The organism is Elizabethkingia occulta (assembly GCF_002023715.1).
Lineage (GTDB): Bacteria > Bacteroidota > Bacteroidia > Flavobacteriales > Weeksellaceae > Elizabethkingia > Elizabethkingia occulta.
Map to the genome: position 1 here is coordinate 57,672 of NZ_MAHX01000016.1, position 57,671 is coordinate 115,342.

The 57,671-nt window shown below is 34.7% G+C and carries 55 protein-coding genes (1 of these 55 only partly in view); 20 read left to right on the top strand and 35 right to left on the bottom strand.

The window, feature by feature from the left end; translation table 11 throughout:
* Positions 1 to 341: the 3' end of an excinuclease ABC subunit UvrB gene (gene uvrB, locus BAZ10_RS10955; protein WP_078772085.1), read on the top strand. 1,654 nt of this gene lie to the left of the window's left edge; only the last 341 of its 1,995 coding nucleotides appear in the window; its start codon lies off the left edge, out of view; its stop codon occupies positions 339 to 341.
* Positions 342 to 374: 33 nt separating this feature from the next.
* Here uvrB and BAZ10_RS10960 read toward each other — a convergent pair whose 3' ends face one another.
* The 4 genes from BAZ10_RS10960 to BAZ10_RS10975 all read right to left on the bottom strand — a co-directional run bounded on the left by BAZ10_RS10960 (position 375) and on the right by BAZ10_RS10975 (position 3,227).
* The gene (locus BAZ10_RS10960; RefSeq protein WP_059156177.1) at positions 375 to 596 is read right to left on the bottom strand and encodes a DUF3820 family protein; all 222 of its coding nucleotides are present in this window, start codon (positions 594 to 596) and stop codon (positions 375 to 377) included.
* A 16-nt stretch (positions 597 to 612) separates the two neighbouring features.
* Positions 613 to 1,683 carry an AI-2E family transporter gene (locus tag BAZ10_RS10965; RefSeq protein ID WP_059322853.1) on the bottom strand — a complete coding sequence of 357 codons (1,071 nt, stop codon included), beginning with the start codon at positions 1,681 to 1,683 and terminating at the stop codon, positions 613 to 615.
* Positions 1,684 to 1,689: 6 nt separating this feature from the next.
* Positions 1,690 to 2,436 carry a hypothetical protein gene (locus tag BAZ10_RS10970; protein WP_078772086.1) on the bottom strand — a complete coding sequence of 249 codons (747 nt, stop codon included), beginning with the start codon at positions 2,434 to 2,436 and terminating at the stop codon, positions 1,690 to 1,692.
* Between the two features lie 71 nt (positions 2,437 to 2,507).
* The gene (locus BAZ10_RS10975; RefSeq protein ID WP_245803802.1) at positions 2,508 to 3,227 is read right to left on the bottom strand and encodes a hypothetical protein; all 720 of its coding nucleotides are present in this window, start codon (positions 3,225 to 3,227) and stop codon (positions 2,508 to 2,510) included.
* Positions 3,228 to 3,272: 45 nt separating this feature from the next.
* Between BAZ10_RS10975 and BAZ10_RS10980 the strand changes: the two genes are divergently transcribed.
* Positions 3,273 to 4,253 carry an aminodeoxychorismate synthase component I gene (locus BAZ10_RS10980; protein ID WP_078772088.1) on the top strand — a complete coding sequence of 327 codons (981 nt, stop codon included), beginning with the start codon at positions 3,273 to 3,275 and terminating at the stop codon, positions 4,251 to 4,253.
* Positions 4,237 to 4,857, top strand: a complete 621-nt coding sequence (locus BAZ10_RS10985; protein WP_078772089.1) for an aminotransferase class IV — start codon at positions 4,237 to 4,239, stop codon at positions 4,855 to 4,857. The genes BAZ10_RS10980 and BAZ10_RS10985 overlap by 17 nt, the downstream gene beginning before the upstream one ends.
* Here the strand turns inward: BAZ10_RS10985 and menD are convergent.
* The 14 genes from menD to BAZ10_RS11055 all read right to left on the bottom strand — a co-directional run bounded on the left by menD (position 4,838) and on the right by BAZ10_RS11055 (position 19,063).
* Positions 4,838 to 6,505 (bottom strand): 2-succinyl-5-enolpyruvyl-6-hydroxy-3-cyclohexene-1-carboxylic-acid synthase, encoded by a 1,668-nt coding sequence (gene menD / locus BAZ10_RS10990; RefSeq protein ID WP_078772090.1) that lies wholly within the window; start codon positions 6,503 to 6,505, stop codon positions 4,838 to 4,840. The two genes, BAZ10_RS10985 and menD, sit on opposite strands and share 20 nt — an antisense overlap.
* 61 nt (positions 6,506 to 6,566) lie before the next feature.
* Complete coding sequence (locus BAZ10_RS10995) at positions 6,567 to 7,082, bottom strand: GNAT family N-acetyltransferase (RefSeq protein ID WP_078772091.1); 516 nt, start codon at positions 7,080 to 7,082, stop codon at positions 6,567 to 6,569.
* Between the two features lie 33 nt (positions 7,083 to 7,115).
* Positions 7,116 to 8,156: a PA0069 family radical SAM protein gene (locus BAZ10_RS11000; RefSeq protein ID WP_078772092.1), complete on the bottom strand. Its 1,041-nt coding sequence runs from the start codon at positions 8,154 to 8,156 to the stop codon at positions 7,116 to 7,118.
* Positions 8,157 to 8,292: 136 nt separating this feature from the next.
* On the bottom strand, positions 8,293 to 8,475 hold the full coding sequence (locus BAZ10_RS11005) for a hypothetical protein (RefSeq protein ID WP_199161549.1): 183 nt from the start codon (positions 8,473 to 8,475) through the stop codon (positions 8,293 to 8,295).
* Between the two features lie 152 nt (positions 8,476 to 8,627).
* The gene (gene nagB / locus BAZ10_RS11010; RefSeq protein ID WP_078772093.1) at positions 8,628 to 10,547 is read right to left on the bottom strand and encodes a glucosamine-6-phosphate deaminase; all 1,920 of its coding nucleotides are present in this window, start codon (positions 10,545 to 10,547) and stop codon (positions 8,628 to 8,630) included.
* A gap of 115 nt (positions 10,548 to 10,662) precedes the next feature.
* Positions 10,663 to 12,015 (bottom strand): hypothetical protein, encoded by a 1,353-nt coding sequence (locus BAZ10_RS11015; RefSeq protein WP_078772094.1) that lies wholly within the window; start codon positions 12,013 to 12,015, stop codon positions 10,663 to 10,665.
* On the bottom strand, positions 12,012 to 12,560 hold the full coding sequence (locus tag BAZ10_RS11020; RefSeq protein ID WP_078772095.1) for an RNA polymerase sigma factor: 549 nt from the start codon (positions 12,558 to 12,560) through the stop codon (positions 12,012 to 12,014). Before BAZ10_RS11020 ends, BAZ10_RS11015 begins: the two co-directional genes overlap by 4 nt.
* Positions 12,561 to 12,575: 15 nt before the next feature.
* Positions 12,576 to 13,007 (bottom strand): hypothetical protein, encoded by a 432-nt coding sequence (locus BAZ10_RS11025; protein WP_078772096.1) that lies wholly within the window; start codon positions 13,005 to 13,007, stop codon positions 12,576 to 12,578.
* A 300-nt stretch (positions 13,008 to 13,307) separates the two neighbouring features.
* On the bottom strand, positions 13,308 to 14,051 hold the full coding sequence (locus BAZ10_RS11030; RefSeq protein WP_078772097.1) for a LytR/AlgR family response regulator transcription factor: 744 nt from the start codon (positions 14,049 to 14,051) through the stop codon (positions 13,308 to 13,310).
* Positions 14,044 to 14,373, bottom strand: a complete 330-nt coding sequence (locus tag BAZ10_RS11035) for a 2TM domain-containing protein (RefSeq protein ID WP_078772098.1) — start codon at positions 14,371 to 14,373, stop codon at positions 14,044 to 14,046. The genes BAZ10_RS11030 and BAZ10_RS11035 overlap by 8 nt, the downstream gene beginning before the upstream one ends.
* An 11-nt stretch (positions 14,374 to 14,384) precedes the next feature.
* A complete protein-coding gene (locus BAZ10_RS11040) occupies positions 14,385 to 14,669 on the bottom strand; it encodes a 2TM domain-containing protein (protein ID WP_078772099.1) in 285 nt (94 codons plus the stop codon).
* A complete protein-coding gene (locus tag BAZ10_RS11045; RefSeq protein ID WP_078772100.1) occupies positions 14,660 to 15,988 on the bottom strand; it encodes a 2TM domain-containing protein in 1,329 nt (442 codons plus the stop codon). The genes BAZ10_RS11040 and BAZ10_RS11045 overlap by 10 nt, the downstream gene beginning before the upstream one ends.
* Positions 15,989 to 16,146: 158 nt before the next feature.
* Positions 16,147 to 16,791: a tetratricopeptide repeat protein gene (locus BAZ10_RS11050; protein ID WP_078772101.1), complete on the bottom strand. Its 645-nt coding sequence runs from the start codon at positions 16,789 to 16,791 to the stop codon at positions 16,147 to 16,149.
* Positions 16,792 to 16,822: 31 nt separating this feature from the next.
* Positions 16,823 to 19,063, bottom strand: coding sequence for a TonB-dependent receptor (locus BAZ10_RS11055; RefSeq protein ID WP_078772102.1), 2,241 nt, complete (start codon positions 19,061 to 19,063; stop codon positions 16,823 to 16,825).
* A gap of 145 nt (positions 19,064 to 19,208) precedes the next feature.
* On the opposite strand from BAZ10_RS11055, the gene BAZ10_RS11060 reads away from it, so the two are divergent.
* Entirely contained in the window at positions 19,209 to 19,718 is a 510-nt protein-coding gene (locus BAZ10_RS11060) for a superoxide dismutase family protein (protein ID WP_078772103.1), read from the top strand.
* A 133-nt stretch (positions 19,719 to 19,851) separates the two neighbouring features.
* Here BAZ10_RS11060 and BAZ10_RS11065 read toward each other — a convergent pair whose 3' ends face one another.
* Entirely contained in the window at positions 19,852 to 20,763 is a 912-nt protein-coding gene (locus BAZ10_RS11065) for a GLPGLI family protein (protein WP_078772104.1), read from the bottom strand.
* A gap of 195 nt (positions 20,764 to 20,958) precedes the next feature.
* On the opposite strand from BAZ10_RS11065, the gene BAZ10_RS11070 reads away from it, so the two are divergent.
* Together BAZ10_RS11070 and BAZ10_RS11075 are read left to right on the top strand one after the other, a co-directional pair.
* Positions 20,959 to 21,198 (top strand): hypothetical protein, encoded by a 240-nt coding sequence (locus BAZ10_RS11070; RefSeq protein WP_078772105.1) that lies wholly within the window; start codon positions 20,959 to 20,961, stop codon positions 21,196 to 21,198.
* Positions 21,199 to 21,238: 40 nt separating this feature from the next.
* Positions 21,239 to 22,507, top strand: coding sequence for a DUF6080 domain-containing protein (locus BAZ10_RS11075; protein ID WP_221407374.1), 1,269 nt, complete (start codon positions 21,239 to 21,241; stop codon positions 22,505 to 22,507).
* Between the two features lie 59 nt (positions 22,508 to 22,566).
* Here the strand turns inward: BAZ10_RS11075 and BAZ10_RS11080 are convergent, their stop codons facing one another.
* From BAZ10_RS11080 to BAZ10_RS11105, 6 genes are all read right to left on the bottom strand, one after another.
* A complete protein-coding gene (locus BAZ10_RS11080) occupies positions 22,567 to 23,937 on the bottom strand; it encodes a tetratricopeptide repeat protein (protein WP_078772107.1) in 1,371 nt (456 codons plus the stop codon).
* Positions 23,938 to 23,988: 51 nt separating this feature from the next.
* Positions 23,989 to 25,371, bottom strand: coding sequence for a phosphoglucosamine mutase (gene glmM, locus BAZ10_RS11085; RefSeq protein ID WP_078772108.1), 1,383 nt, complete (start codon positions 25,369 to 25,371; stop codon positions 23,989 to 23,991).
* Between the two features lie 214 nt (positions 25,372 to 25,585).
* Entirely contained in the window at positions 25,586 to 27,628 is a 2,043-nt protein-coding gene (gene feoB, locus BAZ10_RS11090; protein WP_078772109.1) for a ferrous iron transport protein B, read from the bottom strand.
* The gene (locus BAZ10_RS11095) at positions 27,618 to 27,842 is read right to left on the bottom strand and encodes a FeoA family protein (protein ID WP_009090100.1); all 225 of its coding nucleotides are present in this window, start codon (positions 27,840 to 27,842) and stop codon (positions 27,618 to 27,620) included. The genes feoB and BAZ10_RS11095 overlap by 11 nt, the downstream gene beginning before the upstream one ends.
* Positions 27,843 to 27,980: 138 nt before the next feature.
* On the bottom strand, positions 27,981 to 28,826 hold the full coding sequence (locus BAZ10_RS11100; protein ID WP_078772110.1) for a mechanosensitive ion channel family protein: 846 nt from the start codon (positions 28,824 to 28,826) through the stop codon (positions 27,981 to 27,983).
* A 62-nt stretch (positions 28,827 to 28,888) separates the two neighbouring features.
* Positions 28,889 to 31,012 (bottom strand): carboxy terminal-processing peptidase, encoded by a 2,124-nt coding sequence (locus tag BAZ10_RS11105; RefSeq protein ID WP_078772111.1) that lies wholly within the window; start codon positions 31,010 to 31,012, stop codon positions 28,889 to 28,891.
* Positions 31,013 to 31,102: 90 nt separating this feature from the next.
* On the opposite strand from BAZ10_RS11105, the gene surE reads away from it, so the two are divergent.
* Positions 31,103 to 31,870, top strand: a complete 768-nt coding sequence (surE, locus tag BAZ10_RS11110) for a 5'/3'-nucleotidase SurE (RefSeq protein WP_078772112.1) — start codon at positions 31,103 to 31,105, stop codon at positions 31,868 to 31,870.
* Between the two features lie 36 nt (positions 31,871 to 31,906).
* Here the strand turns inward: surE and BAZ10_RS11115 are convergent, their stop codons facing one another.
* The 9 genes from BAZ10_RS11115 to BAZ10_RS11155 form a co-directional block, all read right to left on the bottom strand.
* A complete protein-coding gene (locus BAZ10_RS11115; protein WP_078772113.1) occupies positions 31,907 to 33,310 on the bottom strand; it encodes a radical SAM protein in 1,404 nt (467 codons plus the stop codon).
* A gap of 12 nt (positions 33,311 to 33,322) precedes the next feature.
* Positions 33,323 to 33,505 (bottom strand): hypothetical protein, encoded by a 183-nt coding sequence (locus tag BAZ10_RS11120; protein ID WP_245803803.1) that lies wholly within the window; start codon positions 33,503 to 33,505, stop codon positions 33,323 to 33,325.
* A 55-nt stretch (positions 33,506 to 33,560) separates the two neighbouring features.
* Positions 33,561 to 34,322, bottom strand: coding sequence for a prolipoprotein diacylglyceryl transferase (locus tag BAZ10_RS11125; protein ID WP_078772115.1), 762 nt, complete (start codon positions 34,320 to 34,322; stop codon positions 33,561 to 33,563).
* Positions 34,323 to 34,324: 2 nt separating this feature from the next.
* Positions 34,325 to 34,906 carry a 5'-methylthioadenosine/S-adenosylhomocysteine nucleosidase family protein gene (locus BAZ10_RS11130; RefSeq protein WP_078772116.1) on the bottom strand — a complete coding sequence of 194 codons (582 nt, stop codon included), beginning with the start codon at positions 34,904 to 34,906 and terminating at the stop codon, positions 34,325 to 34,327.
* Positions 34,907 to 34,946: 40 nt separating this feature from the next.
* Complete coding sequence (gene fabG, locus BAZ10_RS11135; protein WP_024563849.1) at positions 34,947 to 35,690, bottom strand: 3-oxoacyl-[acyl-carrier-protein] reductase; 744 nt, start codon at positions 35,688 to 35,690, stop codon at positions 34,947 to 34,949.
* A 13-nt stretch (positions 35,691 to 35,703) separates the two neighbouring features.
* Positions 35,704 to 37,038 carry an alpha-L-fucosidase gene (locus tag BAZ10_RS11140; RefSeq protein WP_078772117.1) on the bottom strand — a complete coding sequence of 445 codons (1,335 nt, stop codon included), beginning with the start codon at positions 37,036 to 37,038 and terminating at the stop codon, positions 35,704 to 35,706.
* 91 nt (positions 37,039 to 37,129) lie between these two features.
* On the bottom strand, positions 37,130 to 38,602 hold the full coding sequence (locus BAZ10_RS11145) for a WG repeat-containing protein (RefSeq protein WP_078772118.1): 1,473 nt from the start codon (positions 38,600 to 38,602) through the stop codon (positions 37,130 to 37,132).
* A gap of 2 nt (positions 38,603 to 38,604) precedes the next feature.
* Positions 38,605 to 39,279, bottom strand: a complete 675-nt coding sequence (rsmI, locus tag BAZ10_RS11150; protein WP_078403166.1) for a 16S rRNA (cytidine(1402)-2'-O)-methyltransferase — start codon at positions 39,277 to 39,279, stop codon at positions 38,605 to 38,607.
* Complete coding sequence (locus BAZ10_RS11155) at positions 39,279 to 40,457, bottom strand: hypothetical protein (protein WP_078772119.1); 1,179 nt, start codon at positions 40,455 to 40,457, stop codon at positions 39,279 to 39,281. Before BAZ10_RS11155 ends, rsmI begins: the two co-directional genes overlap by 1 nt.
* Before the next feature lie 46 nt (positions 40,458 to 40,503).
* On the opposite strand from BAZ10_RS11155, the gene BAZ10_RS11160 reads away from it, so the two are divergent.
* From BAZ10_RS11160 to BAZ10_RS11185, 6 genes are all read left to right on the top strand, one after another.
* The gene (locus BAZ10_RS11160) at positions 40,504 to 41,097 is read left to right on the top strand and encodes a thymidine kinase (RefSeq protein ID WP_024563852.1); all 594 of its coding nucleotides are present in this window, start codon (positions 40,504 to 40,506) and stop codon (positions 41,095 to 41,097) included.
* Positions 41,094 to 43,544, top strand: a complete 2,451-nt coding sequence (locus BAZ10_RS11165) for a bifunctional UDP-N-acetylmuramoyl-tripeptide:D-alanyl-D-alanine ligase/alanine racemase (RefSeq protein ID WP_078772120.1) — start codon at positions 41,094 to 41,096, stop codon at positions 43,542 to 43,544. Before BAZ10_RS11160 ends, BAZ10_RS11165 begins: the two co-directional genes overlap by 4 nt.
* Positions 43,545 to 43,600: 56 nt before the next feature.
* Entirely contained in the window at positions 43,601 to 45,751 is a 2,151-nt protein-coding gene (locus tag BAZ10_RS11170; RefSeq protein WP_078772121.1) for a patatin-like phospholipase family protein, read from the top strand.
* Between the two features lie 58 nt (positions 45,752 to 45,809).
* Positions 45,810 to 46,217 carry an rRNA maturation RNase YbeY gene (ybeY, locus tag BAZ10_RS11175; protein ID WP_078772122.1) on the top strand — a complete coding sequence of 136 codons (408 nt, stop codon included), beginning with the start codon at positions 45,810 to 45,812 and terminating at the stop codon, positions 46,215 to 46,217.
* 26 nt (positions 46,218 to 46,243) lie between these two features.
* Positions 46,244 to 48,106 carry a tRNA uridine-5-carboxymethylaminomethyl(34) synthesis enzyme MnmG gene (mnmG, locus tag BAZ10_RS11180; RefSeq protein ID WP_078772123.1) on the top strand — a complete coding sequence of 621 codons (1,863 nt, stop codon included), beginning with the start codon at positions 46,244 to 46,246 and terminating at the stop codon, positions 48,104 to 48,106.
* 106 nt (positions 48,107 to 48,212) lie between these two features.
* On the top strand, positions 48,213 to 49,028 hold the full coding sequence (locus BAZ10_RS11185; RefSeq protein WP_078772124.1) for a class I SAM-dependent methyltransferase: 816 nt from the start codon (positions 48,213 to 48,215) through the stop codon (positions 49,026 to 49,028).
* A 556-nt stretch (positions 49,029 to 49,584) separates the two neighbouring features.
* On the opposite strand, the gene BAZ10_RS11195 is transcribed toward BAZ10_RS11185, so the two are convergent.
* Positions 49,585 to 50,775, bottom strand: coding sequence for a phosphoglycerate kinase (locus BAZ10_RS11195; protein ID WP_078772126.1), 1,191 nt, complete (start codon positions 50,773 to 50,775; stop codon positions 49,585 to 49,587).
* 649 nt (positions 50,776 to 51,424) lie between these two features.
* Here BAZ10_RS11195 and rpiB point away from each other — a divergent pair.
* The 7 genes from rpiB (at position 51,425) to tsaB (ending at position 57,601) form a co-directional block, all read left to right on the top strand.
* Positions 51,425 to 51,856, top strand: coding sequence for a ribose 5-phosphate isomerase B (rpiB, locus tag BAZ10_RS11200; RefSeq protein WP_078772127.1), 432 nt, complete (start codon positions 51,425 to 51,427; stop codon positions 51,854 to 51,856).
* Positions 51,857 to 51,896: 40 nt separating this feature from the next.
* Complete coding sequence (gene rnr / locus BAZ10_RS11205) at positions 51,897 to 54,050, top strand: ribonuclease R (protein ID WP_078772128.1); 2,154 nt, start codon at positions 51,897 to 51,899, stop codon at positions 54,048 to 54,050.
* A gap of 6 nt (positions 54,051 to 54,056) precedes the next feature.
* Positions 54,057 to 54,749 (top strand): LysE family translocator, encoded by a 693-nt coding sequence (locus tag BAZ10_RS11210; protein WP_034871950.1) that lies wholly within the window; start codon positions 54,057 to 54,059, stop codon positions 54,747 to 54,749.
* Entirely contained in the window at positions 54,749 to 55,678 is a 930-nt protein-coding gene (locus BAZ10_RS11215; protein ID WP_078772129.1) for a S66 peptidase family protein, read from the top strand. Before BAZ10_RS11210 ends, BAZ10_RS11215 begins: the two co-directional genes overlap by 1 nt.
* Before the next feature lie 5 nt (positions 55,679 to 55,683).
* On the top strand, positions 55,684 to 56,046 hold the full coding sequence (locus tag BAZ10_RS11220; RefSeq protein ID WP_078772130.1) for a YraN family protein: 363 nt from the start codon (positions 55,684 to 55,686) through the stop codon (positions 56,044 to 56,046).
* A 69-nt stretch (positions 56,047 to 56,115) separates the two neighbouring features.
* Positions 56,116 to 56,865, top strand: a complete 750-nt coding sequence (locus BAZ10_RS11225) for an SDR family NAD(P)-dependent oxidoreductase (RefSeq protein ID WP_078772131.1) — start codon at positions 56,116 to 56,118, stop codon at positions 56,863 to 56,865.
* 58 nt (positions 56,866 to 56,923) lie between these two features.
* Positions 56,924 to 57,601, top strand: coding sequence for a tRNA (adenosine(37)-N6)-threonylcarbamoyltransferase complex dimerization subunit type 1 TsaB (gene tsaB, locus BAZ10_RS11230; RefSeq protein ID WP_078772132.1), 678 nt, complete (start codon positions 56,924 to 56,926; stop codon positions 57,599 to 57,601).
* Positions 57,602 to 57,671: the final 70 nt, after the last annotated feature.

Below are 57,671 nucleotides of genomic sequence, written 5' to 3' on the forward strand. Positions count from 1 at the left end.
CGGATAAAATCACCAAAAGCATGCAGGCAGCTATTGATGAAACCAGCTACCGTCGGGAAAAGCAGATGAATTATAACAAGGAACATGGTCAAGAACCACAGGCACTTAACAAAAAGATTAGTGAATCTCTGGTAAGACGTAATCCAGACTTCCCGGATCAAAAATATATTCAGAAAGAAATATTACAGAAAGTTGCTGAAGTACAGGCCAATTATTCATCCGATGAGATTGAAAAAATTATTTCTAAAAAACAAAAAGAAATGGAACTTGCAGCTAAGAACTTAGACTTTATTGCTGCAGCAAAACTACGTGATGAAATAGCAGCTTTAAAAGGCTCATAAATAAAAATAAAACCTGCCAAATGGTAGGTTTTATCATTTCTGTACTTGTCGTTTGATTTCTGTCAGAAGATATTCAAGTCCGTTTAATTTTATCTCATATATTGTAGAAAGCATCATTCCCAGCTTTCCAGGAGGCATCCCCTCTCGCTGAAACCATTCCAGATAGCTTACAGGAAGGTCTGCGATAATTTTATCTTTATATTTTCCAAACGGCATTTTTTGGGTTACAATATCTTTTAAGATTTCCGGATTCATTTATTATTCGATTTTATCATTCATCTTTTTCTAAGAGTAACTCGTCATCGGGAGGACTCATTTTTCTGCCTAGAAACTCATCTTTATATACCTGCATTAGCAATATCGTTACCGAAACCAGAATAGGTCCGAAAATAAGCCCTAAAAAGCCAAATATATTCATCCCTGCTATAATTCCGAACACAGTATTTAGTGGGTGTATATCTTCAAGCTTTTTCAGCAGCGTAAATCTCAGCAAATTATCAGTAAGCCCTACAACAACCAAACAGTATATTGCTAATCCTATACCTGCTCCTGTTTGCCCTTCTGCAATCATAAATATACAAATAGGCACATATACAATTGCTGCTCCTACAATAGGAATCATGGAGGTCACAAATGTAAGTGCAAACAATAATACCGGACTGGGTGCTCCAAAGATAATATAGCCAATAAGTCCGGCTATCCCCTGTCCCAATGCAACTACAGGAATACCTATAGCATTTGCAATTACCATTTTGCGAATCTTCTCTCCTAATAAGAAGTTATTAGATTTTTTGAATGGTGCTGCACTTTCCAAGAGACTCTCAAATTTCCGTGGAGAAATCAGCATAAAATACAAAACAAAATACATGGAAGCAATAACTGTTAATGCATTGAATGTTGTGTTCAGCAATGATGTGGAAAGCCTCCCGGCTGTATCTTTCAGTTTATTTATATTCTCTTTACTCAGCAGGTCAATGCCTACTTCTTTAAAAACAAAGTCATGAATTTTATCAATAAAAACATTGAACTTTTGCATATAAGCCTGAGCATTCCCAAGCTTATCTATAAGAACATCTATAATGAGGTAAACAGGAAGAATCAGAATTAGTAGTGTTGCAACAATAATTACTATAGCCGCCAAAGAAGGTTTCCATTTCTTCTCTTCAATCAGATATAATAAGTATTTCCTTGAGATAATATACAATGTAATTGCCCCCAAAAGAGAGGGGATAAACATTGATAAATTATAACATATAAGCCCTGCCAATATGATAATAATACCGATAAGGGCAATCTGCTTGATTGCTACTTCGCTAATAGGTTTACCCTGTTTTATTTGCATTCAGAATTATGTTGTATGAGTCAATTGTTTTGGTACTCCGTTGTAAGCTATATAAGCAGAATACATGCTTGCATAGTAGAATGATGCTGTTGCAATAACTCCGACACAACAAGCAACAATTCCAAGGACAGATATAATATAGGTTACTAAATTTAGCAGTATAAATGCCCCGTAATTATTTTTCACAATTTCAAATGATTTTTTAATTGCATCAATAGCACCTTTATTTTCAAAGAATAAAATCGGATAACCTAAGAAAAAGAAAGGCATAATAAAAATCGTAGGGATATAATACAGATAATTATTACAAATTCCGGATATGATTGTAACGATTAAGCTAAACAGCATAATGTTCACTGTATTCTGTTTGTACCCAATAAACAAATCTGAAAAATCCAGTGATTGTGCTGAATTCTTTTTATGCATCATATAAATAATTCCAACAATAAGAGGAGAAGCAAGAATGAAGAATAGAAAAGAACCTCCCATCCACCACATAATAGGACCACTGCTATACATTTCTTCATAGATTCTAGAATTTAGCCCAGGTCCTGCTGTCCGGCTCATTTCAACAATTTCAGACCATCCACCAGTAATAAGAGCAAGCAAACAAGAAATGGCAATCAGCAATACCGTCAATACTATAGCATATCCTATAATCCCTTTATAAAGGTTAAAAGCATGGGATAATATATCACCGAAATCTCTCTGCGGTTGTTTTGCAGAGCTATCAAATTCTTCAAATTCAGACATAATAAATTAAGATTTGTTGTTTATACCAAATATATTAACTTATTATGAGTTATGGGTAAGTTGAAGTAAAATTAATGGCTCTCAGGAAAGATCTTTTGATAATAAGCATATAAAACAGCATTCCAGAACGGAAATGTTAATAGTATACCAATTCCGCACAATGCAGCTCCAATATAGCTTCCAAATACTGCCAGCAATAATGCCATCAAGCAGCCAACAATATTTTTTCCAACCGCCTGAAAGCTTAGCTTAAGCGATTCCTGAATATTCAGATTATTAAAAAACATTAAAGGCCCAACGAACAAGGTTAGTAAAACCCAGACAGGAGCCAGGAATAAAGTCATTTTAGAGATGTAATAAATACCTCCCCAGAATAAGGCATAGCCGATATATTTAAAGAAACTACTTCCTTCGAAGCCAACAAATAAATCTCCAACAGAGATTTCTTCGGCTTTATCCATTTTCCGGTAAATATTAAAAAGTCCCAGATTCAGGGGAAACAGAAGTGCTGTAATAACAACTATCCACAGTGTAACATATCTGAAGTTTTCGGAAGCAATAATTTCCATATACTTTTCCCTTGCAAGAACCTGATCTGTATTAAAGTATGCTGAAAGATCATGTATTTGTTCCATTACACCATAATAACTGAATAAAAAGAACGTTAATCCTAAATAAACGGCAAAATAACAGATAGAAAACAAAACCTGAAACATGATCGTTTTACTCCAGTATTCAAAAGCTTTTACGGGGATTTCAGAAAAGGAAATTACTTCTCTCGGCTGCATCATTAAATTTTGCGCAAAATTACACATCTTCTTCCGTACTTTTGCATCATGAAAGCAATAAATGCGAAAGAATTTTCTGAAATGGATAAACTTTCCGAAAAAGGAGAGCCTTTTATTTTTATTATTGATTTTTTAAAGCAAAATATTCTGCTTTTTACAGAGGATGAACTGAATAAAAAAACCGATATCTTGATTCATTTTCAGAATTACAGAAACTATACTCCAGAAACCTCTCTAAACAAAAAAATACATCTGCAGTCCTTCCCGGAAACATTTGAATCCTATAAAAAAGGGTTCGATCTTGTTATGGAAAATCTGCAATTCGGTAATTCTTACCTGATTAATTACACCCGAAAAACAAAAATAGAAACCAATCTTACACTCCGGGATATTTTCTACCACTCCGAGGCTAAATATAAAATCTGTTATAAGAACGATTGGGTATTCTTCTCGCCCGAAGTTTTTATAAAAATTGAAAATCAGAGGATTTCTACATTTCCAATGAAAGGAACTATTGATGCTGACATTTCGAATGCAGAAAATATTCTGAAAAATGACCCGAAAGAAAAAGCAGAACACTACACAGTTGTGGATTTACTTCGTAATGATCTGAGTATGGTGGCCGATGATGTAAAATTAGTTGATTTCCAAAGAATTGACTATCTTAAGACTCTGAAAAAGAATCTTTATACCATGAGTTCGGAAATAGAAGGAATTATAAAGCCTTCTTTTCAGAACAAAATTGGCAGTATCATGCAAAAATTGCTTCCTGCTGGCTCCATTCTCGGAGCTCCGAAGGATAAAACACAAGAAGTAATATTAAAAAGTGAAAGCTATGACAGAGGATTTTATACTGGTGTCTGCGGCTATTTTGATGGTAAAGATCTGGATTCTGGTGTTATGATTCGTTTTATAGAAAATGAGGGTAGCCAGTTTTATTTTAAAAGTGGCGGCGGAATTACGCATCAAAGTGATGCTTATGCAGAATATCAGGAAATGATTAACAAAATATATGTTCCGGTTTATTGAAACTATACGCGTAGAGGATTCTCAGATTTTCTTGCTTGATCTTCATCAGGAAAGGATGGATCGTGTATTTTCCCATTATGGAAAAGAAAATCCTTACATGCTTAAAGAGTATTTTCTACAACAAAATCATGATGAGCATGGCCTTTACAAGTGGCGCATCATATATGATCTTAATGGCGGTATACACTGCCAAATGATACCTTATGCTGTTGAGATTCATAATAATTTTGAGCTGATTAACGGAAATCATTTAGAATATTCATTTAAATATGAAAACAGAGATGAGATCAATAAACTAAAAGCTTCTGCATCTGCAGAAGCCGTTATATTTTATCAAAACGGAATGATAACCGATACCTCATATTCTAATCTTATTTTCAAAAAAGATAATGAGTGGTACACCCCTGAAACTTTTTTACTTAATGGTGTTATGCGTCAGCATTTATTAAAATCCGGAAAGATAAAAACCTTAGAAATAGGTTTAGAAAACATTAAAGAGTTTTCTCATTTTCAAATGATTAACGCTATGATTCCGTTCAACACTCAGGAATATCCTATTGCATTGATTCAGAATCTTTTTAGTATCAAAACTTTAGAAATTTAAAGTAGTCTTTCTGTACATCAGCATTATCTTCGCTTCTGGTATTTATTTCCAAAATTTTAGGCTGTACACTTGGCTTAAAGAAGTTTTCCAACGATCTGTGGAATTCATCTTTTGTTTCGATCTGGAAGTAGTCGAACTTAAAGTGTTTTGCAAGATTAGAAGCATTCATTTTATGACTTGTTGCAATATACTCTCCTATTGCGTTTGTATCTCCCGGTCCTGGAATAATACGGAAAATATTACCTTCACCGTTATTTACAATAATGATTCTTGTATAAGGTGGAATGTATTTGTTCCACAAACCATTGATATCATATAAGAAGCTTAGGTCTCCGGTAATAAGAACAGCAGGATTATCATTCATCATGGCAAACCCCATAGTTGTAGAAGTACAGCCATCTATACCACTTGTTCCTCTGTTACAGTAAACTTCATGTTTTTCAGAGAAGTTAAATAACAAAGTATAACGAATTGCCGAGCTGTTGGATACATGTACACTATAATTTTCCGGAATACTCTCTGCAAGATCCCTGAATACCATAAAATCTGAGAAAGGTACTTGTTGTGAATACTCATCATGTCTGGCATCTTTTTTATCTCTTCTGGCATCCCACAGGTTATAATAAGCCTGAGGTTCAAGATTGACTTTCTTTACCAATTGTGTAAAAAATGCTTCATGATCCGAATAAATCTTTTCTGTCAGTGCAAAATAAGTATCAGGCTGCCAATAAGGGTCTACATGCCAATGACGTGCAGGATTAGCTTTTCTGAGGAAAAGCTTTACTTTTTTGGATACTACATTTTGTCCGACTGTAATTAATAAATCAGGAGCATATTTCTTAAAATCCTCTTCTGTAAAGTCAAAAATATAGCGGTCTATATGATTGAAAAACTTGGAATGATACTGATTAGAAGTACTCTCTGTAAGGACAACTGCAGAATGATTCTTCACCAACTGTTCTAACAGTACATTAAGTTCCGGAGACGGATCCAATGTTCCTAGCAAAATCAATATTCTTTTGCTGGTATTCCATTCAGCAATAACATTTGAAGAGATCTCGTATGTGTTTTCCTGGATATGCTTTTCTATTTCCGGCATAGGCATCAGCTCTGTTACCATTTCATATAATGGTTCCATAAGAGGAATATTGATATGGACAGGGCCTTGCTTTTCCAGACAAAGCTCAACAGCTTTTTTTACTGTTTCAAAATTGTATTCGTCTGCATCTGTTTCCTGATCTTCTTTCATCTGGAAATCTCCGTATGAATGTTGATGGAAAAGATCCTTCTGGCGAATCGTCTGTCCATCGAAAATATCTACATAATTTTCTGGTCTGTCTGCAGTCAGAATCAATAATGGTATATTCTGATAAAATGCTTCTACAATTGCCGGATAATAATTAGTTGCAGCAGACCCGCTGGTACATGAAACCGCTACCGGTTTATGCAAACTTTTAGCCATTCCCATTGCTACAAATGCTGCAGATCTTTCGTCTACAATGCTGTAACAGTGGAAATCATCTTCTGAAAAATGAATAGTAATAGGCGCATTCCTGGAGCCCGGAGACAATACAATATGATTAATCCCGTATTGTTTCAGGATATGTGCTAAAATCTGAATACTGCGTTTAGAGGAATACTGCTTCATGAAATTAATTTGGATAAAAACCAGAATACAAAACTAAAGAAAAAGGCTAAGCCTTCAAAGCTTAGGCCGTTAATACTTTTTCGAATGCTTTACGGGCACTTTCACGGAAAACTACCTCCCCGCAATAAGCATATCCTAATTTTTCAAGAATGGCCAGCATTGCAAGATTATCAAAATTGGTATCAACCTTTATACTGTAAACCTTTTTAGATCTGGCAAAGTCATCGAGAGTACCAAAGAATTTTTTCACGATTCCTTTCCCTGCAGCTTTATCCGAAACCGCAACTCTATGAACAACCATGAAATCACCATTAGTAAGCCATTCTCCCTTTATATTTTCATAGGCAGGCTCGTCATTGAAAATTAAAGCAGCATAGGTAATAACTTCATCATTTAGCGTCAGAACATATCCCTGACCTTTTGCAATATCATTCTCAACAGTCTGCAGATTCGGATACCCATCCTGCCACTGATTGCTTCCATCATTTTTTCTTCTTTCAATAGCCTGCTGAAGGATTCCCCAGATAATATCTTTGTCTTTTTCTTCTGCCTGTCTGAATCTGATTTCTTCTTCCATATACTACATTAATGTTCTGTACTAACAAATATACTAAAACAACCGGAGTTGCTGATCCTTTGTTCCAGTAAAATTACTTGTATCCAATACTATCCTTTCTCTTCCCGCAAAAAACTTTCTCTTCCCAAGCTTCACAGTATCATGAATCATGTCCGCAATATTTCCCTCTCCTTCATATCGATTGTAGAATCTTTTTTCACCCAAATTTCCACCCCGCATAGATCTTATAAGATTGAGTACCTTGTCTTTCCTATCAGGAAAATATGTTTCAATCCATTTTACAAATACAGGTTCTACAGTATCATTAAGCCTTACCAATGTATAACCGGCAGATAGCGCACCAGCTTCAGAAGTTACTTTCATTATACTGAGTATCTCATCACTATTCAGCCCCGGAATAATGGGCGCCACCATTATATGTACCGGAATTCCGTTTTTAGTAAGCTCTTCCACGGCATGTAATTTATTTCTGGAAGAAGATGTCCGCGGCTCCATTACCCTTCTTAAATCTTCATTAATTGTGGGAATACTCAAAGCCACAGAAACAAGATTTTGCTCTGCTAAAGGCTTTAAAATATCTATGTCCCGAAGTACTAAAGCATTTTTGGTAATAATATTGACAGGATGTCTGTAATCCAGGAACAATTGCAATAACTTTCTGGTGATCCCCAGCTTACGTTCTACAGGCTGATAGCAATCCGTATTACCAGACACTAAAATAGGCTTTGGTTGATAGCCTCTTTTCTTAAAAAATTTTTCAAGTAATTCCGGAGCATTTTTTTTAAACATAATGCTTCTCTCAAAATCTACCCCGGCACTATACCCCCAATATTCATGTGTAGGTCTTGCAAAACAGTAAGAACAGCCGTGTTCACATCCCTGATAAGGATTTAGTGAATACTCCATAGGCAGATCCGGACTTTTGACCTGATTGACTATTGTTTTCGGAAATACTTCTGTAAAGTTAGTTTTTCTCAGATCCACATCTTCTTCCTCAGAATCAAACGAATACCGATCGAATCTGTTATGTACATTCTGCTGAGCGCCCTGCCCTTTAACGGGATCTATAGCCATTACAATTTTGTATTTCTGTCTACGAATTTAGATCAAACTTTCTGAAAACATATTCAGTTATCACTGATAGTTTTCCACAAAAAAAGCTTTAACCGACGGTTAAAGCTTTCTGCTATAATATGAATAATTTTATTTACTACAAATATGCATTAAGTTCCACACTATCAGCTTCATCATTCTTTTGCGAGTTACGATCTGTCAGATAATCATAGTAGTCATCGTGATCATGTTTCGAAACCAATTTACGTAGCCCAAAAACTCCTAATACTGTTACTAATCCAACAGCACTCGCTAATAAAACTCCAATACTCTTGTTCATTTTCATTGTAATTTAAGTGTTATAAATACTGCAAATAGTGTTCCTTTCGGTAAAATGTGTCTATTAATATTCTGTTAAATTACGTATAAATGTTTATTTAAACAAAAAAGGACGGATTTTTCCGTCCTTTGTATTGGCTCATTATCAGACATTTAAAACTTATATCTTACAAAAGCTTCAATTGCTTCATATTCAGCCAGACCTAAGTTGTTATACAACTGTGCTGTCTCACTTGTTCTGTCCTCGGCTCTTACCCAGAACTCACGCGCATCATCACCAGGGAAAACAGGTAAGTCTTTCTGTGACTGATGTTTAAATATTGCTAATCTTTTTTTGTAAACTTCCTGTGGAGAAAGAGGCACTGCCATTTCGATCTCATGGATCGGGAATTCATGCCATGCACCACGGTACATCCATAACCAACAGTCTTTTGTCCACTCGTCGGTCTCTTTTAGCCTTCTTAGGGCTTCTAAAATGATATCAAAACATACTTTATGAGTTCCGTGTGGATCTTCAAAATCTCCTGCTGCAAAAACCTGATGTGGTTTTACTTTTCTCAGCAATTCGATTGTTTGTTGGATATCATCTTCATATGAACTGCTTTTATCGAACTTTCTTCTGTCATAGAACGGAAGATCCTGAAAGTGAATCTGATCTTCATTTAGTCCTACAAAACGAGCTCCGGCAATTGCTTCTCCTTTTCTGATAAGAAACTTAACTTTTCTTATAAATTCCGTATCTGTTTGATTCGGCTTTTTCTGGTCGAAAATTTCTACATTTTCTTTGTAGATATTTTTTACTTTCTGATCATCGAAACCAACCAGCTTAGAGAAATCTTCTGCAAATTCCAAATATCTAAGTACATCATCATCCCAAACTGCTGCATTTCCTGAAGTTTGATATGCTACATGGACATTATGTCCCTGATCTGCCAGCTTAATGAATGTTCCTCCCATAGAAATTACATCATCATCAGGATGCGGAGAGAATAACAATACATTTTTCTTCGCCGGATTCGCTCTTTCCGGTCTCTGGGAGTCATCTACATTAGGTTTTCCACCTGGCCACCCGGTAATAGTATGTTGTAATTCGTTGAAGATCTTAATATTCATGTTATAAGCTGGTCCTTTCTCAGTAATCAGCTTATCCATCCCATGAGTATTATAATCGTCGTCCGTAAGTTTAAGAATTGGTTTACCTAATTTCTGAGACAACCATACAACAGCTTTTTTAGTAATTACATCATCCCACTCAATATCCTGAGCCAGCCAAGGCTTATCGAATCTCGTTAGTAATGACGCAGCATCTTCATCAACGATAAATTCAACATTCTGTGAAAGTTGCAAATAAGTCGCCGGAATATCAGAAGACACTTCTCCTTCAACAGCCTTTTTAATAATGGGAGCTTTTTTCTTGTTCCAGGCCATTAGAATAATCTCTCTGGCTTTGAATATAGACCCAACTCCCATTGTTATTGCTTTCTTCGGAACATTTTCCTTCCCTCCGAAATCTCTGGATGCATCTTTACGGGTAAGATCGTCCAGCGTCACCATTCTTGTTCCTGAATTTGGCGCTGCTCCCGGCTCATTAAAACCAATATGCCCGGTACGTCCGATTCCAAGAATCTGGATATCTAAACCTCCGAAAGCATTGATTTTTTGCTCATATTCTTTACAGAATTCTGCAACTTCTTCTTCTTTGATACTACCATCAGGGATATGAATATTCTCTTTTGGTACATCAACATGATTGAAAAGGTTTTCATTCATAAAAGTTACATAACTCTGAGGTTCGTTTGGCAGCATTGGATAATACTCGTCCAGATTGAAGGTAACAACGTTATTAAAACTCAGTCCTTCTTCTTTATGAAGTCTTACCAATTCCTGATAAACTTTTATAGGTGTAACACCTGTTGCCAGGCCAAGCACAGCTTTTTCGCCTTTAGCTTGTTTATCTTTAATTAACTGTGCTATTCTGTTCGCAACAGTTTTTGTCGCTTCCGTTTCTGAAGAATAGACCGTTACTGGAATTTTCTCAAATCTGGTCTCTTCTAATAGATTTAATCTTTGCATGTTTATTTTGTTTTTTCAAAAATACTGAATGTAAACTTGAAATCCAATCAAAAAGGGGCTGGTATATAGCCAAACCCCCATCTGAATAAAAAAAGAAATTAAAATTAATATTATGTTAAAATGAAAAAGTGACTCCGGTACTCACTCCTATAATGTAAGGTTTCGAATCATTTACTTTATTCATCGGTTTTATCATGTATTTAAATGTCGGTTCTACGTTCAGTTTCATTTTTTTAGAAACCTCATAGTCAATTTTGATTCCTGCATTTGCACTAAAACTAAGATCATTCAGGTTGGTTGCAGTCCCAAGATCCTGTTTTACAGATGCCCCTGGTGTAACAGCCGAAATACTATTATGGGTTAGTACATATGAACTTGCACCAAGTGTTGCATTAAAACCGAGTTTATTAAGGTGTGCAAAATTTATCTCTGCTTCCAAAGGAATTTCTACATATCGGATTTTCTGAGCAATATCTCCTTCTAAATAACTTTTTGCAAAGGCTCCGTCTGCCTGTAAGTTGGATACAGGTTCGATGCTTCCTACTCTGAGATCTCCAGAATAAGAAATATTATGAGCAGGAGGAATAGGTGCGAACTGATACAGCATTGCTCCTCCTCTTCCACCAGAAACACTTACGGTAATAGGAACATTCTTTGTTCTTTGTTCTATATCCAGCATTCCGGCTCCTGTCCGGATCTTTACTTTGTCATTTATTGCATAACTTACTCGTGCTCCGTAGGACATATTCACAGAGTTCTGAATGTCCAGATTATTGAAATCATTAGAAAGTAAAGATTTGCCTCCGAAAGAATTCACCTGTGTAGGTGCAAAAAATGCAGAAACAGAAAACTTATCCCCACTACTATGAGTTCCTCTATTCGGTTGCTGTAATATTTTATCTCTTCCCGCCAGAAGATCGGACTCCTTATTTTTATCAGGAAAAATCTGCTCGTATTTGTTTTCCGTTTTATTTCCGCTTTTATCCTGTTGTACTATTGTTTTCTTTTCATTGTCTTCCTTGCCTACTGTAGTTTCATTTTTATAATGAGCAATAAGCTCTTTATTTGTCTCTGAAATATCAGAAGCTTTATCTTTAGGTATAAAAACATTTTTAGTCCAGGCTATAACATTATCTTTGATCCCGGAAATATAATCTGCTCCTTTGTTTCCCTCGATTATTTCATTCGAATTCTCTTTCTCTTTTTCAACAGTATAAGATTTCCGAGGCTGAGTTTGTTTAACAAATTTTGTTTCGTATTTCTTTTCTGAAGAATCTTCATTCGATTTAAAAATAAAAACACCAATTAAAAACATTGCTGCAATTCCTGAAACAGGAAGCCATATATAGAAAGCAGGTTTTCGTCGTTTTTCTCCATCCAGCGCAGACTGAATAAAGTCCCATGCTTCAGCCGGCGGATTCTGCGGCTGACTAAGCTGGTCTTTAAATATTTTGTCTATATTTTTCATTCTGCTTTGTGTTTTATTTTCATCAATTCTTTTCTAAGAATCTCTCTTGCTCTGGATAAGTTGGACTTTGATGTTCCGGGAGATATTTTTAAGCTTTCTGCAATTTCGTTATGTGTATATTCTTCAAAAACATAAAGGTTAAAAACCTGCCTATATTGTGTTGGCAGGTTTTGAACATATTTTATAAGATCCTGATAATTGACGTTCTGAAAATCATCCGGATCATTATCTTCTTCATCTATAAGAGGCATATTTTCCTCTATTTCTGTTAACCAAATCTCTTTCTGCCTGTGTTTTTCAAGATTTAGGTTAACTATCACACGTTTTATCCAGCCTTCAAAAGATCCTGAAAAGCTATACTGTGTGATTTTTTTAAAAATAAGGATAAAGCCTTCCTGAAATACATCCTGTGCATTTTCATAATTGCCGGAATATCTCAGACATATTGAGAACAGAACATTAGAATACCTACGATACAAAAGTTCTTGTGCTTTCCTATCGTTCTTTTGGCATTGTTCTATAATCTCAATTAGTTCTTTATCCAAAGAAATTAAGTTTTATTAATTTGTTTCTTTAGTCGGAATTACCACTTTTTCCTCTATAAATTTATCTGTATTGTCACTATTTTTTCCTGCCCAGAATCTAAAAGTATAAGTACCAGCTTTTGTAGGTGTGAATGTATATTCTACAATTTTATCTTCTACTTTATCCATACATCCGTCTCCCGTTTTTTGAGAGCCCACTACTCCTAATTCAACTACGTTATCTACATTTTTTGAAACCTGAAACTGTACAAAAGCCTGACAGGTATTTGTCGTTGTATAAGTTATAGACAACTTACTTACCTCTCCTACCGGTTTTACCTCTTTTTGTTCAATTTTAGTAGTAGCCAGATAGCCATACATAATGTTATCTCCTCTGTTATCTCCTAAACAACTGGTAAAAATTACCCCAAAAATCCCTAAAAGGAATGCGAATTTTAAAAACTTCATAATATTTGATTTTTCTATTTGTCTCTATATAAGACGCCTATAATGAAAATGGTTGCGTTAATTTTATAAAATTTATACAAATAAATCACAACCAATTGATCTACAGTATAAAAAATTCTCATAATCAATACGATATCTAAATACCTCTTTTATCAATTTATGTCCAAAAAACTCTTAGTAAGAGTTATAATCAATTGATTATTCGTTTTTATTGCTGCAAAAGTATGTAAAAATTAGCAGTGCCTCACTTAATTGAGTGAGGCACTGCTAATCTGTAAACCAAGCTATAATCCATAATAATTACCGAACCAGCCAATCTTTGAAATCCTTCACCCTGTCTCGGCTTACCGTAATTTCAACATCAGGCTGGTAGCTCATTTCAACTTTATAAACGGGCGATGTATGAATACTTTTAATATAATTGAGATTAATCATAAACTGTCTGTTTACTCTGAAGAATTTTGTCTCATCAAGAACATTATCCAGTTCTTCAAGAGAAAAGTCAGTAGGAAAGCTGCGTTCTGCTGTCTGAAGATATACTATCTTATTTTCACTATAAAAACAACTAACTTCTGATGTCATTACAATCTTCAGATTATAACCTATTTTCACCAGTATACGTGAAAGAGTTGTTTTTTCTTTTCCCAACATTGACTTTACTTCATAAGATGGTGTTACCTCACCGGACGGAATGAAGCTTTTAAACTTATCAATAGCCTTTGTGAGATCCTCTTCATCAATTGGTTTTAAAAGATAATCAATACTATTCAGCTTGAATGCCTTCAAAGTGTATTGATCAAATGCTGTTGTATAAATGATAAAACTTTTAGTGGGAATTTTCTCAAAAATATCAAACGAAAGTCCATCTCCAAGAACAATATCAGAAAAAATCAGCTTAGGATGCTCATTCTCCGAAAGCCATTGTACCCCGTCCTCTACGGAATGTATAACCTTTTGGATCTCAAGTTCCGGAAATGTAGAGAGCATTCGCTCCAGGCGTCGTGCCGCGGGTTTTTCATCTTCAATAATGAGTGTTTTAATCATATTTTTTCTGAGATTTATATTTTTCCATTAGCTTTTTTATTTTCTTTTTTTCCCAGTCGTTTCCAAAAATAATCCCCGGAAGAAAAACAGATCCCGCATGAATAAGGATTACAACTCCCCATAAAACAGGTACATATATATTTGTCCATCCTATCTGATGATACTCGTAAAAGTTAGAAATAAGTATAATTACATTGACCGTTAAATATATCAGAAAATGTATATAAAATCCTCTGATTTCTTTTACTTTTCTTTTGGCTTCAAGAAATCCTATTTCTTTATCAGAAAAGGATTCTGAATCATTATTAAAATAATCTTTCATTTTGTGGGGAGCTAATTATTCTTTCTCATTAATTCCCTGATTCTGTTTTCTTCCCAATTTTTATTAAAAATCATTCCGGAGAAGATAACCTTTATAAATTTTAATGCTGTAAATATGGTTATAATGATGAACACTATTACAATCCATCTTGGTATATTCACAAAATCAAAAATATCATTGAGTCCGGCAAAGCCCCAGAAAGCACAGCACATTAAAACATTTCCATAAAGTCGTGCTTCTCTTCTAACCTGTTTTCTTGCTTCTGAATAAGCTTCTTGTTGATCATTTATTTCCATTGCTGCATGTTTTTTTCTTTGTTCATTAGCTCTTGTATCTTTCTCTCTTCCCAGCTTTTTCCAATTCCGAAAGTGGTGAATCCATGGATAGCTACTCCCAGTCCCCAGCCCAGCATAGGGAAAACAAACCAGTAAAATCCTGGTGACGTCATTAGATTGATAACAACTAAAAACGGTATCACGCAACAGTAAGAAATAAGATTAGAATAGAAATCTTTAATTTCTTTTACTCTACGCGAAGCCTTCTTATAGGCTTCTCTTTCATCGTTTTCATAATTTACTTGCATGGTGTTATTTTTATGAGTTAGTATTGGTATTTTTACACTGAATGATTCCTCATCGCTTTCGATAAAAACATTTCTCTTTGTCAGAAGATTGTATCGTTGTACGATATTAGAAAGTCCAATTCCTGATTTTTCGTTTGGAAGCTCTCTTTTCTGTAGGTTATTTCTGATAACAAGATATCCTTCCTGAACAAATATTTCTATGTTTAATGGTTTGGCTGATGTAGCATGATTATGTTTAATACAATTTTCCAGAAGTAATTGTAATGAAAGTGGCACCACAAAATCTTTAGAATTATCTGCATTGATATTCAGGTGAAATACAATACTGTCTTCAAAGCGATATTTCAAAAGCTCTATATAGGTTCTGGCAAAATTCATCTCTTCCTCCAGAGAAACCACCTCTTTATCCTTTTGTTCCAGAACATATCTGTAAATTTTGGACATGGAAGAGGTAAACTTTTGTGCATTATCCGGATTTTCTTCAATTAGTGCACTCAAAACATTTAAAGAGTTAAACAAAAAATGTGGGTCTAACTGATTTTTGAGACTTTCAAATTGTGCATTTGCTGAAGAAGCAATAATTTTTTGTTCAGTTACAGCTTTTTTTGCGGCAGACTTCCATGCATTCATAAATCCTTTAGCATGGAAAATAGCTGATATAAGTAATGCGAAATTGATAAAAAACCAATTGACAAAATTATAATCTCTTGAGAAAAACTTTTCGGTACTTACATTTTGTATCAGAACGAAGTTTACATAGTTACATAAAAACACAGTAGCAATTGTTACTACAACGGTTAATGATACTCCATAAATAAGTCTTTTTTTAGTATCCTCTATCCAACTCCATTTTTTGTCTAAGAACCCGTTAAGATACCCCTGAGACATAGATAAAAGCAGACAGTACATAGAAGAAATAACGAAAGATTTCCATATGTTTTCCCACGAGATATAGCCTGGCTCAATAACCCCAAATATTATTGTGCAAACAAGCGTAATCCAGGCGCATATGATAAAAAATTTTCGATTCATTTTTCTTAATTTCTGTTACAAACATACTCAGGAATTGGTAAATATTTAAAATTTTTATACCTGAGAGGTTCTTTTTATATACTGAATGGTAAAAGATTTGTCTTTTTGATAAGATAACAGGCACAAAAAAACCCGGATTTTAAACCCGGGCTTTATATTTATTTCATCTGAGAAAGGAAATAATCGGCTTCACTTTCTCCCCAGTTTGGGTCTAGTGACGTCTTCGGTTTATTTGTTTTAAAGAGTTCTTTTGCTTTTAGAAACATTTCTTTTGCCTTCTTCTTATCTCCGCCATATTGTTCTGGTGTAAAATAAAGATCTTCAGCCTGAAGCACGTATACTCTCGGATTATTCGGATCTAATTTAATTGCTTCACCCAATGCCTTTTGGGCTTCCTGCCCCTCTGTCATATAACGAGACATCGGATCTACCATCATTTTAATTCCGTGCGCCATCTTTTTCAGAAGAAGGAGTTCCGCATTATTGGGATTCAAAGCTTCTGCTTTTACAATATAATTAATTGCTGCATCTCCGGAAGCATCTAATCCATCTGCTTTTTTATCGCGCATCAGAACACGCCCTCCTTGTATTGTAGACAAAGCTGCATAGTAATAAGGCAGCCATTGTGTTTTCTCTTTATCTCCAATTCTGGAGAAATCATTACTCAATGCAGTAAAATCATCATTCGTTTTACATTGAACAATTTTACTCACTTTATCAGTCATTGCTTTTTCATAAGCACTTTGTGCAAAGGCTATAAAACCTGTTAAAAGAAGTGCTGTTGTTAAAAATAGTTTTTTCATAATATTAAAGTTTAGAAATTAAATATTGTTATTATAATGTACTGTTAATGGCATCCTGAGTTCTATCGATTCCAAAACTGATAAATACTCCAACGAAAACAAACGTATTTACTGGTGGTCTGAGTGCTGAACTTTGCCCGTTTGAAGCAAAATTATATCCGTATATATTTTTAGTATTAAGAACATTATTCACGCTCAGTACAAATACAGGAAATGATTTTGAATTTTTCTTTCCAAGATTGGGAAGGTAGTTGATACTTAAATTCAGTGCACTAAAATCTTTTACAGTTCCTTCATTTCGGATAATATTTTGTCCATTTTGTGAAATAATATCATAATACGGTCTTCCACTATTGAAAGTATAAGATGCGTTAACCTGTGTTTTAAGACTGGTAAAAAACCTTTTTGCCACAAATGAAAGTGTATGTTTTGATGCAAAATTAGGATTCAGACTATGTGGATAGTTTAAAAAATCTCTTTTACTGTCCAAATAAGAATAAGAAACCCAATAATCCACATTTTTAATCGTTTTTTTATCCCTCCAGAATAATTCAAATCCTTTGGCAAATCCCTCTCCATTTACATTAACAGCTGACTGGATATTATTGAAAGAAGTTTGATTTTGCAGATCTCCGTAATTATAAGTTTTTGTAAGCTTTCTATAATCCTTATAAAATGCCTCTAAACGGAAACTTCTTTCATTTGCTGTTCGCTGAATCTGAAATATATAGTGATCGGCTCTCTGGAAACCTAATGGGGTCGGATAATTGATATATTTAGATTCCGGATTCTGATAGAAAACACCATAAGCTAATGAACTGGTCCAATCTTTTGATATTCTGTAGGCCAATGCCAGTCTTGGTGAAAAATTCCACTGGGAAAGATAAGAGGAGTTTTCTGCTCTTATTCCTATAAGTGCTGAAAAGTGCTGATCCAAAGCCAAATCTGTTTCAGCAAAAACCGAAGATATAAGATCCTGATAATGCTTTTTAAATCGAGCTGTATTTTCTGGCTGATAGGTCATATCTTCAATACTATTCTGAAATTCAACTCCACCACGAATAATGGAAGCCTTATTGAGTTTTCTTTCCAAAACGGCTTTTGCATTAAAATAGGATCCATGATTCTCAATTCCGATTCCGTAAACTCTTTGTCCGTTATTCAGAAAGTCGAGATTCATATCATTTTTATTATAGGTAAATGTGGAACCAAGGTTTAGTGTATATCTGCCTAATTTTTCTCTATAGGACAGGTTATGAAAAGTATTATCTCCTTTCATTTTTACGCCTGTTTCATTATATTTTGATTCCAGACTCTCCTGCTTTAAAGACATATCATTATTATCAAAACTTCCGTAATATTTAATAAACCCACCCCTTTTTGTCTTTATTCTAAAGTTAGCATTGGTTGAAAAACCTGCTGGCCCATTGTCAAAATTGGTATTGAATTTAAATACTTTAGTCATTAGTGCGAGATTAGAATAAGCTGTTTGAATACCATACGAATGAGTTCTTGCACTATCTACTTTCTGAAAAGATCCTGTTGCAAATATTGGAGATAATCCGAAATCTGCAGATGTTCTTTCTGGTAAATCAATACTCTCCAAAGTTAAAACTGAAGATAATGCCTGTCCATATAAAGCAGAATATCCACCAGAAGAAAAGACATTTCCTTTAAATAGTGAAGTATTAAAACGATCCCTTCCTGCTATTCCCGGAACTGAATTTGTGAAATAATTATTGATAAGACTACCATCCATAAATATTTTACTTTCCGTTCCTGTTCCCCCTCTTACAAACAAACCTTCACTTTCTCCTACTTTTTGAACTCCGGGAAGAAATCCTAAAGCTGATGTAATTTGTGCATCGGCCCCGGCCGTAGTATAAATATCCAAAGGCTTCAGTAATGCTGATGCTCTGTTTTTATCACTTGCCTCTATCGATCCAGCAGTAATCACAACAGCATTTATTTCGTTAAAAGTTGATTTCATTTCTGCATTGACTACAAGATTCTGAGAAGCTATTGCTACTTCCTTTTTTACTTCCGCAAAATCGGAATTGCTATATACCAGTGTTTGGTTCCCTTTTTCGGAAGTCTGAAATGTATAATTACCGTTAGTATCTGTTGTGGCACCATCATAGGTATCTTTTAAAGTCACAGAAACATTTTTTAGTCCTTTTCCTTTAGCAGTAACTTTTCCGGAGATTGTCACTTGTGCCTGCATAAGAGAGAACACAAAAATAAAAATCGAAAATAGTAGTCTTAGTAGCATTTTGTTATGATTTATGTTACAAAGAAATATCAGAATTTCGAATCTTTTAAAAAAAGCTTACTGAAAGGTTGGTTTTTGATGCTAAACGGTAATTCTTGAAAGTTTTGTACCTTTAACATATAATAAAACCTCAAATTCTGAGCTTATGAAAAATTTAAAAATATTATCCTTAGGCATTCTGGGAGCTGTATTTACAGTTTCATGTGCAACTAAGGAAGTGAGTTATGCTATTACCCCTAAAAGCGGAACAGCAACGGGAGGAACAGTAACCTTTAAACAGATGGGAAAAAATGTTGTGATGAATGTTGATGCAAAAGGATTAACGCCAGGGGTACATGCTATTCATATTCATGACAAGCCAGATTGCTCGGCTCCGGACGGAACTTCTACCGGCGGACATTGGAATCCTGCAGGAAGCGACCATGGCAAATGGGGTGCAGAACATTTCCATATGGGAGATATAGGCAACCTTAATGCTGATGATAAGGGAGATGCAAAATTGACTTTTAAAACAAGTAAATGGTGTATTGGTTGTACTGATAATACTAAAAACATTCTGAATCATGGACTAATTATCCATGCAGCTGCAGATGACTTCCATACTCAGCCTACCGGAAATGCAGGCGGACGAGTTGGATGTGTAGAAATTAAGTAATCCAGAAAATAAAAATGAAGACTATTTGGTCTTCATTTTTATTTATTCTAAGGTACAGATGTTTTTACAAAAATACGCTTCACTAAAAAATTTTAGTGAAGCGTATCCATTTAGATTGATATGAAATTGAATATTATTTTATTACTTTCTGGGTTCCGTTACCCATTTGTACAGTTGATTTTAGCTCAATTGGATTGTCAATAGAATTATACAATCTGTTCATGTCCCTTTCTCCGTCCTTCATCATATCTCCGATTGTTTTTTCAGATCCAGGCATTTTTTGCTTCATTACTTCCGGCGTAAGATACTGCCTCATAGAACCAAATGGATCTTTTTTGTATTCATTGAAAGTTTTATCAAATTTCTCTCTCGATAACTCGGATACAGTTGAATTAGGCATAAATGTTTGTTCCATGTAAGTTTTCTCATTATAATCAGAAAGCTTTTTATTTGCCTGAAGCACCCATGAATAATCTTTAGCTTCATCTTCAATTTTTACAATAAGCCCCGGTAATCCATAAAATTTATAAGGTCCATCCTGAAAAGGCAAATCAGTACTGAACCATGCTGTCCATTTTCTTCCTGCAAATTCTGTAGTGGCTTTTTGTACATTATACTCTCCTATTTTTGTCTTATCCGGGAGCACTTTCCAGTCAAACTTTAGGTTTTCAGAATATGCGATAGGTGTAAACTTACCCATTGACATTAATACTTCCACGTATTGAATTTTCATAGATGGATAAAACTTATTTACTCTGTATGAAATTTTCGCCTTTTTCATATTCTTACTAAAATCCGGATTGAAAGCACCTGCTCTTTTCATTTTTTCCATAGCATCTTTAAGAATAGAATCCTGCGATACATTAGTATAATCCTGATATATAGATTTAGATTTAGAAATATCTAAAACCATTAATTCTTTCTCTAACTTTGCGGAGTCTTTCTTCGGCTTATATGTCATTTCATAAATAAAACGGTTAGCCGTTTCCTGAGCCATAACCATTACTCCGAATGTTAATACAAAAAGGAGAGTCAGTTTTTTCATTGTAGTATTGAATTTATCTAATTAGTATACACAAGTAATTTTTTGTTACAGAAAAATATAATTTTCATTATGCATTCCCCGTTATTAGTAATACTAAGATTAGAGTACAATTTACACATTATCAACATAACAATCTGATAGTCAATAATTGTACTTAATTTGAAATATAATTAATAAGATATAAAAGCAGAGAAAATGAAAACTATAAAATATATACTTGCAGGTGTATTCACTATAACTTTCCTGGTATCATGTGATACTTATTATGATGGTTATGCATACAGAAGAAATCCGAATCGTTATGATAATTCTTACTATTATAATGGCCGGGAATATAAAAAACTGCCTCCGGGACAGGCTAAAAAAATATATGGTGGATCTGCAAAAGATTATGCACCCGGGCAGAGAAAAAAATATTATCGCTATGATGATTAATTTTTCTTTATAAATCATCATTAAGCATTATTTTTGCCGCGTGAAGGCAAAAATTATCAACTTTTTTAAGACCATATTCCCGGTAAACTCATCTGAATTATTTGTTTTACTGTTCTTTATGGTTGTTTATGGTGTGTTTGGATGGTTTATCGCGAGCCAGTTTCGTTTGGTTTATGATGATCGTATCCCGTGGGATGCATATTTCAGTTTCGATAATTATTCAATTATAGTGTCTGGGGGAGCCTGGGAACGTCACCCATTTTCTAATTATTTTTTTAATATAATTAGAGAAAGTGCTTTATGGATTTCTGGAGGAAAAACAAATGCAACATTTCGTATTGCCTTGTCAATGCTTAGTACAATAACGGTTGCGTTTACAATGTTACAATGCTACAAGTACTTCAGAAATATTATTAAATTACCACTTTCAATAAGTTTATTCTTATTGCTCTTTTTTGGCTTATTTACAACTCCTATTCTACTTTCATTTACCCCAGAAACCTATACTTTTTCGTTTTTCCTTTTAGTGTTCTTTAATTATTTCGCAGCACTAAAGCTTTCTCAGGAAAAGAAAATTGGTCTTATTCCGTTAACCTGCTTTTCTATTCTAATAGGAGGTCTTACCATTACTAATATTATGAAGGTTTATATTCCTGTTCTTTTTGAAAAAGGTTTATTCAGAAAGTGGAAACATTTTGGCCGGACTATTTTATATGGTATTATCTCAGTTGGTGTATTTATTCTGTTATATTTATGGAGGCTTGATTTCAGGCTTCAATTAATTATTAATCAAACTTCCTCTCAATACGAACGCTTTTCCAAACCAAAAGTAACGCCATTGTGGGATATGATGACATCCTGGTTTTGGGGTGGCAGTATGCTATTTCCGAGCTTTATCACCCGAAATTACACCAGTAGAACAGGTTTTGAATATAAAGCATTATTCATGGATGTTTATTCTTCGTGGGCATCTTATCTTTTTGTTGCTTTAATTGCCTTACTCCTTATTTGGAGCCTTATCTCCAATTATAAAAACAAACTGGTTCTAATACTTGGATTATCACTGCTGTGTGATGTTATTATACATTGTGTACTAAAGTTCGGCCTACATACATCCTATATTTACGGAGGCCATTTTATATTTGTTGTCCCTATGTTACTGGGATGGCTTTTTTACAGCCAAAGAGGAAACCCAAAAACTATTTCGGGTCTCTGGGTTATTTTAATTATTTTATTCGCTTATTTGGGCTTTAATAACATTTACAGGCTAACTGAGTTTATAACTTTTGCAAACCGTTACTATAACTAAATAAAAAAGCAACTGAAATCAGTTGCTTTTTTATTTATCATTTTCAGAATTTCAAATCCTTATTTTGTTTTAGAGCGCTCTTTTTCTATTTCAGCATCTATATAAGGATATTTCATCTGCATATCTTTCATTAAAGTCGGATCCAGACGCAATGCCTGATCTAAAGCAGCTCTGGCTTCTGTTTCTCTTTTCAGGTTAAAATAGCAGTTACTTAGCTGATAGTACAATTCTGCTCTCTGATGTCTTTTCAGCGCAGTTAGGAGCTTTTCTTCTGCCTTATCATAGTCACCAACCAACATTAATACTTCTGTATAGGCATACCAGTTATAGAACCTTCCGGGCTCTGTTTCTGCCATTTTCTTCAGGCAAATAAGAGCTTCTTCCAGTTTTCCTAAGCTGATATACAGAAATGCAAGTTTCTTTTGTATGTCCAGATTATTCTCACTCAGTCTCGATGCTTCCAATGCAAAATGTGCAGCTTCATTAAGATTACCTAGTTCTTCATAAATATCCGAAATGGCAATCATTGCCGGATGAAACTGAGGATCCTCATGTAAGCTCTTTTGTAAAGCATTGAGTGCAGGAATCAACTGCTCCATTTTCTGGTAACACTGTCCAATCTTATAAAAAGAATAAGATTTGGTAAACTCGTATTCCTGTGAATCAATATAAGTTTCTATCGCCTTTTCCCATTCGTTTAGAGCTTCATAACAAGCTGCTTTGTTGGTATAAACGGCCATAGAGTTAGGATTAATCGCCAACAGGTAATCAAATCCTTTAATCGCTTCCTGATAGTTCTTTTTATTGAAATGGAAAATTCCATACTCGTACCATGCGGTTTCAGAGAATGGATAATTATCCAGATAATCATTAATAAAACTCAGGGCTTCTTCATTCCGATTCATTTCGGTATAACAAAGCATGATACTTTCCAGAGCATATTCATCATTTGGCTCGAAATTTAGGGCGAGCTTATAATGTTTTAATGCAGAGAAAGGATCATCCAGATTTTTATATTCGTCCGCAATGAAGTTATGAATGAAATCTTCGTCTTCTTCTTTTTCTAGAGCTTTTTCACACAGATCAATCGCCTTTCTCGGATTCCCCATGTTGGAATAATATTTGGCACAACAGATCATAAAATCTAAATTATCATCTGCTATACCGGCTAATTCCTTCATTAGAATTTTCGCATTAGCATTATCTTCTTTTTCAAGAAGAAATTCCAATCTGCGAACTTTTATATTAACTGAATCCGGATAAAGTTTCTGTGCATACTTAATAGCTGTTTCGGCATACTGATAGTCGCCGATTTCCAGATAATAAGAAATAATGTCCTCGTATTCTTCAGTATCGAAAAACACTTCTTCATTATTCTCTAGCATATCCTCGAAGCGTTTTACAGCTTCATTTTCAAAAAATTCTTCCAAATGTATTTTTGATTATATCATGAATTTCGGAAAAATTTCCAAAATCACCAACTAAATTAAGCTTTTTATTTTAGCAATCATATCATCAGCCAACTTGTCTGCTTCTTCCTGAGAAGATGCTTCAGTATAGATTCTGATAATAGGTTCTGTGTTTGACTTACGAAGGTGAACCCAGTTCGTCGGGAAGTCTATTTTAACACCATCTACAGTAGATATATCTTCTTTTTTGAATTCTTTTTTTACTTTCTCAAGAAGCTTGTCTACATCGATTTCCGGGGTTAATTCAATTTTCTTTTTCCCCATATAGTAATCCGGATATGTTGCTCTGAGTTCAGCAACTGATTTATCCTGTTGTGCTAAGTGGGTTAAGAATAATGCTACACCAACTAAAGAGTCTCTACCATAATGCAATTCAGGGAATATAATTCCACCGTTACCTTCTCCTCCGATTACAGCTCCTTTTTCTTTCATCAGATTTACAACATTCACTTCTCCTACTGCAGATGCAAAGTATTCTGAATCCAGTGATTTAGCAACGTCTCTCAACGCTCTGCTCGATGAAAGGTTAGAAATTGCTACTCCTTTTTTGTTTCTAAGGATATAATCTGCAACTGCAACCAATGTATATTCTTCACCAAAAAGCTCGCCATTCTCATCTACAAGTGCCAATCTGTCAACATCCGGATCTACAACGATTCCAAGATCAGCTTTTTCTTTTACAACAAGTTCGCAGATTTCTGAAAGATGTTCTTTTAATGGTTCAGGGTTATGAGGAAATTGTCCGTTTGGTTCGCAATATAGTTTTACTACATCACATCCCATTCTTTCCAGTAGCTTTGGAATTGCAATCCCTCCTGTGGAGTTTACTGCATCCAGTACTATTTTATATCTTTTTTCTCTTACGATACCCGGGATAACTTCAGGAAGCTCCAACACTTTGTCTATGTGGATTTGTATTCCTTCATTGTTTTCCGAGTAATTTCCTAAGTGATCTACGTCAATATATTCAAAAGCTTCTTTCTCTGCGATGTCCAAAACATCTGCTCCATCCTGAGCATTGATGAACTCTCCTTTTTCATTCAAAAGCTTCAGAGCATTCCATTCTTTAGGATTATGGCTTGCTGTAAAGATAATTCCACCGTCTGCATTAAGCTCCGGTACCATAACCTCTACTGTAGGAGTTGTACTAAGTCCTAAATCTATTACATTAATCCCTAAGGACTGTAGTGTAGAAGATGCAAGATTAGAAACAATCTTACCGGATATCCTTGCGTCTCGTCCAACAACTAAAGTAATGTCTTTTTTGTTGTTCTTCTTCTGAAGCCAAGCTCCGAATGCAGACGCGAATTTCACGATATCCAGAGGAGTTAAATTATCTCCTGTTTTACCTCCTATTGTCCCTCTAATTCCAGAAATACTCTTAATTAATGACATAAATTTGTTTGCTAAATTTTATGCAAAAATACGGAATAAATAAGAAAAAATTATTCAACTACGGACATGATTTATGAACACCCGCAGTTTTTGTCGCAACCACCGCTTTTTTTCTTACTAAAGTTTTTTGAAAAAATTTTCCAAACCCTAAAACAGGCAAAAAGCAGAAGTGCTCCGATTACTATATACTGAATAACAAGTGTATTCATTTTAATTATTTTAGTATCTGAAATACAAATAACGATGCAAAATACGCCAGACCAGACATTCCTATCAGCTGAATAAATGTCCATTTTTTGCTTCCTGTTTCTTTATAAACAATAGCAATAGTACTGATACACTGCATAGCAAATGCATAGAAAACAAGAATAGATACTCCTGTAGCCAATGTAAATAATGGAGTTCCGTCTGCTTTCTTATCAGCTTTCATTTTATCAATCAATCTTCCATCTTCTGCTCCATCTCCAAGAGAATATAATGTAGACATTGTTCCTACAAAAACTTCTCTGGCAGCAAATGAAGTAAGAATTCCTACCCCCATTTTCCAGTCATAACCAAGAGGACTGATAGCAGGCTCTATACTCTTTCCCATAAGTGCTAAATAAGAGTCATTCAGCTCTACATTGGACTTATGTGATGTTATACTAAATTTATCATGTGGTCCGAAATAACTAAGGAACCATATAATTATACTAACAGCAAAAATAACTTTTCCGGCTCCTGTAATAAATCCCCAAGCTTTCAGTAAAGCCATTTTGAAGTTATATCCCCATAAAGGCATTTTATAGGTTGGCAAATCCAGGATCAGGAAGCTTTTGTTAGTATTCTTTATTCCTTTTTTCAGGAAGAAAGAGAATACCAGTGCAGTCATAAACCCTAACATATACATTGCCAGCAATGCTAAAGCTCTGTAACCAATCCCTAAAACGTATTCATCCGGAATTACCAGCGTTATAATAATACTGTAAATCGGAAGCCTTGCAGAACACGTCATAAAAGGTGTTACAAGGATTGTAATTAATCTTTCTTTAGTATTTTCTATGTTTCTGGCAGACATGATTGCCGGAATCGCACAGGCTGTACCAGAGACAAGTGGAATAATACTTTTACCATTTAGGCCAAACGGACGCAATAATCTGTCCATTAAAAAGATTACTCTGGCCATATAACCACTATCTTCCATAATATAAAGGAAGTACATTAATATTCCAATCTGTGGTGCAAAAACAACTATACCTCCAATACCTGGGAGAACTCCTTCCGCAATAAGACTGTTCAAAGGTCCTTCCGGTAAATAAGTTGATGCAAGAGAAGAGAACCATGTAAATAAATCCTCAATCCATCCTTTTGGATATTCCGCCAGAAAGAATACACTCTGGAAAATAATCAAAAGAACAACCAGGAAAAGAACATATCCCCAGAATTTATGCACCATCAGACGATCTAACTTTTCGGTAAGCAAGTCCTTCAGCATTGTTCTTTTGGATCTTACTTTATTTATTATCTGATCTATATTATCATAACGGCGTAACGTTTCCTGTGTCTGCAAACGTTTCGGAACAATTCCTTTTACTTCTGCATTACTGTCATTCTGAAAAACATGATTTTGTCCGCTTACATATTTTCTAGTGGAAGAAAGATGGAACCATGCTTTATACAAGTTCTTGTCACCGGTTTTCTGTACTACTTCTTCTATTTTACTTTTATGTTCTGCAGGAATCTGAAATAGAGCTTCTTCCGCAACAGTAAATTTATGAAGACGTACACTTTCTCTTACTGCGTCTATACCACTATTCTTCTTGGCATTCGTCACATTTACAGTTACTCCTGTTTCTTCGGATAATTTCTGTACATCCAGAGAATAGCCTCTTTTTTCAGCTTCATCGATCTGATTAGCAACCATTATTACCGGTATCCCCAAATCTCTGATTTGTTCAAACAACAATAAACTTCTCTTAAAATTCAGAGCATCGGCAACATACAATACACCATCATAATTATTTCTTTCGTTAATCAGATATTCAACGCAGATAACTTCATCCTCAGAAGTAGGATAGACACTGTAGGTTCCCGGAAGGTCAATTACTTCAACCTTATTTTCTTTATAAATATATTCTCCTTTTAGGCTGGAGACTGTTACACCTGAATAGTTTCCCGTTTTTTGATTACGGTTACATAACTGATTAAAAATAGTAGATTTACCTACGTTCGGGTTTCCAACCAATAAAATTCTGGTGGATTTCTTTTTATTTTCCATCTGCTAATTCTTCCACAATAATATATCTAGCTTCTTCTTCCCGTAATGCCACTTTGGAGCGTTCCTCTCCATACTCTACATACAGGGGACCTCCAAACGGAGCCTGATATAATATCCTGAAAGGTGTATTAGGCAAAAGTCCCATTTCAATAATTTTACCGGGCATTTCCATATTGTTATTGTCATAATCGACAATAATCCCTGTTCTATCCATCGGAAAGCAGCAAAGCTTATTAGAGTCTAAATTCTTCAAGGCTTGTATTTAAAAATACAAATATACCTTATTTTAATTAAATCTAAATTGAAATTGGGATGATAAATACCAGTTATTGCGTTTTTTACGCCTCAAATTTTACAGATTTTGTCCCTGATTCTGGAGGTCCGGCGTATATAACGTACGAATTGGGAAAGGAATGTCTATATTATTTTCTCTAAACTTTTTAAGAATTGAAAGTCTTAAATCACTCTTGATAGCTTCGGCTTTGAATAAATATCTTGAATTAAAAAACAAACTAAAGTCTAATGAGGAATCACCGAAGTTAGACAAACGGGCTACGGCAGGTTTTTCCTGAAAAACTTCTGGATGCTCTTTAGCTGCATCTAACATTAGTTTCATAACCAAATTTACATCGGAATCATATCCTACCCCTATAACAATTCCGAAATTGGCAACATCGTCATCATACGACATGTTCACAATCTTGTTTTTTGTAAGAATGGAGTTCGGGATTATCATACTTTTATTATCTCTCGTAAGGATGGTAGATGTACGGATATTAATCTGCTGAACTTTCCCTACAACATTTTCTATCTCTACAACATCATCAACTTTTATACTTCTGTCCAAAAGGATAATAACTCCGGAGATAAAGTCCAGAAAAAGGTTTTGCAAACCAAGACCAATACCCACTAGTATAACACTACCTCCGAGTAAAAGCGGAGAAACATCTACACCTAATGTCCTGAATGCCAATATGGCAGTAAAAACAATAATAATGTATTTTAAAATCTGAGCAAAAGCAAACTTTTTACCGACATCAATTTTTTCGGATTTATAAATAAGTGATTTGAATACGCGTACGATACCTAAACCAACTAAAACAATAACGGCTGATGATAGTAATTGATAAACCGTTAATGAATATTGTCCTAATGAAAAGATGTGGTACTCTAAGATTTCTTTTAATGTTAACTCCATTTGTTTCTGTTTGTGTTTTTTATAAGAAAGGCTGTCTTTTAAACGGACAGCCTTTGATTTTATTATTTGATTTCAGATATGACATTCATCGCCTCCTGAAGATATAAATCTCGTTTAAGATTTTTAATCCAGTTTTTACTTTTCGCAGAGAAAGCCTCGTCTTTTTTCATACGTTCTATTTCACTCTGATACTGAGTAAACTGTAGTCCATTATCGTACTTGGTTAAAGATTCAAACTTCTTCAATTCTTCTTTTCTTTTTTTCATTAATTCAAAGAATTTAGTCTGATTAAGTGTAACAGTTTCTTCTTTACCAAGTGCCTGACGCCATTTTGCAGATTCTACTAATAGCTGATATGGTTTGTTTGCTTTAATTCTTTCTGTACTTCTTTTTACAATACCAGCCATGTCAATTGTATTCAGAGGCTTGTAATCTGAAGATTTTATCTGATCCCATGGTAATGCATGCTCATCGTATTTTTCTCCGATTTCATCGTATGTAAAGTAGTCATCCATTACAACATCAGATTTTACACCTTCCAGCTGAGTAGAATTCCCGCTGATCCGGTAGAACTTCTGAATCGTAAGTTTAAGATCTCCATAATCATCATTAGTATTCAGGAACCTGTTAAGAGAAACAAATGTCTGTACCGTTCCTTTTCCAAATGAATGTGGAGCTCCTAAGATAACCCCTCTTCCATAATCCTGAATTGCACCGGTTAAAATCTCGGAAGCTGAAGCAGAAAGTTCGTTTTGCATCAGTACCAATGGTCCCGTCCATACTGGTGAATTATTTTTATTTTTCAGAACCTGAATTTTCCCGTCCTGACTTCTTACCTGTACTACTGGTCCGCTATTCATAAATAGCCCCATAATATCCACAACCTCGGTTAAAGATCCACCACCGTTGTTTCTTAGATCCAAAATAATACCTTCTACATTCTGAGCTTTTAGCTTTGTAATTTCATTCTTAACATCTGTAGAAGCATTTCTTCCTTTAGAGTCGTTAAAATCAGCATTGAAGCTTGGCAGGTATATAAATCCGTATTTCTTACCGTTCGGAGAGTTTACAACGATACTTTTAGCAAATGTATCTTCCATCTCTACTTCCTCACGGATTAGCTTAACTTCTTTTACAGAACCATCTTTCTTTCTAAGCGTTAGTGTTACTTCAGATCCCTTAGCACCACGAATTAAACGCACAGCTTCATCTACAAGCATTCCCACTACGTTTACAGCTTCTTTCTTAGGATCTGATTTTACTTTCAGAACTTCATCTCCTTCACTTACCTGTTTAGACTTCCATGCAGGAGCTCCAATTACCAATGGTCCAATAAACAATCGCCCTTTCTTTTCCGAAATCTGTGCTCCAATTCCAATAATTTTACCACTGAAGTTGGCATCGAAGTCTTCTTTATCTTTCGGAGAGAAATAGTTGGTATGGGGATCAAAAACTTCTGTATAAGAATTCATGTAAGAAGAGAACCAATCCATTCTCTTTCTTTTTTTGATTCTGTTAAACATACTGGAAACAAGATCTTTAATTTCTCCTGTTGCTTTTACTTTCTTTTGTTCTAGTGTTAGCGGCTCATACTTTATGGTATCCTTTTGCTTTTTAGCAATTGCAGAGTCTTTTTTCTTTTTTTGTGATTCCTCTTTCTCATTTAGAGTCTGCATCTCCTGAAGAATATTATATTTAATAAATTTCTTCCATTCTGCATACATTTCTTTCTGGTTTGCCGGATTTTTCTTAAGCTTCGGCTCCATAATAATATCTTCATCCTCATCCAGATTAATAGGTTTTGCAAAGATATCCTGCGACATCTTTTCTATATCTGTAAGCCTCTGAAGGTATCTGTCATTAGTAAGTTTGAAGAAGGTGATATCTCCTGTTTTAAGATAATCATCCAACTTTGTTTTATATTTTGCAAACTCATCCATATCAGACTGCAAAAAATATTTTTTGCTTGGATCCAGCTTTTCAAAATATTGTTTATAAACATCCTGAGAATAAGCATCGTTGATTGGTTTCGCATTATAACTGAGATACGACAGCGTATTGCTTACGCTAACCATAATGGTCTGCATCTTTTCATCGTCATTTTGCGGGGAATTAAAACAAAAAATAAGTGTCCCTAACGAGGACAACAGCAGTAGTTTATTAAAACCAAAGAATTTTTTAAACATCTTTTACGAAATTTCGAAGATCAAATTTAATATCTTATTTATAAAAATAGGTCTTATTTTCTTTAATTTTGTTACAATAATTTGAAATAAATGAAAAAACCATTGATTCTGGTTACCAATGATGACGGAATAACTGCTCCGGGAATTCGTAATCTTGTAAGCTTTATGAATGAAATAGGGGATGTTGTTGTAGTTGCTCCGGATTCTCCACAAAGTGGAAAAGGGCATGCTATTACGATTAATTCTACATTAACCTATGAGGAAATTAGCATGGAGGGACCACAAAAAGATTATTCATTAAGCGGAACTCCTGTAGATTGTGTAAAATTTGCACTGGATAAAATACTTACCCGAAGACCTGATCTTGTTGTATCGGGAATTAATCACGGGGCAAATTCTTCTATTAATGTAATCTATTCCGGGACAATGTCCGCTGCTGTTGAAGCAGGAGTTGAAGGTTTGCAGGCTATTGGCTTTTCTTTATTAGACTTCAGCTGGGATGCTGATTTCTCTCAGTCAAAAACTTTTATTCAAAGCATTGTAAAAAAAGTCTTGGAAAATCCTATTCCAAAAGGAATTGTGTTGAATGTAAACATTCCGAAATTACCTGCTGAAGAAATAAAAGGAATAAAAGTCTGTAAGCAGGCGAATGCTAAATGGGAGGAAAACTTTGATGAAAGAGTAAATCCACACGGTAAAAAATATTACTGGTTATCTGGTTATTTCAACAATATGGACCAGTCTGAAGATGCTGATGAAACAGCTCTTAGTGAAGGATATATCTCGGTTGTTCCTGTTAAATTTGACCTTACTGCCTACGAGTATCTAAAAGATTTACGGAATGTTTTAACGTTCTAAACATAAATAAAAAGCCACCTGACGGGTGGCTTTTTATTAGAATAATACTCTTGTATCTTTTCTAAGTTCTTCTAAATATTCTTGTTTCTGATCTCTATAAAAGAGATTCATTGTTTCAAAAGGTATTAGCTTCAAATCTTTGTTTACAATATGAACACAGGATTTTTTCACTGCACGGACATCAAAATCATGAGCATCCATAAAGTTCATTATAATGATGCGGAAAAGATTTTCATACTCCATCTCCGGAGCACAGACTTCAGGTAGGCAACATAATAATTGGTTTACTTTAGGTTGTACCTTATCCACGGATATCCCTGTACTGAAAATATCGATCAGCTGCATTTTCAGTCCCTCATCCTGCTCATAGACAATTGTATTTTTAGATTCGTTATTCAGTAAATCAGCAGGATTAATATAGCGGGTTAAAGGAATTATCTCTCCCTGTAACTTTAATATATATCCCATCGCCAGAGCATCGGGATTACAAGGTACAGGAATTATATCATCTGAATTTAGTACCGGAAATTGATTAAGTATTTCCTGACGGACTTCTGTCAGTGTTATTTTCTCATGTGCAGAATCATCCCTGTTTCTACCCGCAATTTCTACCGGCTGAAAGGTAATTCCACGTACACATTTCTGTTTAAGTGCAAAATCAATAATCTTACCTATTTCATCTACATTTTTTCCTTGCTGTAAAACCACTACCAATGTAGTGGACAGATTGAGTTCATTTAGCTTTTCCAGAGCCTTCATGCGGACATCTGTAAGATCTTTCCCACGGAAATCCTGCAGCACTTCTGGTTTAAATGAATCAAACTGTAAATAAACTTCAAATTCCGGAGCATAAGTAGCCAGCTTTTCAGCAAATCCGGGATCATTGGCTATCCTTACACCATTTGTATTCAGCATCAGGTGCTTTATAGGTTTGGACTTTGCAATGTCCATTATTTTGAAAAATTCGGGATGAATTGTTGGTTCTCCTCCACTAATCTGAACAACATCCGGTTCACCCTCATTCTTTACAATTACATCGAACATAGCTTCTATTTCCTCTAGCGATCGATGGCTGCCATAATGTGGCGAAGACATTGCATAGCAGGTAGGACATGTGAGATTACAGCGATCTGTTACTTCTACAATGGAAAGACAGCTGTGCTGTTCGTGATCTACACACAATCCACAATCGTATGGGCATCCATATGCTACGCCTGTACCAAAATGTAGTGGCATTTCGGAAGCCTTATTATAGTTCCTGATGTTTTTATAATAATGGACGTCCGTAGCAATCTTAGTTTTAAAAAAACCGTGGTCCGGACATCTTTTAGTCATAAAAACTTCATCATTTTCAATGATTATTTTTGCTCCGACTCTCTTCAAACAGTCCGGGCAAAGACTTGTGGTATAATCGTAATAAGTATAATTTCTAACTGGCATATTCTGCTATTTTTACATTCCTCCACAAATAACTCCACTAATTAAACCGCAAACCAACATCACGATTAATACAGTAAGCCAGAAGTTACTCTTCGAGTATTTTTTATCTCCACCTGATTCGTAGATTAGTTTTATAATGGCTGCTAAAACTAATCCAAAAACGAAAGCTCCCAAAACAATCATACTAATGATCATGACAACTATTCCGCCCAGGCCGCCGACTTCTAAAATGGTAAACAAGTGATTCATATTAAAGTATTGGTGCTAAATATTTAGATTTCAAAGTGATATTAACTTTATAAATGTAATAAATAATCACTAACAAACAAGTTAGTTGAATAGCCCCTAAATTTCCTGCAATTTCGATTCTCGGTTTTAGAAAATCAAGCAAAAAACGAAACGTAAAATAGGACAACATAAATATCTGAAAAACAAACCCCGAAGGAAAATGTTTCTTCTGTATAACCTTTAGAATTCCCCAAAGCGATACAAGAAAAGCAATCTCATATAATGCCACCGGATGACGCAGATACTGATCCCCCAAATGCATTCCAAAGATTGAATCTGTCGGTAATCCATAAGTTTCTTCATATATTCCGGTAAAAAAGCAGCCGATTCTGCCAATAATTATTGCCAGCATCAAAGGAAATGTAATCAGGTCTCCTGTGCTTTCTTTATGTCCAACTATTTTTTTAGCAAGCTCTACTCCTATTAACCCAAATGCTAAACCTCCAACAATTGTATTATTGGACCAAAATCTTTTAAATGAAAAATCTGTTGAAAATAGTGTATCTGGATTTTCAAGATTTCCAATAATTTTTGACCCTAAAAGGGCACCAGCAGTTGCTCCGGCAATAATGGCCAGAGATATTGTAAGAGGAAGTTTTTCCGGAGATTTTCTCTTCAGAAAGAAATAATAACGCATCCCCAGAAAAATCCCTAACGATTCTAATACTGGATGTAAGAGTATATCTTTACCAAAAAGATGTAATGTTGCCGGAAAATCAATCATATTTAAAATCTGGTTGCTATAACTTCACGAAGAATTTTTGAGGCTTTATCAACTTCCTGTGTCCAGTCTTCTACTGCATCATCATTAGCTCCGTCCGAGATATATTTCAGGCAAAGAAAAGGAATTTGTTCTCTTTTAGCTATTAAAGCCAGCACATAGGCCTCCATGTCCAGTACATTATACAAATCAGTATTGTGTTCAGTTTCAAAGCTGTCTCCCGTACCACAAATCCCTTTTGGCAGACTATCTACATTTATTCCGTAATCCAAAACCACATCATCATCCGAAAAAGGGGTTTTAAACTTCTCTATACCCAAAGGTGATACATCCATATCTCTTTGAACAAATTGCGTACAGCAAACTACATCTCCTCTTCTGAAAGCTGTACTTCCCGCTGTTCCTAAGTTGATAATAATATCAGGCTTATTTGCTGACAGGTATTTCATTAAATAATAACCTGCATTTACTTTACCTATTCCGGTAAATACCAGTTGTAAATCTTTAAATTCATTTCCTGCCTCTTTCTCCATTGCGAAGACAAAAACAGGATTATTATACGTTTTTTCGCTGATGGTTATTTTCATATATCAAATAAAAAAAGGCTTTTTTCAAAGCCTTTATATATTAAGTTAGCATTCCGCCATCTACGTTCATAACCTGGCCTGTAATATAGGAAGACATATCGCTTCCTAAGAATACACATGCATTGGCTACATCTTCTGGCTGTCCTCCTCTTTTTAATGGAATTCCGTCTCTCCAGCCTTGTACTGTTTTCTCATCCAGAACGGCTGTCATTTCAGTTTCAATGAATCCCGGAGCAACAACATTACAACGGATATTTCTGGAACCAAGCTCTAATGCAATAGATTTAGAGAATCCGATAACTCCTGCCTTAGAAGCCGCATAGTTAGCTTGTCCTGCATTTCCTTTAACACCTACTACAGAAGACATATTGATAATAGATCCGCTTTTAGCCTTCATCATCGGCTTAATAACCGCTTTTGTAAGGTTGAATACAGAATCTAAGTTTACTTTAATAATTGTATCCCAATCTTCTTTAGACATACGAAGCATAAGGTTATCTCTTGTAATTCCTGCATTATTAATCAGGATATCTATCTGTCCGAATTCCGCCATTACATCATCTACCAACTTCTGTGCTGCATCATAATCAGAAGCATCCGACTGATATCCTTTTATCTGGGTAACAGAACTTAATGCTGCTTCTAATTCTTTCGCTTTATCTACAGATCCTGCATAGGTAAAAGCAACTTTTGCTCCCTGCTGAGCAAAAACTTCTGCTATACCTCTCCCGATTCCACGGGTTGCTCCTGTAATAAGGGCTACTTTTCCTTCTAATAGTTTCATATTTAATGTATGTTTATTTTCCTTCAAAAACTATGACAGCATCAGGATTCTGATCATCCACTGTATAGCTGTCAAACGTTAAAGTATTATTCTTTAAATTATACTTTACAGTTTTTTTATCTTTCAGCAAATATGCGGAATTAATCTTTTTAAATGGAAATTTTTCGAGAGTAATTGCTTTGCCCTCATTATTTTTAAGTATGTGAACATATATTTTTCCGGGTTTCTGAGTAACAGCACCCCATTTCTGAAGTGTAAGATAGCCGCCTCTGGTACCGTAAATACTTTCGCCATAGACTTTCATCCAGTCTCCCATTTCGCTGAAAGAATTAATAAAAGGTTGTGGAACTTTACCATTAGGCATAGGACCTATATTCATTAGTAAATTGGCGTTACTTCCCGCAGCATTTACCAACAGATTCAGAAACTCTCTGAATGTTTTGTTCTTATTGTCTTTCAATTCAAATCCCCAGGAATCGTTAAGTGTAGCGCAGGTTTCCAAAGGAAGCTGAGATGGCTTCTGGAAACTTAGTCCGTGTTCATTTTGTCCGGGAATGTCTCTTTCAAACATCTGAAAATCTTCACCTTCCAATGGCGTAATATGATGATTATTACCTATAAGACATTGTGGCTGAAGCTTATGTATAAGCTCATAAATCTCCGGCATTTTCCAGTCCAAATATGTTTTCTCACTTCTGCCTGCTTTTTCTTCTTCCATCTGATCCCAGTAACCATCAAACCATATTCCTGAAACTTCCCCATAATTGGTTAAAAGTTCTGTCAACTGGTTTTTCATAAACTGAATATAATCATTCCAGTTACCTTTTTCGGTACGTCCGGTTCCTTTTCCTGTTCTGCCTGTCCAGTACGAATAATCTGTTCTTGTCCAGTCCAGAAGCGAATAATAGAATGCTATTTTCACCCCTTGTTTATGGCATTCATCAGCTAATTCTTTTACCAAATCCCTTTTGAAAGGGGTATTCATAATATTAAAATCCGAATATTTTGTATTCCACATACTAAATCCATCATGGTGACGTGTAACTAAAGTAATGTACTTTACACCAGCATTCTTAGCCATAGAAACATATTCTTTAGCATTGAACCCTATAGGATTGAAAAAGTCTTTAAGTTTAGCGTAATCATTAACCGGAATTTTGTCATTATTCATGACCCACTCCCCTCTTCCCAATTCACTGTATAATCCAAAATGGATAAACATTCCGAATTTTTCATCCTGAAACTCAGTTCTTGCTTTTAGGTTTGCTTGTGTTGGCTGATACTTTTGCTGGGAAAAGCCAAGAAGTGCACTTCCCAGTAATACTGTTAATAATGTTTTTTTTAACATAGCTTTTTGGTATTAGTTTTTTCTGAGTTACTATTCAATCTTTAAAGCTGCGAATAGTAGCAGCATTCTTTTTTAAATAATTGTGTTTATTTTAATTTAAAGTAGATATTATTTCTTTTTTTCCTTTATCCGAAAGGTACATATATTCTTTACTAAATGCATAAGAATCATATAAAAAAGGCCTTATAATCTCATTTCTATTATTGATAAGACCGTATTTACCGTTCAGTTTGGCTACAAAAGCCATGTTGTTCCTAAAGCCGGCAATTTCTTCATATACAAAAGGCAATATCTCCTTCCCGCTGGGTTCAATAAAACCATATTTTCCACCCTTTTTAGCAATCAAACCTATATTCTTCTGTGCTCGAAAAAAGAAAGGATCAAATGCTGGCGAAATTTCATCAAAATTTAAAGGTTCTGTTTTCCATGTATTCCATTCCAGGCGTTGATAACCAATTTTGTTTTTAACCACCAACTGGTTTTCATCCAATGCGTAAATAGTAAAACCATCAGGAAAAATCTGCTGAAAATTTTTATTCAACAGGTTATTTATTTTATTTTTTTCGGTAATAAGATACTGTAATTTATCTGTTGAAATAAAAGTGACTCTGTCAAAGCTTTCATTAACAACTTTATTCAGGGAATCATCAATAATTGATACCTGATTTTTTTCATTCAATAAAAAGTATTTATCAAATAAAAAAGCAATACTTCCTGCTTTAATTTTCTTATTCTCTTTTGTTTTTAAATTAAATAGAAAAAACTGGGTACTGCTTTTGTCCATAATGGCATAATCCCCATAAATAGTAATATGCGAATATTCCATTGGCAGAACTTCTTTTCCTTCGGAATCTATTAGCCCTTCTTTATCTATATTTCTGTTCAGGCTTACAAAATAGTCGTTACTGGCTTCAGTATCGATTAGCTCATATTTTGATTTCAAAAGAATCTTATTCTCTTTATCCACTAAAAAATACTTATCCGGAGCCACTTGAACACAGGACTTATCTTTATTAAAATATGAATTTCTTTGATAAGCGAAATCAGAAACAAATCCTTTTTCGGGATTGTAAATTGCCCATTTATTGTTCTTTTTTACAAAAAATATGCTTTCTCCGGCATATTCAATAGAATCGTAAAGAAAATCTAATTCAGACTTGTCACTAAGATAATTGACTAGTCCAAACTTTTTATTTTTGGAGACTACCAAGTAGCCGTTCTCACTATTCCAGGATAAACCAAAATCATAATTGTTCAAAGGGATTTTATAATCTCCTTTAAAATCTATCAATCCGACTTTTCTATTATTATTTCCCCCGGTATAATGAAAAAAATAACCTTTTCTAAAGGGTGCCAAATTTCCATTTATAGGCTGCAGCGTTACAGTTCCAGTGGAATCTATAATCCCAGAAAGACTTCCTTTTTTGAAAACAGCATATCCTCCTTCAAATCGCTCAATATCGAGTTTTAATTTATCTCTTAGATCATATTGCAGCTTCAGATCGCTTTGGGAAAATCCCATCAACCAGAAGAATGCTGAAATAAAAGATAAATTCTTTCTCACATTTACATCGAATTATTTACAATAAGAACAATTTCTCCTTTTAGCGTTTTACTTTTAGAAAACTCTATTAATTCATCAATAGTTCCACGCTTGGTCTCCTCAAATTTTTTGGAAATTTCACGGCTTAGACTTACTTGTGTTTGTTCTCCAAAGAACTCTTTTATCTGTTCCAGTGTGGTATTAATCTTATGTGGGCTTTCATAAAGAACAATTGTTTTTTTCTCTTCAGCCAGTTGCTTTAGTTTGGTCTGACGTCCTTTTTTCTGTGGCAAAAATCCAGCGAAATAGAAGTCGTGATTAGGAAGTCCTGAAACAACTAATGCAGGAACAAAAGCCGTTGCCCCGGGAAGACAGATCATTTCGATATCATTATCCCGCCCTGCTTTTGCCAGAAGATAACCAGGATCCGATATTCCGGGAGTCCCGGCATCAGTAATAATGGCAATATTCTGCCCATTTTTAAGATCCTGAACAACTTTCTCTGTAGCCTGATGTTCGTTATGCAAATGATAAGATTTCAGCGGCTTCGATATCTCATAATGTTTGAGGAGAATCCCTGAAGTACGGGTATCTTCACAAAGTATATAATCTACTTCTTTTAAAACTTTTATTGCCCTGAAAGTCATATCTTCCAGATTACCTACTGGTGTTGGTACAAAATATAATATGCCACTCATTATCTAAAACGGCTTTCTACTAGTGACCATAATCTTTGCGCATACTCGTCTACCGGCTTCCAATCTCTGTCATAGTACAGATCGCTAAGATATTCTTTTGCATCATCTAAAGTCCGGGCTTCATTTAATCTTTCTAATACGTATTTCATTTCTACTTCATCGTTATTGAATAATTTTTTCAGGAATGCCATTCTGTCGTTCAGATCCAGTCTGAATTGCCCTGTCTGAACAGAGGTATTGGCATTTGTTGGTATAAATGCAGTATTTTCTTCTGTATTTACATATTCATTTACCTTTTCAGGTACCTCATTATTTTCTGTAATATTTGTTATTTCTTCTCTGGAAATAGGTTTCAATCCCTTAATGGAAGCCAGCTTCACTTTATGAGCAGCTTCTTCATCCAAATGTTCAGAACCTTCCTCTTCTCTTACAAATAATTCTTTAATCTGATATTCCGGTTCTTTTGTAACTTCTTTTTCCTCGTCAGTATGCTCTTCTTCAGTTGAAACAGTCTCCTCTACGGTCTCTGTTTCATTCACTTCTTCTTCTTCTTCTTCTTCTTCTTCTGCTGCTGCTGCTGGTGATGATGCTGATATTGTTTCTTCTGTAATTACAGATTCTGCTTCAGTCTCAGTTATTGATGCATCTTCCTTAGATTCTTCAGAGATTTCTTCAGCTTCAGCAACTGGTTCAGTTTGTTCCTCTTCCGCAACAATCTCTTCAGGTGATTCATGTTGATCTTCTTCCAAAGTATTTACATATTCTTCTTCCTCAGAATAATCATTTTCTATAATATTCTCTGTTTTCGGGATAACAGCATTTACCTTTTCTGTTGGTATTTCTTCGTCAGTAATCTCAGCAATTTCTGTGGAAGCTTCATCTTTAGTAAGATCTTCTTCAAATTCAGCTTCTACCTCTCTTTCTTTTTCAAGAGCCTCTTCAGATTTATCATGAGTAGGATTAGCCTCAATCATAGCTTCCAATTCATTTTTTCTCTGATGGATATCAATACTTTCTACTTCCAGCATTTTCAGAAAAGCTACTTTTTCATATAGCTCCTGAACTTTCTGATAATTAGTAATTAATCCTGCCGTTGATTCAACAGAAGCGATATCAGAGGCAATTTTTTTTACGTCTTCAAGGATCCTGTCCTGAATGTCATGAGAGTTTTGCATCATTATTTTATGTAATTTTGATGTGGAATAATATGTGCTAAGTTAACAAATGTTTTTAGAAAATACAATTAACCACGCCAAGCAAAGCGGGTGGATGGAAGTGATATGTGGCTCAATGTTTTCCGGTAAAACGGAAGAGCTAATTAGGCGTCTGCGCAGAGCAGAAATGGCTGGTCAGCAAGTAGAAATTTTTAAACCAAAAATTGATGTTCGTTACTCCGATGAAGATATCGTTTCGCATAACGATAATAAGATCCGGAGTACAGCTGTTGATACTCCTAATGAAATTCTGTTACTGGGTTCCAATTGTGATGTTGTGGGTATTGATGAAGCGCAATTTTTTGATGAAAGCGTTGTAGAAGTTGCCAATCAGTTAGCTAATAGTGGTACAAGAGTCGTGATTGCCGGATTGGATATGGACTTTATGGGACGCCCTTTTGGCCCTATGCCAAATCTTATGGCAACAGCTGAATACGTTACAAAAGTTCACGCCATTTGTAAAAGAACAGGAAATTTAGCCAATTATTCATTAAGAACATCTGCCAGCAAAGATTTGGTTCAGCTAGGAGAAACAGATAGCTATGAAGCTGTTAGCCGCCGTATCTTTTGGGAAGAGATGCAAAAGCAAGAGAAAAATAAATGAAATATACTGCACAGGAGTTAGCTTCAATGACCAACTCCCGGATTACCGGAAATAAAAATGAAGTTGTTGAACAATTGATTTTCGACAGCAGGCTTATTTTTTCTTCAAAAAATAATGCCTTTATTGCTTTGAAGACTCAGAAAAATAATGGTTCCAAATACATCAAAGAAGCTATAGAGAAAGGAATAAAAGTAATTATAGCCGATGAAATATATGAATCTTCCGGGCAGGATATAACCTGGATCATAACTTCTGATACGCAGAATTTTCTTAGACAGTTAGCCCATCATCATCTGCAAAATCTAAATATTAAAACCATTGGTATTACCGGAAGTAATGGTAAGACTATTGTAAAAGAATGGTTATATCAATGCTTGTGGGATGAAATGAGAGTTGTAAAAAGTCCAAAAAGTTATAACTCCCAAATAGGACTTCCCTTATCTATACTCCAGGCTAATAATGATGATGAGCTGGGAATTTTTGAAGTTGGAATTTCCAAACCTCACGAAATGGAAAAACAATCTGAAGTGTTTTCACCTCAGATTGGAGTATTCACACATCTTGGTTCTGCACATTCAGAATATTTTGAAAATGAGGAACAGCTACTTAATGAAAAGCTAAAGCTTTTTGAAAAATCAGAAGTAATCATTTATAATGGTGATCATCCTTTGGTAAAAACCAAAATACAAGATTTATATAGCAATAAAACTCTGATTTCTTATGGGTTAGATATATTAAACGATATTTTAATTGAAAGCCCAATAGACCAAAAAGAAGCTTTTAATATCAAGGTTTTAGATGGTTATATTCAGATTCCTTTTACCAATCGGGATCAGGCTACCCTGCACAATGCATTAGCTGTTATTGCTGTTCTTAGCTTTCTAAAAATTCCACATTCAAAAATTGTAGACAAAATCAACAATTTGCAGGCTGTGGAAATGCGTATGGAAAGCATTAAAGGAGAAAGAGATAACCTTATTATTAATGACTCTTATAATCTGGATCTCGATTCTCTAAAAATAGCATTGAGTACATTAAACCAGTATGGAAATAAATCACAAAAGGTATTGGTACTTACAGATATACACGATGTAAAGGATCACTCCGAACATTTGTATCATATCGTAGCAGATTTAGTTAACGAACATTCGTTAGGTAAAATATACCTGATAGGAACAGAAATAACAAAGTTTGCCCATCTATTTAATTCTAAAACTTTTTCTTTCGATAACATTCAGGAATTAATTGAAGATCAGGAATTTAACAGTATTGAAAACTCATTAATTTTATTGAAAGGAGCCCGTAAATTTGAACTTGAAAATCTAAAAAAAGAATTGGAACTTCAGTCTCATGATACTGTTCTGGAAGTAAATCTAAATGCCATCCTGCATAACATCAATGTTCATAGGAACTTTTTAAAGCCTGAAACCAAAATGATGGCAATGGTAAAAGCCTACTCTTATGGATTAGGCGGTTATGAAATTGCAGAATTTTTACAACATCACAATATCAACTATCTGGGTGTCGCTTATGCAGATGAAGGTGTTGATCTAAGAAAAAATAAAGTGACCTTACCTATTATGGTAATGAATCCGGAGCTTAATAGTTATGATACTATTATCGATTATCAGTTAGAACCGGAAATCTATAGTTTCAAAGTTTTAGATCTTTTTCTTAAAGCTTTAAGAAAAAAAGGAATCCATGAAAGATACCCCATCCATATAAAATTAGAAACAGGTATGCATCGTTTAGGCTTTCGCAAAGAAGATCTGGATGAACTCCTTCTTAAAATTAAGGAAAACAACCTCAGAATAGCCAGTATTTTCACTCATCTTTCTTCTGCTGATGATCCGGAAGAGAGAGAATATACTTTAGCTCAGATAAAGCTATACACAGATAATTCAGACTACATATTAGCCAGAACAGAAGATAAACCACTAAGGCATTGTCTAAATTCACCGGGAATTACCAACTATACAGAATATCAGTTTGACATGGTAAGAATTGGTATCGGAATGATTGGCTATACAACAAACCCAGCTATAAAGCCCTTATTACAAAGCGCTGTCTGTTTTAAAACAGTTATTACACAGATTTCTCCATTACACCCCGGAGAATCACTAGGTTATAACAGAAGATTTAAAGCTGAAAATGATACTAATATTGCCACAATAGCTGTTGGATATGCTGATGGTATACCACGATTATTAAGTAATGGAAAAGGCTTTGTTGGTATTAAAGGAAAGCTTTATCCCATCCAGGGAAATGTATGCATGGATATGCTGATGGTAGACATTGGCAATGATCCTATAGAAGAAGGTGATGATGTTATTATCTTTAATGGAAATCCAAGTCTGGAAAAATTTGCTGAATATTGTCAGACGATTCCTTACGAAGTGCTAACTTCAGTTTCGAGACGTGTAAAAAGAATATATATAAAAGACTGATGAAATAAAGTACTACTTTTCTCTATTTCATCGATAAAATTAAATACAATATAGGGATGAAAAAACTATTTCTTTTTCTTGGGGTTATTATAAGCATCTTTAGCTATTCTCAGGTTAAAGAAAACTTAGTTATCCCTCCGCATCCAAAGATAGGATTATCACTAAGTGGTGGTGGCGCAAAAGGCTTTGCCCATATAGGAGTTCTGAAAGTTTTGGACTCAATGGGGGTTAAAGTAGATTATATTGGCGGAACCAGCATGGGTGCAATTATCGGAGGATTATATGCAACCGGATACACAGGAAAAGATATCGAAAACATTATCCTGAATACAGACTTCTATAATGTATTGAGCAGTTCCAGTCCACGCCAGCAAACCTCATTTTTCAGTAAAAATGTCGATAAATATCTTTTGAAAATCCCGATACAAAAGGGTAAAGTAGTATTACCTTCAAGTATTTCTTCAGGTCAGAAAAACCTGGCTATGTTCAAAGAATTATTTCAGAACTATTCTTCTGTTCAGGATTTCAGCAAACTTCCTATCCCCTTCTTTTGTATAGCAACCAATATTGAAACAGGAGGTGTAAAGCAACTTGAAACAGGAGACTTATCTCAATCCATTATGGCTAGTTCTGCTTTCCCTGGACTTTTGGACCCTGTAAAAATCGGAGACAGTCTTTATGTTGATGGCGGTATAACAATTAACTATCCTTCCGGCCCACTAAAAAAGAAAGGAATGGATATTGTAATTGGGGTAAATCTTGATCAGGGATTTGAAAAAAGGGACCAACTAAATAATATTGTATCTATCCTCAATCAGATAATCACTTTTGGTATTTCTAAAGAAACCAGAAAACAATTACCCTATACAGATATTAATATTCAACCTGTCCTTACCGGAGTTAATGTTACCAGCTTTGAAGAAAAAGACAAAACCATTAAAGCAGGTTATGAAGAAACATTACGTTATTCCGGTATTCTGAGACAGTTACCAAAAAAGGAAGCTCCAGTTGTAATAAACAAAAAGATAATACTGTCAGAAGTGTACAAAATAGACGGTTTCGAGATAGAAAACGACAATATATATAACAAAGACTATATCAAGGGTAAGATGGGCCTTAAAATCCCTTCCCGCTATACTTACAGTAACATCAATAGTAAGATTGATCAGCTATATGCAACAAACAATTACAGCTTTATCAATTATGACATTGTAAATGAAAACGGAAGAAATATTCTAAAGCTAAATGTAGCTGAAGATCAGAACCGAATATTTATGAAATTTGGACTTCACTATGATGAAGTATTCAAAACCGGTCTATTGGCAAACCTTACAGCAAAAAGAGCTTTATTCAAAAACTCCAATGCAAGTTTGGACGTTGTGTTTGGAGACAAGCCGCGTTATTATTTCAATTATCTAATGGACAACGGATATATTCCGGGCTTTGGTATTTTTTCTTCAGGAATGAAACTTGATTTAAAAGATCAGGATGCAAATGTATATCAAAACTGGAATTGGTTCCGGAACGAAATCTATATTCAGTCTGTATGGAAAGACAGGTATGCTATAGGCGGAGGATTGAGTTATGATATATTCAATCAGAAAATGGGAACCAATAAAAATACATTCCATTACTACAATCCTTATATCTTTATTAAAAGTGATACGCAGGATAATACAGAATTTCCAACAAGAGGTATTTATATAGATATCCAGGCAAAAGCTTTAGATCTATTCAAGGACAAACAACTTGAAGATAAGGGTGCGCAGGTCTCCGGAAATGTAAAACTGAATATTAAATTTTCGGAAAGACTTACTTATAGAGTTTCCGGATTTATGGGTGTAACATTCGGAGAAGTTCCGGAATTTTACAAGTACAGACTGGGTGGGATATTTGAGCAAAACCTAGGTTCATTTGTTTCATTCGATGGATATCAGTTTGGACAAAAAACAGATAACAATGTACTTCGGATAACAAATAGTTTTCAGTACCGAATACTGAAGAATTATTATCTTATTGCCAGCTATAATACAGCGAGCCTTTTTCCGAATATTAAAAATACAGAATTCTTAAGCTTCAGAAATAATTCTGTAGGACTTACCGCCGGTTACAGTTCTCCATTCGGACAAATTAAGCTTAATTATAGCCTGCCATTTAATCAGGGAGGCAAGGGAATTTTCAATGTAGTTTTAGGACATTGGTTTTAGAGCATTATACAATCGTAAGCACCCCTACCCTACCCTTTTCAACTGTCAACAAAAATTTATGATAAATTATTTTTATGAAAACGTAGCTCCTGTTTCGGATGAAGAAAAGAGAGCAAAATGGTTAGAACAACTGATCCTGGAAGAAGGCAAAAAACCAGGAGATATTAATTATATTTTATGTGATGATGAATATCTTCTGGAGATAAACCGCCAGTATTTGGATCATGATTATTATACTGATATTATTACTTTCGATTATTGTAAAGGCAAAATAATATCCGGTGATATTTTCTTATCTTTGCAGCGCGTTTTAGATAATGCATCCATGCTCGAAACAAAGCAGGAAGAAGAATTAAATCGTGTTTTAGCTCATGGTATTTTACACCTTTGCGGTTATAAAGACAAAACAGAGGCAGAGCAAAAAATAATGCGATCTAAGGAAGATTATTACATACAAAAATACTAAATGTTTCACGTGAAACAATTTCAAAAATGATCGATCAAATATATGATGTAATAGTAGTCGGAGCAGGTCACGCTGGTAGTGAAGCTGCAGCCGCTGCAGCCAATTTAGGATCAAAAACTTTATTGGTTACAATGAATATGCAAACCATCGGACAGATGAGTTGCAACCCGGCTATGGGAGGTATAGCCAAAGGACAAATCGTAAGAGAGATAGACGCAATGGGAGGATACTCAGGGATTGTAGCAGATAAAAGTGCAATACAATTCAAAATGCTTAATCTTTCTAAAGGACCTGCAATGTGGTCTCCAAGAACACAAAATGACAGAATGCTTTTTGCTTCAGAATGGAGATCAATGCTGGAGCAGACACCTAATCTGGATTTCTTCCAGGATATGGTAAAAGGTCTGATTATTGAAAACAATAAAGTAGCAGGTGTTGTTACTTCTTTAGGAATAGAAATAAAGGCTAAAGCAGTTGTTCTAACCAACGGAACTTTCCTAAACGGATTAATTCATGTTGGAGACAAACAGCTAGGTGGAGGAAGAATGGGTGAACCAAGAGCTTTCGGAATTACGGAGCAATTGGAAAGCTTAGGATTTGATGCAGGAAGAATGAAGACCGGTACCCCACCCCGCATAGACGGAAGAAGCTTAGATTATTCTAAAATGGAAGAACAGCCAGGTGATGAAAATCCTCAGAAATTTTCATATCTGGATACTCCAAAATTGAAAGAACAAAGAAGCTGTCATATTACTTATACTAACGAGATTGTTCATGATATTCTAAGATCTGGTTTTGACAGATCTCCAATGTTCAACGGAACAATTCAGAGTATAGGACCAAGATACTGCCCAAGTATTGAAGATAAGATTAACCGTTTTGCAGAAAGAAACAGACACCAACTATTTGTAGAACCTGAAGGCTGGAATACTATAGAAATATATGTGAATGGCTTCAGCTCTTCCCTACCGGAAGATGTACAGATTAAAGCAATGCGCCATATTCCGGGATTTGAGAATGTAAAAGTATTCAGACCAGGATATGCTATTGAATATGACTACTTTCCACCAACTCAGTTAAAGCATACTTTAGAAACCAAGATAATTGACAACCTATATTTTGCAGGTCAGATCAATGGTACTACAGGCTATGAAGAAGCTGCAGGACAAGGTTTAATTGCTGGTATAAATGCCCATAACAAAGTCTTTGATAAAGAAGAATTTATACTAAGCAGAGATGAAGCATATATAGGTGTATTAGTAGACGATCTTATTACAAAAGGGACTGAAGAGCCATACAGGATGTTTACTTCTCGTGCTGAATACCGTCTTCTACTCCGCCAGGACAATGCGGATATCAGGCTTACAGAAAAAGCTCATAAACTAGGTTTAGCTTCCGATGAAAGGCTTCAAAAGGTTGAAAATAAGATAGCTAAAAGTTCAGAGCTGGAAGAATTCCTGAAGTCTACATCTGTAAAAGTAGATGACATAAACCCAATTCTGGAAGAAAACAGTTCGAGTCCTGTAAATCAAAGCTTTAGAGCAGCTCAAATACTGACAAGACCTAATATAGACCTTAATAAACTTTGTACTATAGAAGAAATCAAAAATAAGGCTGCAGAATATACAGACGAGGTAAGAGAACAGGCTGAGATCAATATAAAATACAAAGGATATATAGATAAAGAAAAGGAAAATGTTGCCAAACTTCATAGACTTGAAAACATAAAAATTCCTGAAAATTTTGATTATTCTAAAGTAAACAGTCTTTCAGCAGAAGCTAAACAAAAGCTATCTTCTGTTCGTCCGGAAACAATTGCACAAGCAGGAAGAATTAGCGGGGTCTCCCCTGCCGATATAAATATTCTGCTTATTTTTCTTGGTAGATAATTATATATGTTTCACGTGAAACATTAACGAAAAATACTATTAAAACAATCATAAGTTATGGTTGTTTTAATTTTTTCTATATGTTTGTATAAAGAAGATTTTTTAGATGAAAATAAAAGATTTATTCCTCACTCAGGAAGAATTTGAAGTAAAAGAAATTTCGGAGGGAATTCTAAAAACATTCCCTGTTCCCGAAAATCTATCAAAATATTACGAAAGTAAAGACTACATTTCGCATCACCAGGAAGACAAATCTTTAAAAACAAAGATTTATAAATTCTTTCAACAATTCAATTTAAAATACAAAAAATCTATTTTAGATACAGAAGTAAAAACAGGAAACAAGATCCTAGATTACGGATGTGGAGCTGGAGAATTTCTGAATTTTATAAAAAGTAGTTATGAAGTATACGGCATAGAGCCAAACGAAAGTGCCCGCAATGCTGCAAAACAAAAAACCGGAGAAGCAAATATTAAAAATAACCTTTCAGAAATAGAAGATTATTCTTTAGATGCAATGACCTTATGGCATGTTTTTGAGCATATTGACAACTATGAAGAATTCCTGGAGGAAGTTTACAAAAAAATTAAACCAAAAGGAAAATTGATAATAGCTGTTCCCAATTATAAAAGTCACGATGCTGAGTATTACAAAGAATACTGGGCAGCTTATGATGTTCCACGTCACATCTTTCATTTTTCTAAAGAAGGGATAAAATCTATTTTTAATAATGAAAGATGGTCATTAAAAAAAATTAACCCTCTCCTACTCGACTCTTATTATATCTCTATAATAAGTGAAAAGTATAAGAAAAATTCCTTTTCATGGCTTAAAGGAGGAATTCGCGGAGCGATTTCTAACAGAAAGGCATTAAAAAACGGCGATTTTTCCTCATTGATATATATTATCGAAAAAATATAGAAAATAGAAATAAGGCCCGTTTCTGAAGGTCGATTTTCAATAAAAAAGAGCAAAAACTAATGTTTTGCTCTTTTTACTTTTATGAATCTTAGAAAAGATAAAAATTCTATTTTATAAATCCATAAGTTTTTATAATCATTCAATTAGTTGTTCTTCAGTTGTTTTCAGAAAATAAAAATCGAGTAGCAATTGCTGGATTGGATTCTGGTCAATCAAATTCAATTACTGAATGAAAAGAAACTTTCCTTCCGTAATTTTTTCAAGAACAGATTTATAATTTTTAAAATCAAATTCCAGACTTATAACAATCCTCCCCCTGCCCCTTTATCAAAATTATTTATAAAAAACTATACAGTCATTTTATTGATGTGGGTATTTTCAACAAATTTCGAAAAAAGAGATTCTGTTGAAATTATTTTATTACTGCGTAACCAAAAAAACTGCAGAAAAAAATCTAATCTGAAGAAATAGATAAATACTACAAAATATTTATATGAAATGAATCCTTCAGTAAAGAAGGATTCAATATTTAGCAGATTGCAAAAAATCTTATAAATTAATTTTTAATAGCTGCAACACCAGGAAGCTCTTTTCCTTCCAAGCTTTCTAACATTGCTCCACCTCCTGTGGAAACGTAAGAAACTTTTTCATCATATCCATATTGTTTAGCAAAGGCAACACTATCTCCTCCTCCTACTAGAGAAAAAGCATTAAGTTCTGTCGCTTCAGCAATACTGTCTCCTAATTTGATTGTTCCGGTTGCAAAATTTGGCATTTCAAAAACTCCAAGTGGACCATTCCATAAAATTGTTTTGGAAGAAAGAACGACATCATTAAATTTCTCAGAAGTTTTCTCTCCAGCATCAAGACCCATCCATCCTTCAGGAATATCGTATGCATCAAATTGCTTTGATTCAGCATCGTTATTAAATTCTTTAGCAGCTACTACATCTATCGGCAGATAAACCTTAACATTATTTTCCGCAGCGCTCTTCAAAATTTGCAAAGCCAGTTCTTGTTTATCGTCTTCTACAAGAGAATTACCAATATGTCCTCCTTTTGCTTTAATAAAAGTAAAAGCCATTCCACCTCCAATAATAAGATTATCTACAGCCGGAAGGATATTTTCGATAATAGTGATTTTAGAAGAAACTTTAGACCCTCCCAAAATTGCAGTAATAGGTCTTTCACCATTATGAAGAACTTTATCAATGGCATCAAGTTCCTGAGCCATTAAGAAGCCAAAAGTTTTGTTTTCAGGAAAAAAATCGGCAATAACAGCTGTAGAAGCATGTTTACGGTGAGCTGTACCAAAAGCGTCATTAATGTAGATATCACCAAGTTTTGCCAGCTGGCCAGCAAAGTCTTTATTTCCTTCCTCTTCCTCGTTATAATATCTTAGATTTTCTAAAAGAAGAACTTCTCCAGGCTTTAATTCAGCTACAGCTTCTTCAGCAATACTGCCAATACAGTCTTTTGAAAATTTAACGGGTCTTCCTAAAACAGAAGAAACTTCATCTACAATTGCTTCAAGAGAAAATTTAGGATCTTTTTGACCTTTTGGTCTACCAAGGTGTGTCATCAATATAACAGATCCTCCATCATTCAGAACTTTATCAATAGTTGGTTTGGCCGCTACAATTCTGGTGTTATCAGTAACCTTGCCTTCTTCATTCTGGGGAACATTAAAATCCACACGGATCAATGCTCTCTTTCCTGAAAAATTAAATTCATTAATGCTTTTCATATACAAAACTTATTTGCACAAATGTAGGACATCTCAGCGAAAAAAAAAGAAAAAGGGCAAACGAGAAATCAACAATGCATTCACAGATTTTAACAATTAACTTTTATAAAAGAAAAAAAAAGAATGTGTTATACTGTTGTAGTGTTAGGAATTGTGGAAAAAAAATAGGCTCATTTTTACTCATATTTAATCTTTACATAACTAATACTTTATTAACACTAAAAATATATAAAAATCAATAAGTTATGAGGTTATCCACACTCTGTGGATAACTATGAATAGGGATAAAGTTGCTATTTTTCTCTGGGTATAACTTCTTTGTTTTACCCCTGAAAAGAAAATGAAAAAAGTTTTTTTTATTTCAGTAAAAATTCTCATTAGTTAATTTTTCTTAAAATAGAAAATAAAGTTCTCGGATAGTTTTCCATAGTTATTAACATACTTTCCCACATTTTATTGGCGTATTTATGGAAACCTTTTACTGGTGCGTTTCTGTAATGATTACCTATATTAATATATAGTTGATAAGTTGAGCCAAATTTGATTATAAACAGACAGGTGTCCTGTAATTCATATTTTGTAATTCGTTCTTTATAATTAAATTTAGAGTAAATTTGTATTTATACTAATAATAAAGAATAAAAGGAAAATGAAAAAGATTGCTATCGCAGGAGATCACGCTGGTTTCGAATATAAAGAGATCCTAAAGAAATACCTTGATGGAAAATACGAGGTAAAGGATTTCGGAACCTACTCTACTGACAGTGTAGATTATCCGGATTTTGTACATCCTGCAGCTTCAGCTGTTGAAAACGGAGAATTCGAATTAGGAATTCTGATCTGTGGAAGCGGAAACGGAGTACAGATTACTGCTAACAAACACCAGGGAATCAGATGTGCATTATGCTGGGAAGTAGAAATAGCAGAATTAGCAAGACAACACAACGATGCAAATATGATGTCTATCCCAGCAAGATTTGTTTCTGAAGATTTAGCAAAGCAAATGGTAGATGCTTTTCTTACAACCAATTTTGAAGGAGGAAGACACCAAAACAGAGTTAATAAAATCAAATTCTGTTAATAAACTATATTTATAGTTTATAATTTTTAAACACTATACTATGCCAAGGAAGAAGAGAAATTTAAGTAAAAAGAATAATGACAAATTACATGATATAGGAAGATTGATTGTAAGGTTTATGTCTAAGAAAACTTCTAAAATCTATAACTATAAACAGATTGCTGAAGGCATAGAGTTTAAAAACCCAAGGCAGCGAGAGCAGGTTATACAGACATTGCATATTTTGTTGTCAGAAAATAAAATAAAAGAAGTAGAAAAGGGTAAATATATCCTGAATATAGAAATAAGCGATACTCTTACCGGTATAATAGATTTTAACCAATCTGGTAATGCTTATGTAAAAGTAGAAGGTGTTAGTGATGATGTATTTGTACACCAGAAAAATGTAAAGAATGCTCTACAGGGAGATACAGTTACAATTGTTCCGTTTCATTTTAAAGGAAAAAAACTGGAAGGTGCGGTAGTAGATGTTATTGAAAGAAGCCGTACTCAGTTTGTAGGTACATTCCAATACATTGCCTCTAAGGACTTTGGCTTTGTTATTTTTGATAAAAAAATAATTAATACCGATATCTTTATTCCTAAGACTAAGTTTAACGGTGCAAAAGATGGAGACAAAGTTATTGTTAAAATGCTGGGTTGGGACGATAAAAGTAAAAATCCTGAAGGAGAAATTACTGAAGTCCTCGGGCATCCGGGAGATCATGAAACAGAGATCCATTCCATACTTGCCGAATACGGACTTCCTTATAATTTCCCGCCTGAAGTTGAGGCTGAAGCTCAAAAAATTGACCAGACATTATCAGAGCAGGAAATCGCCAGACGCTGGGATATGCGCGATATACTTACTTTCACAATAGACCCTAAAGATGCAAAGGATTTTGATGATGCTCTTTCACTGCGCAAACTTGAAAATGGTAATATTGAGGTAGGAGTTCATATTGCAGATGTATCTTACTATGTACAACCCGGAACATTATTGGATCAGGAGGCTTATGACAGAGCAACCTCTGTATATCTTGTAGACAGAGTGGTACCTATGCTTCCGGAGGTATTGAGTAATGAATTGTGTTCACTTCGCCCCAACGAAGATAAGTTTACCTTTTCAGCTGTTTTTGAATTAAATGACAAAGCCGAAATTCAGAAAGAATGGTTTGGTAGAACAGTTATTAATTCAGATAGAAGATTCACTTATGAAGAAGCACAGGAAAGAATAGAAACTAAAGAAGGAGATCTTACAGAAGAAATAAATCTTTTAGATTCTTTAGCAAAAATACTTCGTAAGGATCGTATGAAGCATGGAGCTATTGCGTTTGACAGAGCGGAAGTACGTTTCAACCTGAATGAAGAAAGTCAGCCAATTGGTGTTTATTTCAAAATCAGTAAAGATGCTAATCACCTGATTGAAGAATTCATGCTTCTGGCTAATAAAAAAGTATCAGAGTTTGTTTCTCTTACCAGAAAGAACGAACCAACAAACAATACATTTATTTATCGTATTCATGATGACCCGGATCCTACAAAATTGGCTTCATTAAGAGATTTTGTACATACTTTCGGATATAAAATGAATATTTCTAACCGGAATAAAATTTCGGAATCAATGAATAAACTTCTTTCTGAAGTAAAAGGGAAAGGAGAAGAAAATATGATTGAGACTCTTGCTATGCGTAGTATGAGTAAAGCCGTTTATTCTACCGAGAATATTGGGCACTATGGGTTAGCTTTTGAATATTACTCGCATTTTACCTCCCCTATCCGTCGTTATCCGGATGTTATGGCTCACAGACTTTTGCAGCATTATCTGGACGGAGGAAAGTCTCCGAATGTGGCTGAATATGAGGAAAAATGCAAGCATTGCAGCCAGATGGAACGCTTGGCAGCAGATGCTGAAAGAGATTCCATCAAATTTATGCAAGTTAAATTTATGGAGAAACATGTGGGAGAAACCTTCAAAGGAGTTATTTCTGGTGTTACCGATTGGGGAATTTATGTAGAAATCCCTGAAAATGGTGCCGAAGGACTCATAAGATTACGTGATCTTACAGATGATTCATATATGTTTGATGCAAAGAATTATGCTATTGTAGGCATGACGCACGGAAATACATATCAATTAGGAGACGAAGTAGAGATAAAGGTTGTAAAAGCGAATATAATTGCCAAGCAGCTGGATTTTAAACTGATTCAATAAAAATTTATGTTAGAACTAATTTTATCTGCTGTAGGATTAGGCATTATGCTTAGTCTGGTCTTCATTGGACCTATATTTTTCCTGTTGATTGAAACTAGTTTTACACGGGGCCCCAGACATGCATTGGCTTTAGATCTGGGTGTTATATTAGCTGATATCACCTGTATTGTGGCAGCTTATTACAGCAGTCACGATCTGGTAACGATTATAGACCGGCATCCTAGTTTTTACAGAATCACAGCCTTCATTGTCCTTATGTACGCTGTTTTTATGATCCTCACGAAAACAAAAATGCATGTAGAAGGAGAGCAAAAACTTATTAGTCAGAATTATTTTAAAACCTTTATCAATGGTTTTCTTTTCAATATTCTAAATATAGGAGTAGTACTTTTTTGGCTTGTAACAGTAATTTCGGTACGAAAAAACTATCCAAGTGCAGATGAATTTTTACTATATATAGGACTTGTAATCCTTACCTATCTCAGTATTGATGTCTTTAAAATTCTTTTGGCAAAACAGTTTCATAATAAACTGAATGATAAAGTTGCGAATAAAATAAGGAAGCTGGTAGGCTTCATTCTGGTTGCTTTCAGTGTATTTATATTCCTGCAGAGTTTTAAAAAATTCAATCAGTTTGATAAGAAATTGGAAGAAAGCGGTTACCATAAACTTGACCATAACACAGATCAGAAAAAATAATGAAAGAAATTGTTTTTCCGAATAAGATTAAAAAAGGAAGTACTATCGCGGTAATAACTCCGGCAGGCGCTATAGAAGCAGGACAGCTGGATAAAACTTTAGAACTTATAAAAAGCAAAGGTTACGAACCAGTTTTAGGCTCAAATGTCTATTCAAAGTATGTTAATGGTTATAACTACGGCGGAACTCCTGAAGAAAGATTATCCGATCTTCAATGGGCTTTAGATGGTGATTTTGGTGCTATATGGACTACGCGCGGCGGATATGGATGTGCACAGCTTCTACAGCAAATAGACCTGAAAAAATACCGAAAAAATCCAAAATACCTTATCGGATACTCTGATGTTACTGTGCTGCAGAGTTATTTACTGAAAAATGGTTTTGCGTCTGTTCATGGGCAAAGTATCAAAACATCTTCTCAGGGCGTTTCTGAAGCTTCTTATGAAGGAATTTTTAATATTATGAGTGGTAAAAAAACTCAATATGTTATTGAAAATAACTCCTTAAATAAGAAAGGTAAAGCCAAAGCCCAACTTGTAGGCGGAAATCTTGCAATGATCTACAGTGTTATGGGATCTAAGTATTCTTTTGATTTCAAAGACAAAATTCTATTTATTGAAGATATTGGAGAACAGTACTATGCATTGGACCGTATGCTGATGAATCTGGAACTAAACGGAATCTTTGGAAAGATAAAAGGATTAATTGTTGGTGGAATGACTGGTATGGGTGATGAGAAAACCAATGAGCATTACGAGGCTTCTTTTGATCCTATGGCTTATGAAATTGTTGCTCAGAAATTAGATAAATATGATTTTCCGGTAGCATACGGGTTATCAAACGGACATATTTTCGATAATCAGCCTTTGATAATAGGTGCTGAAGTAGAAATGAGTGTAAAGGATAAAGCACAGATTACTTTTAAATAAAATGCATGGCTGAACATAATGATTTTGGGAAACTGGCAGAAGAACTTGCTGTCAATTTTTTAAAGCAAAATCATTATCAGATTTTAGCCCGAAACTGGTACTGGCAAAAAGCAGAAATAGATATTATTGCAAGGAAGGATAATGTAATCCATATTGTAGAAGTAAAAGCCAGAACTTCAGACGACTTTATCACACCTGAAGAAGCCGTTAATCGGAAAAAGAGAAAATTACTGATTATGGCAGCCAATGAATTTGTACAAAATATGGATGAAGAAGTAGAAGTCCAATTTGATATTATCAGTATCCTGTCTGAAAACGGAAAATTTACCCTTGAATATATAGATGATGCTTTCGAAAGCATCGATTAAATATTAAACGAACCATCTGACAGTGTGAAAATATACCGCTGTCAGGCTATTATATTGCTACAATTATTTATGAGAACAGCATTTATAACCGGAGCAACATCCGGAATAGGAAAAGCAGCAGCAAAAAGACTTGCTGGTGAAAACTACAGACTTATTCTTTGCGGAAGAAGAAAAGAGGTTCTTGAAGAACTTGCAGGAGAATTAGCGCTGAAAACAGATGTATATACACTTACTTTTGATGTCCGAAATTATGAAGAAGTACAGAATGCCATCGCGAGTCTTCCTGCAGAATGGAAGGCTGTAGACATACTGATTAACAATGCCGGAAATGCACACGGTTTAGAACCGCTTACAGAAGGTAAAGTTTCTGATTGGGATATGATGATGGATGGGAATGTAAAAGGGCTTTTATATGTCTCTAAATGCATTATTCCCGCGATGAAAGAAAGAGCTTCCGGACATATCATCAACATTAGTTCTGTAGCAGCATTGCAGACTTATGCAAATGGAGTTGTTTATTGTGCCTCCAAAAAAGCAGTAAAAACAATAAGTGAAGGGATGCGCTTAGAGCTTACAGAATTCGGAATTAAAGTAACTGATCTTGCTCCAGGAGCTGTAGAAACAGAATTTTCAGAAATTCGCTTTAAAGGAGATAAAGAAAGAGCAGCAACAGTTTATGCAGGATATGAAGCACTGAAAGCTGAAGACATTGCAGATGTTATTTCCTATGTTGTAAATGCTCCAAAGCATGTTACAATTGCTGATATGACCATCTACCCTTCTGCACAGGCCTCTCCTACCCAGATTTTCAGAAAATAGATATTGGGAAATGATTACAGTGTTCTCATAACCTCTTAACTTTTTATAACTTTGCAGCATGAAAATTTTGTACCTGGAAACTTCTTCTAAAAACTGCTCAGTAGCAATTTCTGATGATGAGAAATTGTTGAGCGTTTGTGAAGAGACTTCTGAAAATTATAAACAATCCGAAAGCCTGCATACTTTTGTAGAATGGGCATTAGAAGGAGCTGAGATTAGCCTTAAAGATATAGAAGCCGTATGTCTGGGCAAAGGGCCTGGTTCTTATACCGGTTTGCGTATTGGAGCAGCTTCAGCTAAAGGTTTTTGTTTTGGTCTGAATATTCCTTTGGTAACTGTTAACTCTCTTGATGCAATGGCTGAGCCATATTTCAATGGTGAATATGATTATATTATTCCTATGATGGATGCCCGCAGAATGGAAGTTTATAGTAAAGTGTTTAGTCAGAAAGGGGAAGAAATTTCTCCTACTGAAGCCAAAATTCTGGATGAGAGTAGCTTTTCGGAGTATCAGGATTATAAGGTTCTGTTTGTTGGAGATGGTGCAAAAAAGTCTCAGGAAATACTACAGCTTTCAAAAGCTGAATATAAAGATGAAGTCTATCCTTCTGCTCAACATCTTGTACGCAAGGGCTCAGAAGCTGTGAAAAATAAAAACTTTGAAGATATTGCTTATTTTGAGCCTTTTTATCTGAAAGATTTTCAAGGAGTAAAGAAGAAATCGGCAGGTAATTAGTGTTATACAAACTAAAAAATTGTAAAATCGTTTATTTTTAGTCTTGGCAAAGTTTCAAACCTTGCCAAGA

Excerpts from the sequence above, each read along its gene's own strand:
- BAZ10_RS10995 (WP_078772091.1), bottom strand. The coding sequence starts at position 7,082 with ATGGAAGAAGAAATCAGATTCAGACAGGCAGAAGAAAAAGACAAAGAT.
- tsaB (WP_078772132.1), top strand. The coding sequence starts at position 56,924 with ATGAAAATTTTGTACCTGGAAACTTCTTCTAAAAACTGCTCAGTAGCA.
- BAZ10_RS10965 (WP_059322853.1), bottom strand. The coding sequence starts at position 1,683 with ATGCAAATAAAACAGGGTAAACCTATTAGCGAAGTAGCAATCAAGCAG.
- rpiB (WP_078772127.1), top strand. The coding sequence starts at position 51,425 with ATGAAAAAGATTGCTATCGCAGGAGATCACGCTGGTTTCGAATATAAA.
- BAZ10_RS11210 (WP_034871950.1), top strand. The coding sequence starts at position 54,057 with ATGTTAGAACTAATTTTATCTGCTGTAGGATTAGGCATTATGCTTAGT.
- BAZ10_RS11070 (WP_078772105.1), top strand. The coding sequence starts at position 20,959 with ATGAAAACTATAAAATATATACTTGCAGGTGTATTCACTATAACTTTC.
- BAZ10_RS11195 (WP_078772126.1), bottom strand. The coding sequence starts at position 50,775 with ATGAAAAGCATTAATGAATTTAATTTTTCAGGAAAGAGAGCATTGATC.
- BAZ10_RS11125 (WP_078772115.1), bottom strand. The coding sequence starts at position 34,322 with ATGATTGATTTTCCGGCAACATTACATCTTTTTGGTAAAGATATACTC.
- BAZ10_RS10980 (WP_078772088.1), top strand. The coding sequence starts at position 3,273 with ATGAAAGCAATAAATGCGAAAGAATTTTCTGAAATGGATAAACTTTCC.
- BAZ10_RS10985 (WP_078772089.1), top strand. The coding sequence starts at position 4,237 with ATGTTCCGGTTTATTGAAACTATACGCGTAGAGGATTCTCAGATTTTC.
- BAZ10_RS11220 (WP_078772130.1), top strand. The coding sequence starts at position 55,684 with ATGGCTGAACATAATGATTTTGGGAAACTGGCAGAAGAACTTGCTGTC.
- BAZ10_RS11100 (WP_078772110.1), bottom strand. The coding sequence starts at position 28,826 with ATGGAGTTAACATTAAAAGAAATCTTAGAGTACCACATCTTTTCATTA.
- BAZ10_RS11025 (WP_078772096.1), bottom strand. The coding sequence starts at position 13,007 with ATGAAGTTTTTAAAATTCGCATTCCTTTTAGGGATTTTTGGGGTAATT.
- BAZ10_RS11155 (WP_078772119.1), bottom strand. The coding sequence starts at position 40,457 with ATGATGCAAAACTCTCATGACATTCAGGACAGGATCCTTGAAGACGTA.
- BAZ10_RS11060 (WP_078772103.1), top strand. The coding sequence starts at position 19,209 with ATGAAAAATTTAAAAATATTATCCTTAGGCATTCTGGGAGCTGTATTT.
- BAZ10_RS11115 (WP_078772113.1), bottom strand. The coding sequence starts at position 33,310 with ATGCCAGTTAGAAATTATACTTATTACGATTATACCACAAGTCTTTGC.
- BAZ10_RS10975 (WP_245803802.1), bottom strand. The coding sequence starts at position 3,227 with ATGATGCAGCCGAGAGAAGTAATTTCCTTTTCTGAAATCCCCGTAAAA.
- rsmI (WP_078403166.1), bottom strand. The coding sequence starts at position 39,279 with ATGAGTGGCATATTATATTTTGTACCAACACCAGTAGGTAATCTGGAA.
- BAZ10_RS11105 (WP_078772111.1), bottom strand. The coding sequence starts at position 31,012 with ATGTTTAAAAAATTCTTTGGTTTTAATAAACTACTGCTGTTGTCCTCG.
- BAZ10_RS11170 (WP_078772121.1), top strand. The coding sequence starts at position 43,601 with ATGAAAAAACTATTTCTTTTTCTTGGGGTTATTATAAGCATCTTTAGC.
- feoB (WP_078772109.1), bottom strand. The coding sequence starts at position 27,628 with ATGGAAAATAAAAAGAAATCCACCAGAATTTTATTGGTTGGAAACCCG.
- BAZ10_RS11000 (WP_078772092.1), bottom strand. The coding sequence starts at position 8,156 with ATGGCTATAGATCCCGTTAAAGGGCAGGGCGCTCAGCAGAATGTACAT.
- BAZ10_RS11045 (WP_078772100.1), bottom strand. The coding sequence starts at position 15,988 with ATGAATCGAAAATTTTTTATCATATGCGCCTGGATTACGCTTGTTTGC.
- BAZ10_RS11225 (WP_078772131.1), top strand. The coding sequence starts at position 56,116 with ATGAGAACAGCATTTATAACCGGAGCAACATCCGGAATAGGAAAAGCA.
- BAZ10_RS11030 (WP_078772097.1), bottom strand. The coding sequence starts at position 14,051 with ATGATTAAAACACTCATTATTGAAGATGAAAAACCCGCGGCACGACGC.
- fabG (WP_024563849.1), bottom strand. The coding sequence starts at position 35,690 with ATGAAACTATTAGAAGGAAAAGTAGCCCTTATTACAGGAGCAACCCGT.
- BAZ10_RS11040 (WP_078772099.1), bottom strand. The coding sequence starts at position 14,669 with ATGGAAATAAATGATCAACAAGAAGCTTATTCAGAAGCAAGAAAACAG.
- BAZ10_RS11065 (WP_078772104.1), bottom strand. The coding sequence starts at position 20,763 with ATGAAAAAACTGACTCTCCTTTTTGTATTAACATTCGGAGTAATGGTT.
- BAZ10_RS11185 (WP_078772124.1), top strand. The coding sequence starts at position 48,213 with ATGAAAATAAAAGATTTATTCCTCACTCAGGAAGAATTTGAAGTAAAA.
- menD (WP_078772090.1), bottom strand. The coding sequence starts at position 6,505 with ATGAAGCAGTATTCCTCTAAACGCAGTATTCAGATTTTAGCACATATC.
- rnr (WP_078772128.1), top strand. The coding sequence starts at position 51,897 with ATGCCAAGGAAGAAGAGAAATTTAAGTAAAAAGAATAATGACAAATTA.
- BAZ10_RS11120 (WP_245803803.1), bottom strand. The coding sequence starts at position 33,505 with ATGATCATTAGTATGATTGTTTTGGGAGCTTTCGTTTTTGGATTAGTT.
- BAZ10_RS11215 (WP_078772129.1), top strand. The coding sequence starts at position 54,749 with ATGAAAGAAATTGTTTTTCCGAATAAGATTAAAAAAGGAAGTACTATC.
- nagB (WP_078772093.1), bottom strand. The coding sequence starts at position 10,547 with ATGCAAAGATTAAATCTATTAGAAGAGACCAGATTTGAGAAAATTCCA.
- BAZ10_RS10970 (WP_078772086.1), bottom strand. The coding sequence starts at position 2,436 with ATGTCTGAATTTGAAGAATTTGATAGCTCTGCAAAACAACCGCAGAGA.
- BAZ10_RS11050 (WP_078772101.1), bottom strand. The coding sequence starts at position 16,791 with ATGAAAAAACTATTTTTAACAACAGCACTTCTTTTAACAGGTTTTATA.
- surE (WP_078772112.1), top strand. The coding sequence starts at position 31,103 with ATGAAAAAACCATTGATTCTGGTTACCAATGATGACGGAATAACTGCT.
- BAZ10_RS11160 (WP_024563852.1), top strand. The coding sequence starts at position 40,504 with ATGTTTTTAGAAAATACAATTAACCACGCCAAGCAAAGCGGGTGGATG.
- glmM (WP_078772108.1), bottom strand. The coding sequence starts at position 25,371 with ATGTCATTAATTAAGAGTATTTCTGGAATTAGAGGGACAATAGGAGGT.
- BAZ10_RS10960 (WP_059156177.1), bottom strand. The coding sequence starts at position 596 with ATGAATCCGGAAATCTTAAAAGATATTGTAACCCAAAAAATGCCGTTT.
- mnmG (WP_078772123.1), top strand. The coding sequence starts at position 46,244 with ATGATCGATCAAATATATGATGTAATAGTAGTCGGAGCAGGTCACGCT.
- BAZ10_RS11140 (WP_078772117.1), bottom strand. The coding sequence starts at position 37,038 with ATGTTAAAAAAAACATTATTAACAGTATTACTGGGAAGTGCACTTCTT.
- BAZ10_RS11015 (WP_078772094.1), bottom strand. The coding sequence starts at position 12,015 with ATGAAAAATATAGACAAAATATTTAAAGACCAGCTTAGTCAGCCGCAG.
- BAZ10_RS11005 (WP_199161549.1), bottom strand. The coding sequence starts at position 8,475 with ATGAACAAGAGTATTGGAGTTTTATTAGCGAGTGCTGTTGGATTAGTA.
- BAZ10_RS11055 (WP_078772102.1), bottom strand. The coding sequence starts at position 19,063 with ATGCTACTAAGACTACTATTTTCGATTTTTATTTTTGTGTTCTCTCTT.
- BAZ10_RS11130 (WP_078772116.1), bottom strand. The coding sequence starts at position 34,906 with ATGAAAATAACCATCAGCGAAAAAACGTATAATAATCCTGTTTTTGTC.
- ybeY (WP_078772122.1), top strand. The coding sequence starts at position 45,810 with ATGATAAATTATTTTTATGAAAACGTAGCTCCTGTTTCGGATGAAGAA.
- BAZ10_RS11035 (WP_078772098.1), bottom strand. The coding sequence starts at position 14,373 with ATGAAAGATTATTTTAATAATGATTCAGAATCCTTTTCTGATAAAGAA.
- BAZ10_RS11165 (WP_078772120.1), top strand. The coding sequence starts at position 41,094 with ATGAAATATACTGCACAGGAGTTAGCTTCAATGACCAACTCCCGGATT.
- BAZ10_RS11095 (WP_009090100.1), bottom strand. The coding sequence starts at position 27,842 with ATGGATAGAACAGGGATTATTGTCGATTATGACAATAACAATATGGAA.